Origin of the sequence: Pseudoalteromonas sp. C8, from assembly GCF_011378685.1 — a bacterium.
Taxonomy (GTDB): domain Bacteria; phylum Pseudomonadota; class Gammaproteobacteria; order Enterobacterales; family Alteromonadaceae; genus Pseudoalteromonas; species Pseudoalteromonas arctica.
This window is the reverse complement of the sequence record NZ_WTKT01000001.1, coordinates 230685-288355: the sequence shown is the minus strand read 5'-3', so window position 1 is coordinate 288355 and position 57671 is coordinate 230685. Positions and strand designations below refer to the sequence as shown.

Here is a 57671-nt window from a genome sequence, read left to right as displayed (position 1 = left end):
TAATCTGTTATGGCCGCAAAAACTTAGCCCCTAAGAATGCTCAGTACGTTTATTTTTCTAATGTTGAATATTCAAGTGAAGGTATTTCGGCGCAGTTATCGACTAGTTGGGGTGATATATCGATTAAATCCCCTCTGTTTGGCGAATTTAATTTATATAACTTAACGGCCGCGATCGCTACATTACTAGGACTTGGTTATCCGCTTGAGCAATTAGTTTCAGGTTGTGCGCAGTTACAGCCAGTAGCTGGGCGAATGCAAGCATTTAGCCAAGCAGACATGCCGACGTGTGTTGTTGATTACGCACATACACCCGATGCACTTGCACTTGCATTACAAGCATTGCAGCTGCATGTGCCAGGTGGTGTAAGTTGTGTATTTGGTTGCGGTGGTGACAGAGACAAAGGAAAGCGTGCATTGATGGCGCAAGCTGCAGAGCAAAACGCTAATAAAGTTATTATTACCAGTGATAACCCTCGCTCAGAAAACCCTGATGGCATTATTGCAGATGTAGCTGGCGGTTTAACCCATCCTCAAAATGCACATTTAGAGGTTGATAGAGCAGCTGCAATTCGTTTTGCTATAGAAAACGCTACAGCTGATGATGTTATTTTGATTGCAGGTAAAGGCCACGAAGATTATCAAATTATAGGCGATAAGCGCATCGACTTTTGCGATCGCCGCTATGTACAAGAACAACTAAAAAAAGCAGTAAGAGGGATAACACAATGATCCCAATGGATTTTGATTGGTTAGCTAATGTGCTAACAACCGATTATCAAGGTGATAATCAACACGTGCTAAATATAAATACTGATACTCGCACAGTGTGCGATGGCGAAGTGTTTTTAGCACTTAAAGGGCCAAATTTTGATGGCCATAAATTTATAGCTGAGGCTAAACAAAAAGGCGCTATAGGCGTTATTGTTCAGCACAAAGTTGATGTAGATATTCCACAATTTATAGTAAGCGATACACGTATTGCACTAGGTACAATTGGCACCGCTGTTATGGCACAAGTGGCACCTAAAACAATTGCAATTACAGGGAGTGTAGGCAAAACCACCGTAAAAGAAATGTGTGCGGCAATTTTGTCGGTTCACGGTGATGTATTAGCTACTAAAGGTAATTTTAACAACGATATTGGCGTCCCACTTACGTTATTGCGCTTAGAGCCTCAACATCGTTTTGCTGTAATTGAGCTAGGTGCAAATCACTTAGGTGAAATTGCTTACACAACGGCAATGACAAAACCAGATGTGGCCGTTGTATGTAATGTTGCAGCAGCTCACTTAGAAGGTTTTGGTAGTTTAATGGGCGTCGCAAAAGCTAAAGGTGAGATTTTTGACGGCCTTAAAGATGACGGCGTTGCGATTGTTAACTGCGATAGTGAATTTAGCCAGTATTGGTTAGATAAGCTTAAAGGGCGTAATGTTAAACGTTTTTCTACAACCGAAAAACTAGACATTTGGGCAGAGAATATCACGCTTGATGCCAATGCACGTGCAAGCTTTACGCTTTGCACTAAAAACAAGCAAGTACCTGTTACTTTGGCACTTCCGGGTAAGCACAATATTAGTAATGCACTTATCGCTGCTGCACTGACCAGTGAATTTAACGTAACCCTTGAAGAAATAGCCAATGCACTTGCCACAATGGGGGATGTAAAAGGGCGCGTTAATTTAATTGAAGTGTCTGATTTACTTACCGTGGTTGATGATACCTATAATGCCAATGTTAAGTCGGTAAAGGCTGCGATTGACTTGTTAAGTGATATACATGGTCACCGTATTTTAGCACTCGGGGACATGGGTGAGCTAGGTGAAGATGCACGTAAGTACCATCAAGAAGTTGGCGAGTATGCACTTGAGCAAGGGATTGATGAGTTATTTACATTAGGCGTATTAAGTAAATACGCAAGTGATGTGTTTGAACTCCCTAATCGCCACTTTTCGAGCCGCGAACAAATGCAGCAAAAAATTCAAGAAAGTATTAATAAAGTGAATAAAAAAACAACAATAGTAGTGAAAGGATCGCGCAGTTCTCGCATGGAATTATTAGTAACCGATTTAGTTAATGGCCAGCAACAAGCCATCAATGGAGTATCATAATGTTAGTTTGGCTGGCAGAGTATTTAACACAGTATTTTAGTGGTTTTCATGTTTTTTCGTATTTAACGCTACGTGCCATTTTAGGTATTTTAACTGCGCTAATTATGTCTCTTTATTTAGGACCTAAGTTAATTCGTGGTTTGCAACGTATGCAAATAGGCCAAACAGTTCGAGACGACGGTCCGCAATCGCATTTGTCTAAGTCGGGTACGCCGACTATGGGTGGCTTACTTATTTTAGCGGCTATTTTTACCAGCACGCTACTTTGGGCCGATTTATCAAATAAATACGTATGGGCAACACTGTTTGTAATTGGCTCTTTAGGTATTGTTGGCTTTGTTGATGATTACCGTAAAGTTATTCGTAAAGATCCAAAAGGTTTAATTGCTAAGTGGAAGTACTTTTGGCAGTCGGTCATTGCATTAGTTGTAGCTACTGCTTTGTACTTTACCAGTGCACAAGCATCTGAAACATCACTTGTTGTTCCATTTTTTAAAGACGTATTACCGCAATTAGGTTTGTTTTATATCGTGCTTACGTATTTTGCGATAGTAGGTACATCAAACGCGGTAAACCTGACCGATGGTTTAGATGGCTTGGCGATTGTGCCAATTATTTTAGTGGCTTCAGCATTGGCAATTATTGCTTACTTAACAGGTAATATTAACTTTTCGGCTTACTTGCATATTCCACATTTACCGCTGGCGAGTGAGCTTGTGGTTGTGTGTACTGCCATTGTGGGCGCAGGGCTTGGCTTTTTATGGTTTAACACTTACCCAGCACAAGTATTTATGGGCGATGTTGGCTCATTAGCACTTGGTGGCGCATTAGGTATTATTGCTGTTTTAGTACGCCAAGAGTTACTGCTTATTATTATGGGCGGTGTATTTGTAATGGAAGCACTATCGGTAATATTACAAGTGGGGTCGTATAAATTACGCGGTCAACGTATTTTTAGAATGGCGCCGATTCATCATCATTATGAATTAAAAGGTTGGCCAGAGCCTCGCGTTATTGTGCGCTTTTGGATTATTTCTGTTGTGCTAGTGCTTGCTGGCTTAGCTACTTTAAAGATTCGATAAATGCAGTATTTAAACGAGATAAAAAACAAACAAATAACAGTGCTCGGACTCGGTGTAACCGGTCTGGGCATTGTGCGTTTTCTATTATCTCATGGCCTCACACCAAAGGTCGTTGATAGCCGAGTAACCCCGCCGGGGATTGATTGGTTAAAAGAGCACGCGCCAACTCTAGATACCCACTTTGGTAAGTTGGATGACGCAGAGCTTTGTTCAAGCGATATGATTATTATAAGCCCTGGGCTTAGCTTAAAAATACCAGCTGTTGCCGATGCAATTAACGCAGGTGTTGAAGTGATTGGCGACGTTGAGTTATTTGCACGTATTAATACAAAACCTGTTGTTGCAGTAACGGGCTCTAACGGTAAATCAACCGTGGTTACGCTCGCTTATGAAGTGTTAAAAGAAGCCGGCTATAAAGTTGCTTTGGGTGGGAATATTGGCACAGCGGTACTTGATTTACTCAATGATGATTTTGATGTGTATGTGCTTGAGTTATCGAGTTTTCAGTTAGATACCACAACGAGTTTAAAACCTGTAAGTGCAACGGTATTAAATGTGTCTGAAGATCATCTTGACCGCTACGACAGTTACCAAGCTTATATAGATTCAAAGCTAAGTATTTATAATTTTGCAGAGCTTATTGTTGTCAATGCAGACGATAGTCAAACACATCCAGTTGAGCGCGGTACAACCCCTTTAATTAGCTTTGGTGCTCAACAAGGTGATTACCATTTAGCGCAGCACAATGGCGAAACTCACTTTATGGTTAAAGGCGATGCCTTTTTACCTGTTGATACACTTGCGGTAGTGGGTAAGCACAATTATTTAAATACGCTTGCAGTAATGGCGCTCTTAAGTCCGTTTGAAGTAAGCAAAGAGCAATATAAAAATGCATTAGGTCAATTTAATGGGTTGGCTCATCGCTGCCAATTTGTAGCTGAGCTTAACGGTGTAAAGTATTTTAACGATTCAAAGGCAACTAATGTTGGAGCGACCATTGCTGCAATAGATAGTTTAGCTAGTGACGGTGAAAATCTGATTGTTATTGCTGGTGGCGATGCCAAAGGCGCTGATTTAAATGCGCTTAAACCTTACATAGAACAGCATGTAAAAGCATTAATTTGTTTTGGTAAAGATGCAAGTGACTTAGCTGCGATTACCAATAAGAGTTATTTAACTAACAATATGGAAGAAGCCGTTACTTTGGCCAAAGTACTTAGTAGTACAGGTAATATTGTTTTATTAGCACCCGCATGTGCCAGCATTGATATGTATAACAACTATATGCAACGCGGTGATGACTTTGTTCAGTGTGTAATGGCAGGGGCGTTATGATTGCTTTTGCCGATATAAGAGACGCATTAACACCTAAGCCTTCGGCGCAGTTATACGATGTACCGTTATTGTACTGCGTAATAATGCTAATTGGTGTTGGTTTTATCATGGTGACCAGCGCATCAATGCCTACCGCAGAGCGGTTATTTGATGACCCGTACCATATTACCATTCGCCACAGCATGTTTTTGGCAATGGCTTTTGTGCTTTTTTGGATAAGCGTTTGTGTGCCAATGCAGTGGTGGAAACGATCAAACCCTTATCTATTAATACTAGGCATGGTGCTATTAATAGCGGTATTGATTATTGGGCGTGAAGTAAACGGCGCTAAACGATGGATACCTATAGGACCTGTTGGTTTTCAGGTGGCTGAGGCCGCTAAGTTGTACTTTTTTAGTTATATTGCGGGTTATTTGGTAAGAAAACGCGAAGAAGTACAAGAAAATATTAAAGGCTTTGCAAAGCCTATTGCTGTATTTGCAGTGTATGCACTGCTTATTCTGCTGCAGCCAGATTTAGGCACAGTGGTTGTTATGTTTGTAACAACGGTTGGTTTATTGTTTCTAGCTGGTGCTAAGTTATGGCAGTTTTTTGTACTTATTTTAACGGGCGTTGGTCTGGTTGTATTACTTATTATTGTTGAACCATATCGTATGGCACGTGTTGTTGGCTTTTTAGACCCTTGGGATGATCCTTTTGGCAAGGGTTATCAGTTGGTGCAATCGCTAATGGCATATAGCCAGGGGGGTTGGTTTGGTCAAGGCTTAGGTAACAGTGTACAAAAGCTACAATATTTACCTGAAGCACATAACGATTTTATTTTTGCCGTTATAGGTGAAGAACTTGGCTTAATAGGCGTTGTAAGTATTTTAACGGTATTAGCTACTTTAGTATTTAGAGCCTTATTAATAGGCCAACAAGCCCTTAAGTGTGGCAAGGAATACGAAGGCTACTTTTCATTTGCCATTGGTATTTGGTTTGCATTTCAAACCATGGTGAATGTAGGTGCGAGCGCGGGTATTTTACCGACGAAGGGTTTAACCCTGCCGTTTATTTCTTATGGCGGCTCAAGCTTATTAATTATGACGATTGCCACGGGTATTTTATTACGCGTAGATTTTGAAACCAAAATGGCAACCAAACAAGCCACCTCACGCGGAGGTAAGCGATGAGTAAAAAATTAGTAGTAGTGGCTGGTGGAACTGGCGGACACATTTTTCCCGGTATTGCAGTAGCCGATTATTTAAAACAGCAGGGCTGGCAAGTTAGCTGGATCGGCACACCAGATCGAATGGAAGCGAGCGTTGTACCTAAGCACAATATAGATATTGATTTTATTAACGTTAAAGGTGTTCGTGGTAACGGATTAAAGCGTCTTATTAAAGCCCCATTCATGGTAATTAATGCAGTATTGCAGGCGCGTAAGGTATTGAAAGAACAGCGTCCTGATGTAGTACTTGCAATGGGCGGTTATGTTACGGGTCCAACGGGAATTGCCGCAAAAAGTTTAGGTATCCCGCTGGTTATTCACGAGCAAAACGCTGTAGCGGGTATGAGCAATAAACTGCTAGCTAAGGTGGCTACACGAGTATTAGCTGCATTTCCAAGTGCTTTTGCACAGGGTCAAGCCGAGCTAGTAGGTAACCCAGTTCGCCAAAGCGTTATGAATATAGCCAAACGCGATGTATCAAGCCCTATTAATATTTTAGTAGTGGGCGGCTCGCTTGGTGCACAAGTGCTTAATCAAACATTACCAGAAGCATTTAAAGTACTAAATAATACAGCTCCAATAAGTATATGGCATCAAACAGGTAAGGGTCATTTAACTACCGTAGAAGCAGCTTATAAAATGCATGCTTTTACAGGCAGTAATACAAAAATAGCTGAATTTATTGATGATATGGACGCAGCGTATAGCTGGGCTGACATTGTTGTTTGCCGTGCTGGTGCGTTAACTGTTAGCGAAATTGCAGCGGCAGGTAAAATGGCCGTTTTTGTTCCGTTTCCACATGCCGTGGATGACCATCAAACAGCGAACGCACAATATTTAGTGATGGCTAATGGCGCATTATTAATGCCACAAGGGCAGTTTAATAAACAATCAATTGTTGAACTATTAAGCCCGTATTTAGCCCAACCTTCATTAATTACTGAAATGGCTACAAATGCAAAAAAACAAGCCATTTTAGATGCCACAGCAAGCGTAGCAACGCACTGTGAGCAAGTAACAAATAAGAGAAAATAAGTGAAAGAAACGTCAGTACAAGAAAAACACACACGCCCTGCAATGCGCCGAATAGAAACCATTCACTTTATTGGTATTGGTGGAGCAGGTATGGGCGGTATTGCTGAAGTACTCGCTTTTGAAGGCTACCGTATTACAGGTTCTGACATCGCCCATAGCGCTATGACAGATCGTTTAATTAAAGCCGGTGCAGAAGTATTTATAGGCCATCATGAAAATAACGTGAAAGATGCCAATGTAGTCGTTGTTTCAAGTGCGATTGATGAAACAAATCCTGAAATTATTGCAGCCAAAGCCGCAAGAGTTCCTGTTGTTCGCCGCGCAGAAATGTTGGCTGAATTAATGCGTTTTCGCCACGGTATAGCAATTGCGGGTACGCATGGTAAAACAACGACAACAAGCTTAATTGCGAGTATTTATGGACAAGCAGGGCTTGATCCAACCTTTATTATTGGTGGCTTGTTAAATAGCGCAGGTAGTAACGCAAAAGTAGGCAAAAGTGATTTCTTAATTGCAGAAGCTGATGAAAGCGACGCGTCGTTTTTACACTTACAGCCAATGGTATCGGTGATCACAAATATTGAAGAAGATCACATGGATACTTATGGCGGCAGTCTTGAAAAAATGAAAGACACGTATGTAGATTTCATCCATAACTTGCCGTTTTATGGTTTAGCTGTTGTATGTATTGATTCTGAAGTTGCTGCTGAACTTATCCCGCGTTTTGGTCGCCCAGTTATCACGTATGGCGAATCGAAGGATGCTGATTACCGCATGAGCGACTTTAGCCAATCAGCTAATACATGCACATTTACAGTAACTAACAAACAAGGTGAGTGTTTAACTGCCACGTTGAATATGCCAGGTAGACACAACGCACTTAATGCAACCGCTGCGATTGCTGTGGCAAAAGATCAAAACATTGCGAATCATGCAATTTTAGAAGCGCTGCAGAAGTTTGAAGGTATTGGTCGTCGTTTTCAACACTATGGTGAATTTGAAAACGAGCGTGGCAATGTGATGTTAGTTGATGATTACGGGCATCACCCTTCAGAAGTTGCAGCAACAATTGCAGCAGTACGTGAAGGTTGGCCTGATAAGCGTTTAGTAATGGTATATCAACCTCATAGGTTTTCTCGCACACGCGACTTATACGAAGATTTTGTAAAAGTACTTGCTGATGTAGATCAGTTGCTATTGCTTGATGTGTATAGCGCTGGTGAAGATCCTATTGTGGGCGCAGATAGCAAAAGCTTATGCCGTAGCCTTCGTCAACGTGGCAAAGAGCCGCTGCATGTGGCAACAAATGCAGAGCTTGCAGGCGTTTTGGCCGCAAATTTACAAAACAATGATTTAGTATTAACCCAAGGCGCTGGTAATATAGGTCAGTTAGTTAAAACATTAGCTGCGACGGGTATGTCGATAGAAAAACTTAAGCAAGGTGAAGTATGACTCAGGTAAAAACACAATTTGGTAAAGTAGCGGTACTGCTAGGTGGTAACTCAGCAGAACGTGAAGTGTCTTTACGATCGGGTCAGGCTGTTTTAAATGCGCTGCAAAATAGTGGCATTGATGCAATTGCATTTGACCCACAAAGTCGTTCTTTGTGGGAGTTAAAAGAATTAAATGTAGAGCGCGTTTTTATTGCTTTGCATGGTCGTGGTGGCGAAGACGGAACTGTACAAGGTGCACTTGAATTTATGAATCTGCCTTACACGGGCAGTAATGTACTGGGTTCAGCACTTGCTATGGATAAAGTACGTTGTAAGCACTTATTTAAATCAGCGGGTTTAAGCACTGCACCTTATACCGTAGTTGACGCTAAAAAAGGCTTTGATGCTGCAGCTATTATGGGTGAGTTTAAAAAGGTAATGGTTAAGCCATCGCACGAAGGCTCAAGCATCGGTATGGCGCAAGCAAGTACAGCACAAGAACTTGAAGACGCACTAGCTAATGCATTTAAGTTTGATAATCAAGTGCTTGTAGAGCAGTGGATCACGGGACGTGAATTCACAGTTACAGTGCTTGGCGATGAAGTACAACCAGTCATTGAGATGACGACACCTAATGGTTTTTACGATTACCAAGCTAAGTATCAATCAAATACAACGCAGTATCATTGCCCTGCCGATTTATCAGAGCAAGATACTAAGTACTTACAAGCTATATCGCTAGATGCATTTGATTTAGTGGGCGCAAGTGGTTGGGGCCGTGTTGATGCGATGCAAGACGAGCAAGGTAACTTTTATCTCCTTGAAGTAAATACAGTACCAGGCATGACTGAAAAGTCGTTAGTGCCAATGGCGGCAAAAGCGAATGGGGCAACTTTTGAACAATTAGTTGTTCGCATTTTAGAGCAAACGCTTTAATATGCATCCCCTTTTAGAAAAAGCTCAGGAAATCAAACTGAAACTTAATTGGTCTCTGATTTTTGGTGTGAGCTTTTTTCTGATAGTTGTAATTGGCTTAGTGCAAATTACAACAGGTGTATCGGATTGGTTAGTTGAAAACAAAGATGCTCAAATTAAGCACCTTACAGTGCAAGGGCAGCCTAAATACACAGATGAAACGGCAATTATAAAAGCGATTAAAAAAGCCGATTTAAGTAGTTTTTTTGAACTTGATGTTAAGCATGTGCAGCAGCTAGTTCAAGACTTACCCTGGGTTGCTACCGCTTCGGTGCGTAAACAATGGCCTGATACTATACAAGTATATGTTGTTGAACATGAAGTAGTAGCACATTGGAATAGCGACTTATTGCTCAACCAAAGTGGTCAGGCATTTCAAGCCAGCAGCGATAAGTTAGATGATGACTTACCGCAGTTATACGGCCCAGAAGGCAGCGAAGAAGAAGCGTGGATTGCTTTTAAGCAATTTGATGAAATGCTAAAAGTTAACGGCTTAACGTTAACAAGTTTGGCATTGTCGGAGCGCTTTTCGTGGCAACTATGGTTAGATAACGGAATACGTTTAAATTTAGGACGTAAAGATAAAGCCAAGCGTGTACAACGTTTTATAGACGTTTATCCACGAATGGAACAACGTGCAGATGCACAAGTAGATACAATAGATTTACGGTATGATACCGGCCTTGCAGTCAGCTTTAAGCCAGTGCAAGAAGAACAATTACAAAATAAGAGTAAGGCATGACTAAGTCAGCAGAAAGAAACCTAGTAATAGGGTTAGATGTTGGCACCTCGAAAGTGGTTGCCACGGTAGGTGAAATCACCGCAGATAACAAGCTCAGCATTGTTGGTGTGGGCAGCCAAGTATCTCATGGTATGGATAAAGGCGGCGTTAACGATTTAAACTTAGTGTCTGAGTCTATTCGCCGAGCAATAGACGAAGCCGAGTTAATGGCTGATTGTCGTATTAGCTCTGTGTATTTGGGTATTTCTGGCAAACATATACAGTGTCAAAATGAAAGTGGCGTGGTGGCAATTAATAACACTGAAGTCACTGACGAAGACATTGAAAATGTAATTCATATTGCGCGTTCTGTGCCTATTTCGGCAGAACGTAAAATGCTGCATGCATTGCCGCAAGAATACAGTATCGACATGCAAGAGGGCATTAAAAACCCACTTGGTATGAGTGGTGTTCGTATGGAAGCGCGTGCACACATTATTACGTGCTCAAACGATATGGCAAAAAATATCGAGAAATGCGTAGAGCGCTGTGGTCTTGAAGTCGATCAACTTATCTTTACTGCATTAGCGTCATGTTATTCTGTACTAACAGATGACGAAAAAGAGCTAGGTGTTGCAGTACTTGATATTGGTGGCGGCACTATGGATATCACCATTTATATTAATGGTGCACTTCGTCACTCAGCGGTTATTCCTGTGGCGGGTAACCAAGTTACTGGTGATATTGCAAAAATATTTCGCACACCTATATCACATGCCGAGTCACTCAAAGTACAATACGCATGTGCTAGTAGCCAAATGGCAAGTAGCGAAGACACAATTGAGGTACCAAGTGTAGGCGGACGACCAGCAAGGTTAATGTCGCGCCATACATTATCTGAGGTGGTAGAGCCTCGTTTTAGAGAATTATTCGAGCTTGCGATGGAAGAAATTCGTCGTTCAGGCTTAGAAGACCAAATTGCGGCAGGTCTCGTTATTACAGGCGGAACTGCTAAAATGACTGGCGCGATGGAAGTGGCAGAAGATATCTTTCAAATGCCAGTAAGAATAGGCAAACCAATCGGGATGGTTGGTTTGACAGACTATGTAGATGATCCTTCGTACGCAACCGCTGTTGGTTTGTTACAATACGGGCGTACTATGCAATCGATGAATGCACAAAAGTCGAAAGCAGAGGATAACAATAATTGGTGGAACCGCATTACTAAATGGTTCCAAGGCGAGTTTTAAGACTCAAGTCGGAGAGTAAACATGTTTGATATAATGGAACAACACAGCGAAGAAGCTGTAATAAAAGTAATCGGCGTGGGCGGTGGTGGCGGTAACGCTGTTGAGCACATGGTTAAACAACAAATAGAAGGCGTGCGTTTTATAGCCGCTAATACGGATGCGCAAGCATTACGTAACTCTGCTGCCGATATTACAGTTCAGCTAGGCACGCAAATAACCTCTGGGTTGGGTGCGGGCGCAAACCCTGAAGTAGGCCGTAAGTCGGCTGAAGAAGATGCAGATACAATTCGTGCCAGCCTTGAAGGCGCCGATATGGTATTTATTGCAGCCGGTATGGGCGGTGGTACAGGTACTGGTGCAGCACCGGTAGTTGCTAAAATTGCTAAAGAACTCGGTATTTTAACCGTTGCAGTTGTAACACGTCCTTTTGATTTTGAAGGTAAAAAACGTGCAGCAGCCGCTGAACAAGGTATTAACGAATTGTCAGAAATTGTAGATTCACTTATTACAATTCCGAACAATAAATTGCTTAAAGTTTTAGGAAAAGGGACTACACTTCTAGATGCCTTCGCTAAAGCTAATGACGTATTATTTGGTGCGGTACAAGGTATAGCAGAGCTAATTACACGTTCTGGTTTAATTAACGTGGATTTCGCCGATGTTAGAACTGTAATGTCTGCAATGGGTACTGCAATGATGGGAACGGCGTCTGCGTCAGGTCCTGATCGTGCACAAGAAGCAGCAGAAGCGGCTATCTCAAGCCCACTACTAGAAGACGTTGATTTAACAGGTGCTAAAGGTATCTTAGTTAATATCACCGCAGGTATGGACATTGCGATTGAAGAATTTGAAATTGTTGGTAATCACGTTAAAGCACTTGCGTCAGAAAACGCAACGGTTGTTGTTGGTGCGGTAATCGACCCAGAAATGACTGATGAGCTACGTGTAACGGTTGTCGCAACTGGCTTAGGCGGCGATCGTCGTCCACAGTTTGGTATTGTTGATAACGGCTTTAAAAAAGCATCAGGTTCTGATGTTGCAAGCACATCAAACCAAACGAGCAGTATGTACGTACCAAGCTTTGCAAGCCAAGATACAAACACTGAAGAAAACACTGCTAAAGCGCAAACGCAAAGCAAAGAAAAAGCGCCTACAACTAGTTCAAGCAGTGCATCAAGCTCTTCAGCACAAAATAGTAAAAAAGCGGATAAATCAGAAGGTGGTGATTATTTTGATATCCCCGCTTTTTTACGTAAGCAGGCTGATTAACATTTAATAATACTTTTGTTTGAAATATGTACAAATATTGAAAGACAAAAGGATTTATGTTAAAATCCGCCATATAACTGTAACTGATTTAAAAGTGAGCATACCTATGATTAAACAGCGTACGATTGCAGAAGTAGTCAAAGCCATAGGAATTGGACTTCATAAAGGTGAGAAGGTCACAATAACTCTCCGACCTGCGAGCGCAAATACTGGGATTGTATTTCGTCGTGTCGACCTTGATCCGGTTGTTGATTTTGAAACAACACCTGAAGCCGTTGGTGATACGCAGTTGTGTACCTGTTTAATTAACAAAGATGGTGTTCGCTTATCGACTACTGAGCATCTTATTGCAGCCGTTGCTGCAATGGGAATTGATAATCTAATTGTAGAATTAGATAGCTCAGAAGTGCCGATTATGGATGGTAGTGCATTACCATTCATATATCTGTTACAAAAAGGCGGAATTGAAGAGCAAAACGTTGCTAAACGCTTTGTCCGTATTAAAGAAAAAGTACGCATTGAAGAAGGTGATAAGTGGGCTGAAGTTGAACCATATGATGGTTTTCATATCGACTTTGAGATTGCATTTAACCACCCAGCTATCAATGAAAGTCGCCAACGTATTGGGTTGGATATAACAACGCAAAGCTTTATTGAAGAAATTAGCCGTGCGCGTACTTTTGGATTTATGAAAGATATTGAATACATGCATGCAAACAACCTAGCGCTAGGTGGTAGCATGGATAGTGCTGTGGTACTTGATGAGTTCAAAGTTTTAAATCCTAACGGTTTACGTTATAGCGACGAGTTTGTTAAGCACAAGATATTAGACTGTGTTGGTGACATGTTTATGACAGGCCATAATCTTTTAGGTAAAGTAACTGCATTTAAATCGGGTCATGATTTAAATAATAAATTACTTCGTAAAATTATGGCTACAGAGTCAGCATGGGAGTGGGCAACATTTGAAACGCCTGTGACGATGCCTGCACCCGGTCTTGAGTTAGCTCCAGCCTAAAAGCAGTAAAAGAGCAGCTCGAAAAACAGTTATAAAAAATGACGCTAATTAGCGTCATTTTTTTTGCGTGAAATTTAATAGCTCTATACTTTATTATAACTCTAAAAGAGCTTGTAACTGATTTAAACTAGCTACTGTATAGGTTGGCTTTATTCCGTCGGCTAATTGTTCACCAGGGTGTTGTAACCAGCAAGTATCAATACCTGCATTGTTGCCGCCAAGTATGTCACTTGCAGCAGTATCACCTACCATAAGTATCTCGCTTTTATCTGGGTTACCCATTAGCTCAAATGTGTGCTCGAAAATCGCTTTATTCGGTTTTGCTATACCTACAAGTTCAGATATAACTAACCATTCAAACATATCTTTTAAGCCAGTATGCTCAAGGCGTACGGTTTGTAAGCGGGCAAATCCGTTAGTAATAATACCTAATCTAGCATTTGGCTTAAGTTTATTTAAAAGCTCAATAGCACCAGGTAATGGCTCGCAAATTTGCGCCATAGAATCTAAAAAAGCATCGTTTAGCTCTTTTGCTGGCACATTAAGTTTTGAAGCCCACTCATTAAAGCGTGTTACTTGTAAGTAATCTGCGCTAATAGTGCCATTTTGATAATTAACCCACAGCTGCTTATTGGTTTTTTGATAATGAATATAATCGTCTTGGCTAAAATCTACGTTGTAAGCTTTAAACATGCGAGTCATGCCCGCTAAAATATCAAACCTAAATAAGGTTTCGTCTGCATCAAACAATACATAGTTGTACTTCATTAAACTTCCTAAATTAATTTGTTTGGCCGTATAGCTCAGGGTGTAAAAAAGGCGCCATAGCTAAAGTGAGTGCTTGTGTATAGGTACTTTCGCGCGTGGCATGATTGTTGGTAAGTAGACCAATAGCGCCACCTTTTTGTTTAACGTTGGTGGTATTAAATGCTTTGTCCATTACATCGCCAAGTTCTTCACCTTTAAGTAATGCATTATAAAGTACTTGGGGTAGAGGAAGGTTGCTGCTACGCCCTACAACTTGATTTAAGGCATTATCAATAACAACGTAAGCAAAGGTTGCTGCACCATAGCTAAATTGCTCTGCACCGCCTTCCATTGCAACGTAATAGTGAGCTTGGTGGTGCTTTTTGCAATAATTAACACGGTTTTGCGCGCCAATACGTGTTTCGTCTTCGCCAATAGGCTGATCGGGCACGCCTGAGGGAGCATTCACACCTTCACAGTCAATGATACATTCTGGAAAATACATAGTAAAAATATGTTTAGCGGCATTTATTTTTACAGGATTTTTAGAACCGACAATAATTTTTAATTGTTGTGACATGCTGATCTCACCTTGAGCAAAATCAGCAGTGTACGTGAGTTAGCTTTAACAAAAAAGAGTCGGTAATCAAATAGGTAAATCGAGTGGTGCTAGGTTTTCCAGTGCACGCTTTTTCAAAATAATATCTTTAATTAATGGGGTAAGCACAAGCTCCATAGCCAAGCCCATTTTGCCGCCTGGTACTACAAGCGTATTAATACGAGACATAAAACTGCCTTCGATCATGCGTAAATAATAAGGAAAATCAACATCATCAATACCCCTAAAGCGAATAACTACAAAGCTTTCATCGAGAGATGGAATATCTTTGGCGCTAAATGGGTTTGATGTATCAACAGTAGGCACTCGTTGAAAATTAATATGGGTACGAGAAAACTGCGGGGTAATATGATTTATATAGTCATCCATACTGCGCACAATAGAGCCCATAACCGCTTCGCGAGAATGGCCTCGTTCGGATGTGTCGCGTATTAATTTTTGAATCCACTCAAGGTTAATAATTGGAACCATGCCTATTAATAAATCGACATGCTTTGCAACGTCTACATCTTGATCAACTACGCCGCCGTGTAACCCTTCATAAAACAATATATCAGTATTACTATCAAGGTCTTGCCAAGGAGTAAATGTACCCGGTAATTGATTATATGGGACGGCTTCATCAAAGGTGTGTAAGTATCGGCGTAACTTACCTTGGCCTGTTTCACTGTAGTTTTCAAACAACGCTTCTAAAGCACCAAAGTCATTTGCTTCTCGGCCAAAGTAACTAATGTGTTTATTTTCTTGTTGTGCTTCACGTACTTTTTTATCCATTTCAGGGCGAGTGTAACGATGAAAGCTATCTCCTTCGATAAAAGCCGCTTCAATATTAAGGCTACGGAAAATATGTTTAATTGCATTGGTTGTGGTGGTTGTACCCGCACCAGACGAACCCGTAATCGCAATAATAGGATTTTTAGCTGACATGTTAATTCTCTTTTTTAGGACCAGGTTTTATAACCAGACTAAACTTAACATTATTTTAAGCCGTTTGGGTATCTTAAGAGTTGACTGACTTAGCTCAAGTGACGTCATCAGCAAATAACGTTATCATGAGGTGCTTAAAATTAAAACGAGAGAAAGCATGAAACTTATTAAACCATTACTTGGGATATTTTCTATAGCAGCGCTTAGCCCAATTATGGCGCAGGCTAGCATGCCAAAAAGCCAAGTATTACTTGCTGATTTAAATACGCCTTATGGGGTACAAGTTAATATAGTGAGTGATAAAAACAGTTATAACAACCAACCGCACTTAACAAGTACAGGTTTATACTTTACTCATGAGGTGACTGCAGGTGAGCAAAACCAAACCGATATTGCTTATTACGATTTAACATCAAAAAAAGTTATTAATATCAGTAACTCTCCCGTAAGCGAATATTCACCAACGGTTATGCCAAGTGGTGATGCAGTATCAGCGATTGTTGTAGAGGCAGATGGTAAGCAAAAACTGTGGCAATACCCACTCAAAAGCGAAGATGCGCCAAGTCGTATTTTTGATTGGATTGAACCTGTTGGGTACCATGCATGGGGTGTTCAAAATGATTTAGTAATGTTTATTTTAGGAAAGCCTCACACTCTTCAATATACTTCTGTTGCACAAGCGAAGGGGGAAATAGCTGCCAGTAATATTGGCCGAACGCTTATTTATAACAACTCTACAGCTGCATTTTTATTTAGTTACACTAAAAACGAGCAACATATTTTAGCGAGTTTTAATCCACAGGATAAACAAGTTGAAGACCTACTAAGGTTACCTGCTCAAGTTCAAGATTTTATTTTGAAAGATGATGAAACTATCGCTTATGCTATTAAAAACCGCGTTTATCAGCGTAAACTTGATGGAAGTGATGAAGTATCGCAATGGCTTAATTTAAGCACCTACTGCGAAACAAATATAACAAGAATGAGTTACAACAATGAAAAACTCGCTTTTGTATGTGATATAACGCAGTAAAGCAGACAAATAAATTCAGATTTTATTGTGTGTATGCGTTAATCTAATACGCAAATTAACTAATAGGGATTACACGTGGCTTATAGTGCAGACGAGCTGACAGAACAGCTCATTAAATTACAGTGTAGAAGTAATTTTAAGATTAAAAATATTGCAGAGTACATGTTAGTAAACTCTAAAGAAGCATTTTATACCCACAGCGAAAGCGGCAAGGGTAAAATAGTAATTCGCCCAGCATTTGAGGTGTTTAGCGATGACTTTAGTGATATTGATGGCGTAACTCGTGCGCAAGGCTACTTTCATAGCAGCGAGATGACACGCTTTCCTACACGTATTTTTAAAAGTGCTCAGCCTATTCACTACGGTGTGGCGTTTAAAATAAATTCTGAGCAAGCAGCCAAAGACTTTATAGCCAAGCTAACGATGATTATTGGTAACTAGTAAAACATAAACGTAAAAAGCCGCTGAATTTATATTCAGCGGCTTTTGTGTTTTTATAGCTTAATAAACCTAAGGGTTACTTACTTTTTAAGAAGCTATTAACCGATTCAAGTTCACGTGTTTTAAGCGCGATACAATCGTTTGTGCTTTCTTCAAGCTTACTTAATGTACGAGCGTAACCGGCTACATCAGCTACTTTCTCGTTAAAAAAGGTCTTTGTTTTAGCTAAACTTTCTGCATTACAACTCGCCGTTGTAAAGTACGGCAAGTTAGGAATAAAGAAAGGCGGTAAGCTTGCTGTTACTTTATCGTAGTTACTGTAAACCCAGTCAATAAATAACGCTTGGCGCTCATCTGTATAACTTTGACCTGACAAAATAGTACGCATGTCAGATGCAGTTACTTCATCCGTTAAGCTATAAGCTAATACCGCTTTTTGTAACTCAGGTTTACCAAAAAAGCCCATTGCAGCAAGCATGTTAGTGCGTACTTGTGGATCTTTCGTTGTTTTAAATGTTGTCATGAATTGATCAAGCAGCGCTTTGTCACCATGAAAAGCAGCAAGAGTTAAGTACGTACCGGCTAAGTAAGGGTCTACTTTTTGTGGAGCATTTAAATAAACTTGTGTTTGTTCTTTCGCTTTACTGATTACGTTTTGATCTTCACCATCAAAACCTAAGCGTGATACAACGGCCGCACGAAGTTGTGCAATAGCTCCGTCTTCTCCCGCTTTAGCTTCTAAACCATATTTTTTAGCTGCAGGCGTTACTGCATTACGAATAAATTCAGGCCATAGGTCTTTATTGCTATCGTCTTTAAAAGTACGTTGTTGCGATACTAAGTAACCTAGCGCGGTATTTGCTACGCGAGGGTGGCTATCGCTTACGAACACTTCAAGTGTTTGCATTAACTTAGCAGCAGATATAACACCAGCGTCAAGTAGTGCATCAGTAGCCGATAACAACGCTAGGCGTTCACGGTCACTCAGTACGCTTGGCGCCTTTTTAACAAGTGCGCTAAATTGTGCGTCATCCATTACCCAGCGGTAGTAGCCTAGTGCACCTTGGTCAGGATAAATCCATTCTGGCTCAAAGTCTAAGTCTAGCGTTTGGCTTTGTTTATTAAGTAATACATTTGCTGTTTTTACTTTATCGCCAGCACCATATTTAATTGCAACCGGAACATTCCATAACTGCTCTGGCGCATCAACGCCTGCATTTACAAAGCGGCTTTGTGAAATAGTTACTTTGCTGCCTTGTTGAGTTACTTTAACTAGTGGGAAAGAAGACTGTTCAATAAACGATTTTAAAACACTCGCTACGTCTTTATTTGATGCTTTACCAAGTGCTTCCCATAAGTCGGCCGCTTCTGCGTTTTTATATGAAAACTCTTTTAAGTAGCTTTGAATACCTTTTTGAAATGCATCTTCGCCAATCCAGTTTTCAACCATAGCAAGTACTGAGCTGCCTTTACTGTAAGCAAGACCTAAACCATCCATAATGTCAGCTTCGGTTTTAATTGGCTTACGAATAGGCTTGGTGCTTAGGCGTGCATCAAGTGCCATTACGTTGTTTTGTGGCAGGTCTAAGTGCGATTCAAACTCAGGGTTAAGCTGCTTAGTAATTTTTGCAGCCATCCAGCTAGCAAACGCTTCGTTTAACCATAAGTCGTTCCACCATTTCATGGTTACTAAGTTACCGTACCATTGGTGAGCAAGTTCGTGAGCAATAATTGATACATTACGTTGTTTTTTACTGCGTGTTGCGGCAGCTAAATCAACCAATAAAATATCTTCTCTGTAGGTCACTAAGCCTGAGTTTTCCATTGCGCCAAATGGAAACTCTGGTACCGCTACTGAGTCTAGTTTTTTGTAAACGTAAGGGATACCAAAATACGCTTCAAGTGCGCCCAGTACTTTTGGCATATTTTCTTTTGCGTATTGGGCTAAGTGAATTTTACCTTGAGGGGTAATTACACGACCAGGAATTGGCATGCCTTTAATTTCTAATTCTTCAAACGGGCCAACAGCCATCGCTACTAGGTATGAAGGGATTGGCGGTGTTTTATCAAAAAAGTGTGTGGTCATATCGCCATTAACTGTTGTTTTTAACTCTGGCGTATTTGAATATACTTTTTGTGATGTAGGTGCCGTAATCGTTAACTGAAATGGAATTTTGTAACTTGGCTCGTCAAAAACAGGAAATGCACGGCGTGCATCACTCATTTCAAATTGAGTAAATAAGTAAGGAGTGCCTTGGTCTAATGTTTTGTATAAACCAACACTTTGACGGTTATATGGCGCTGAAAAATCAACTTTAAGGGTGTATTTACCTGGTTGAATTTGCTCATCACAGCTAAATTTCACTTTACCTGTTTTAAGCATTTCATTGTTTAAATCACAGTTTTCATCACCAAGCAGTTGCGCCATTTTAACAGCGTAAGCTACGCCATTTAACTCAATGTATTTTGTTGGTTTTAGTACTTCTAGGGAAATCTCAGTCATCCCTGTGAATGTATCTTGGCTCGGGTCGAGTGTTAACGACACCTGTTGTGAACTTGGTTTTGCGAGTTTTTCAATAACGAATTCGTTAGCGTTTGCAGCACCCATTGCCAAAGCAACGCTCACTGTTAAGAGGCTTTTAAGAAACATAGTGATCCCTAGATTGTTGTTGTTAGAAACTACCCTAAATAGGCTTTTTTATGCTCATATAATTAGGGGGTTAGATATCCTAACAGTTTTTTTAAATAGAGTAATTGATTATAACGGTGACTTTAAGGGGAAATAGTAACAAAGTTTGTCAGTGGCTTTCGCGTGTTATAAAACGCTGCCAATGCAGGTGTGAGTTAATAATACGTATTTGTTGGACAACGGTATTTAATAAGTGGGTATCGCTAAACACATCGTGTGGATACTCGTTAAAACCCATCAAGTAATTAAAAGCGTCTTTAGAGTTAGCTTGTAGGGCGTATATACGCACTTGTTGCTCAAAGTTAAGACGAAGACTGCTTATTGCTGTTTTCATACCGAGTTGATCTACGTTTGGTATATCACATTTTTGCAGATAACCGGCTCGCTCACCTTCGCCTGAAAACCAAATGCGGACTTTTTCACTGTACCTGCCAGTTTTAGCGGGTAAGTCGAACATTAATCGGTGTTGGTTTTGCGATTTGATGAACGTTATATATTCATTAAATCCAGCATTTATAAGTGCTTGATGTACAGGAACTAAGCGAGGTTTTATTTTACCGTGGGTATGAAAATTAAAGCATAAGACGTTTTTTTCAAGGGACAGATCGTCAAGCGTTAAATAACCAATCTCATCGCTATAAGCACCACTATAATATGCAATTAAAGGGAGCCAAAAATGCCAGTGTTTTGGTTGCTCTCGTGCAACTTTAAAATCACCGTATATATATCCATTATAAAGAGTGTGCAGTTCCATGGCTGAAAAGGGCCGGCGACCAAGATGGGTTTTCAACGTAATACCTTGAAAATAATGATGTGTTTTATTTTATACCCAACTAGCAGTAGATGCTAGTCGGGTTTTATCCGCTTTTAGAGTAAAGCGTATAAAGTATTATTCACTCAATGCGCGAGCTAAACCTGTAGGTTCAATTTCTGCACATACTTGGTCGTCATTCCAATTGATACCAACAAGTGCGTTATCTTCATTTAAGTCTTCAACCCATGCATCTAAAAATTCATCAAGGTTGATTTCTACTGGGCTGTAATCTTTCCACTCTTCTTTACACTGTGCTTTAGCTGCTGCTTCACTTTCCCAAAGCAGTAGTACGTCAGTTTCGTCAAATTGGTTAGAATCGCACACTACAAAGCCATTATCTTCTGCACCAAGTGCCCAAATTACTTCGCTAACACGTACTTTTTCTACGAAGTTAACTAGTTGTGATTCAATTTCGATATCGCTCATGTGTTTACCCTTTTAAATTAGTGACGAGGATTGGTGTCTATTGCTGCTTGGCGCTCGTCATATTGCTTATGAAAAGCAACAAGCGCTGAATGCTGACTAAAGTCAGCTAATTCGCGAAAGCAAATCCAATCAAGCAGGCAGTATAAACTGATGTTGAGGTATTCACAGCTTTTAAATTCTTCATCGCTTAAATGGGTATTTAAAAAGCTTAATGTTTGTTCAATACGTTCGTTTTGCAGATTAAAAAATAATTTATCGCTTTTGGTGTCAAATCCAGAACGTTTACATAACACCATTTCTACTAACGAATCGTTACAAGCATTTATAGTCGTAAGTAAGTGCTCTTGAGGCCACGTTAGTTTTGGCTGACCTGTTTTTTCAAGTAAATAACGCAATATAGAATTAGAGTCACTAAGAGTTAAGTCGCCATCTACCAGTATTGGGATTTTTCGAGCTGGATTTTTACTGGCCATAGTAGGGCGATCTTGCTCAGAAAATATATCGAGACTTACAAGCTCTAGTTTGCAGCTGTTTTGTTGTGCCCAAATTCTAATGCGGCGCACGTAAGGTGAAGGTACAGAACCAATTAATTGCATAATTACTCCATAAAAAAGCCGCATAAGCGGCTTTTATCAAATGTTACTTACAGTACAGTTAAATTTATTCTGAACGGCTAGTAACTTCAAGTAAATGATAACCAAATTGAGTTTGCACAGGGCCTTGTACTTGATTAATTGGCGCAGAAAACACAACTTTATCAAACTCTGGAACCATCATACCAGGGCCAAACTCACCAAGAGCACCGCCATCCTGACCTGAAGGACAATTAGAATGTGCTTTTGCTAGTTCAGCAAAGTCTTCGCCTTGCTCAATTTTTGTTTTTAAGTCTAAGCATTGTGCTTCACTGTCTACAAGTATATGTCGTGCGCTTGCTACTGTCATAAAATCTCCCGAGTATAGTGTGGTGTTTTTTTAACCGAATTGAAATATCATTCTAGTTAGTTTCAACTAATTGTACCAGTATAAACTTATTTATCAGAAAACGCAGTTTCAATTGCAGTAATCATTTGCTCTGAATTAGGTGCCACTTTACTGTTAAACCGTAAAACTGTTTTACGATCAGCAGACACTAAGTATTTATAAAAGTTCCAATTTGGAGAGCTAGTTTGCTCATTCAAATATTTAAAAATTGGATTTGCTTCGCTACCACGAACTTTGCTGGTGGCAAACATGGGAAAAGTTACACCATAATTTACAAAGCATACTTTCGCTGTTTCTTTTTCATTGTCTTCTTCTTGAAAAAAGTCATCAGAGGGGAACCCTAATACGACTAAACCTTGCTCTTTGTATTGTTGATATAGCGCTCAAGGCCTTTAAATTGATATGTAAAACCACAATTACTTGCCGTGTTTACTATTAACAAAGGTTTATTTTTAAATTGGCACAAGTTAATAGATTCTTTTGAGCGAAGCTTTCGTATATCTACATTGGTAAAATCTTGGCAGTCCTGTGTAGAGGTTTTATTTATGATTGATGGTGTTTGAGCTTGAAGGGGAGCATTAATAAGTAAAGCCGTTAAACCTATTATAATTATTTTAAGCATTACATTACCTAAACTTTACGATTGTTTGATTGGATAATCATACGCTAATATGGAACAAATTGATCAACCCTCTAATGACCTATGACAATCCGTTTAGCAACTATTAATGATCTTAATGAAATTGTAGCCATTTACAACGAAACTATTGCAGGGCGAATGGTAACTGCAGATACGCAAGAAGTGAGCGTTGACGAAAAGCGTGACTGGTTTAATAGCCACAACGATAAAAGGCCTATTTACGTTTACTGCGAAAATAACCAAGTACTTGCTTGGGTAAGTTATAAATCGTTTTATGGGCGCCCAGCTTACGACGGCACAGTAGAAATGAGCATTTACATTACCAGTAAAGCGCAAGGTAAAGGGCTTGGTAAAAAGCTAATGATATTTGCTCAAACACAAGCTAAGCAATTAAATATTAAAGTATTACTCGGCTTTATTTTTAGTCATAACTTACCGAGTGTTAAATTGTTTAAGCATTTTGATTTTGCAATATGGGGTGAGTTGCCAAGCGTTGCCATAATGGATGATAAGGCGTATAGCCTTACTATTTTTGGAAAACATCTGGAATAAATTATTTTTCATAATGTTGTAATATTTTTTTACAAAATAAGACGAAGGGTTTATGCCAATTAAATAAAAATAGTCTACGCTATTAACATATTAAGTTTATTAATTTGAAGTGTAGCTTGATGATTCGAAAAATATTAATTGTTGATAGTAGCAGTGTCATCGCAATGCGTGTGAAAGTGCTTTTAGAATTAATAGGATGTGAAGTCGAATTAATTCATTTCAGCATGCTAGACATGTATACCAATATAGGCGACTACGACTTAGTTGTTGTTGCCCATGGTGTGCCTGTTGATTCTATAAAACCGCTTGTTAGCCAAGTAGCGCAAGAGCGTTTTATGCTGCTTGCTCCAAAAGCACAAAGTGGTGAGCAACTAACTGCGTTTAGTGAGCTAAATCATGTTGCGCCTGACGCAACCGTGATCTACCCGTTTTTTTCTAATAAAGAAATTACTTCTCTTTTAGAGAGCCTACTAGAATTAGGCTCTAATCATATTTTGCAGTTACCTACTATTTTACTCGTCGATCATGTTCCTGAGCGCCTCGAAAAAATGAAAAACAGCTTGATCGGTGCTCATATCGAGACACATACAGCAACCACCTCTGCAGAAGCTTTAGAAATTACGAAAGAAAAGCAAATCGATATACTAATAAGTGATTTTGTTTTAGATGACGGAACCGGTTTAGAAATTTTTTCAAACTTAAAAATAATGCAACCACATTGCCGTTGCTTATTATTTACCTCACGTCCCGATCAAGTTTCAATGATTGAAGCTATTCGTCAAGGTGTAGAAGACGTACTTATTAAGCCATTGAACGACAGCTCATTATTACAATCAATACATAAACTGTGGCAAACAGAGTTATTAAAACGCCATAACGCAGAACTTGTCGAAAGGCTACAAGATACGGTTGATGCCCTGATTGAAAAAGACAGCCTACTTCAGGTTATCTATAAGCATACGCCCGATGCAATTATGTTGTTTGAGAAATGCGGTAGAGTGATAGAAGCTAATGATGCTTGTTTAAAACTATTTAACTTACCGTTTAACGAACTAGAAGGTAAATCAGTATTTAGCTTTTTAGATGATGATTCAACGTTAGGTATTAAAAATAAAATTTCGACATTAAATAGTAATCGCCAATTTAGCTGCGACTTACGTTTATCTAAAACTGCAGGGGGCTATATACCGTTAGTGGGATCTTTTAATGAGATAGATCACCATGGCGAAATAGCACTTGCCGTAATATTTAAAAATGTAACTCACCTCAAGCAAAAAGAAGATTTACTACTTGAAGCAAAAGATCTCCTTGAAGAGCAAGTAAGAGCGCGTACTTCACAACTCGAGCACGCTAAAAACGTCGCTGAGGCTGCAAACTTAAGTAAATCAGAGTTTTTAGCAAACATGTCACATGAACTTCGAACACCTATGCACTCTATTTTAAGCTTTTCACGTTTTGGTTTAAGCAAACTAGAAACTGGAGATTTTGCAAAAGAGAAACTCATTAAATACCTATCGCGAATAGAGAGTAGTGGTGAGCGTTTACTGTCGTTACTAAATAATTTACTCGACCTATCTAAGCTAGATGTGGGTAAGTTTCCATTTAATCCTCGTCCATATAATTTAGCGAACATTATAAAAACAAGTATTGATGATGTATCTGGTACGGCAATGGAAAAAGAAATTGAGGTTGTATTTACCGCGCAGCCATTACCTGTAATTGCGCAATGTGATGAAGAGCAAATAAATCAGTTACTTCGAAACGTATTAGGTAATGCACTTAAATTTAGCGAACCCAAAAGTAAAATACGGGTAAATTTAGAGTCAGATAATAAGCTTGCTACTATAGAGGTTACCGATAATGGGGTCGGTATACCAGAAGATGAGCTAGAACATATTTTTACTAAGTTTGTACAAAGCAGCAAAACAAATAGCGGTGCCGGTGGTACCGGATTGGGCCTTGCATTGTGTAGAGAGTTTGTGTCTTTACATCAAGGTGAGATCACTGCACGTAACAACGAAAATGGTGGTGCAACTATATCTATACAGGTGCCATTAGAAATAAATCTAGATGATCATTTGGCTGAAGATCAATTAATACAACACAGTAATTAATTGCTAGTTAGCATACCAAGTAACTTTTTTGAGAATTTGAATGGATGATAAATTATGGGCTTAACTAAAATACTTGCCGTTGATGACGAACCCTTTAACCTTGAAATTATTGAGGAGATTTTAGAGGATCTTGATTTTGAATTACAAGTAGCAACAAGTGGTCCTGAGTGTTTAAACATGGTTGAAGGCTATATGCCTCAGGTTATATTGCTCGACGTAAGTATGCCGCAAATGAACGGTTATGAAGTATGTAAGGCACTTAAAGCAAACCCAAATACAGCACACATTATTGTTATGTTTGTGTCTGCTCGTGGCACAGTTGAAGAGCGCATGGAAGGCTACTCAGTTGGTGCAGAAGACTATATTGTAAAACCCTTTGGCCATGATGAACTTAAGTCAAAGCTTAAAAATTTAAACCAAGTACTTGTTGAAAAACAAAGCCTTGAAAAGCAAGTTGAAGATGCTACATCAACTGCATTTAATGCCATGGCTAACAGCAGTGAAATGGGGCAGATAGTTAACTACGTTGAAAACATAGGCTTTATTAATGACCCTCAAGAGCTAGGTAAAGCGCTTATAGATTGCCTACAATCTTTTGATTTGCAAAGTAATATTGAGTTTAGAGAGAACGATGAAATTAGTCACTTTGCATTAAGTGGCGTGTGTTCACCTATTGTGGTGGAGCTATTTGAAATGCTTAAAAACAAAGGGCGTTTACATGAATTTTCGCATCGAATTTTAGTTAACTATGAATTGATTAGCTTACTTATTTTAAATATGCCTGATCACGATCCAGATAAGCACGGGCGTATACGCGACCACGTATGTTTTATTGTCAGTGTTACCGAGCAGCAGCTACGCGCCATCATGACTAAGAAAATGCTTGAATCACAACAAGCAAAACTTAATGCCGTAGCAAGTACAGTTCACAGTAAGTTTCATGGCTTAATTAGCTTATTGAATGACAACCGTCAAAACAACGAAAAAGTGTTTAAACAGTTACAAGAAGAGCTCGAAGAACGTATCCCATCAATGGGATTAGATGAAGATCAGGAGGTGTTTATTTATAAAAAAGTAGATGAAACTATCCAAAACTCAGTGGCCAGAGAGGAGTCTGTTAAACAGGTAAAAGCAGCTTTTGCTGAAATTGAGCAAGACCTGTCATTGCTTTTAAAGAGCTAAATATATTTAATTAAATAATGTTACTTTAAGGCTTACTCCAACTGCATTATGCATCTCTGGGTAAGCCTTTTTCTACGATTCTGATTAACCTAGCCGTTTTACGAATTTGTAATCGTTGTTTATCGTTTTGTTGAGCAAGCGCCCATTCAATATGTTCTAAAACAAGCTCGCTGGATATTTGGCTTTTATCTTGTAAGGCATGAATAATAGCCGGGCTAAACTCTGCATTACCTAAACCGACCGCTATATTACGTAACCAACGTTCGTGACCTATGCGGCGAATAGGGCTGCCTTCGGTATTTTTTAAAAATGTAGGCTCATCCCAAGCAAATAGCTCAAGTAAATCTTTATTTTTTAATTGAGTACGGGGATGAAAGTCATTTTCATCCGTTATTTGTCCATAACGATTCCAAGGGCATACCAACTGGCAATCATCACAACCATAGATACGGTTGCCTAATAAAGTTCGGTATTGTTCGGGTATAGGGCCTTGGTGTTCTATCGTTAAGTACGATATGCATTTACGTGCATCAACAACGTAAGGCTCTACAATTGCACCTGTTGGGCAAAGAGTAATACAAGCAACACATTTACCGCAGCCTTCAAACGTATTCTCTGCATCTATTGGTAGAGGTAAATCAATAAATAGCTCGCCTAAAAAAAACCACGATCCTGCTTCTTGGTTAATTAATAAAGAATGCTTACCACGCCACCCTAAACCGGCTTTTTCGGCAAGTTGACGCTCAAGTACCGGGGCTGAATCTACAAAGGGTCTAAAGCCATATTCGCCAATTTCTTGCTCTATTTTTTGGCCAAGTTTTTTTAAACGATTACGCATTAATTTATGGTAATCACGACCCAGTGCATAACGACTTATGTATGCTTTTTCTTTATTTTTTAAGGTTTTTGCAAAGCCAGCATCGGGAGGGAGATAATTCATTTTTACGGATATAACACGCTGTGTACCAGGTACTAATTCAGCAGGGCGAGCGCGTTTCATGCCGTGAGCAGCCATATAATCCATCGAGCCGTGGTAGCCAGCATCAAGCCAGCGTTGCAATTGGGCTTCGTGCTTAGATAGGTCAATATCAGTAATACCTACTTCGCTAAAACCAAGCTCTTGCCCCCAGGTTTTTATTTGTAGGGCTAATTTTTCATAGTCTGGGGTAGGGTTGCTCACACACTTCACACACTTAAATTAATAGCTGCGTAATTTACCATATTTCTCTGAGCCCGAAAACGCTTCTTAGCGCACGAAGCGCTTTAACTGTTGTTGGGTCTGTAAGCTTAACTGTTGAGATTGCTCGCTATCGGCTAATGCCGTATCTATTTGCTGTTTAGCTTGCTCACCTAAAGCTACTATTTGCTCTACCGATTGGTGAGTATTAGTTTGAGTGCCCTCAAGCATATGTACAGCACTGGCTATTTGTTGTAGTTGCTGTTGGTTGTGCTCAAACTCACTAAGCATTTTTGTAAAACCCTCACAGGTTGCACTAATTGAGCTTTGTGCATTATTGGAGTGAGTCATTAATTGCTCTGACTCTTTATTTGTTTCATTTACTAGCTCATTCATTTGAGTAATAAAGTCGCTTATTTGCCTAGTTGCGCCACTTACCTTTATTGAAAGTGTGCGTACTTCGTCTGCAACTACGGCAAACCCTCTGCCAGCTTCACCCGCTCTAGCTGCTTCTATTGCGGCATTAAGGGCTAACAAATTAGTTTGATCGGAAAACTCTTCAACCATTTTTAAAATACTACGAATGTTTTCACTGTTCTCTTTCAGTCCCGCAATTGTATTTGAAAAGCTACCTAGCATATTAGTAATAAGTTTAACCTGCTTTACTAAAGCAGCGAGCTCTGATGCAGATAGTTTTACAAAATTAAGGTGTTCATTATTAACGTTATGCACGCTATCTGTATTATTTACTATGTTTTGTAAGCTTTGGGTTATTTGCATACTGGCATTAATAACACTGTGGCTTAACTGTATTTGTTGCTCGCTTGATTGCTCAGTATTTTTCATCGATTCAGTGACTTGTATATTACTGTGTGCACTAGCTTGAGCACTGTTATATGTTGTGCTGAGTAACTCACTTAAATGGGCAGTAAATATATTATATTGTGTACTTAAATCTTTAAATTCGTCATACGAAAAGTGAGGAAGTTTTGCTGCTAAATTTGCATCTTGTTGGTTTATTTTTATCAAAGTATCGCGCATAGCAGTAACAGGGCGAACAATTAAAAAACACATATAAAAAAGAGTAAAAATAAAACCAGATATAATAACAAGCGTAAGTAGCCAAAATAGCCCTGTACTTTGCTGTTGTTCGCTTAAGCTCTGATGCAGCCAAAATAACGTAATTGCTTGGAACAATAATACAAAACTCAAATTACCGACTATTTTACGCGTTAACGTAAAAAAGAATGTTTGCTCTATATAGTTATAAATTTTCATAAAACTACTCATTATGCTTAAGCCCTACGATTCTTATTTTAGTTAGGGAGGTGTAAGTTAGCTTTTTTGTAACGATAACAAGTAAGCTTTGGTTCGCGCTGGGTAATTTGTAAAAATTCCGTCTATGCCATACTCAAGCATTAGCGCTATATCTTGTTCTCTATCGACCGTATAAGCATAAATCTTTAAGCCTCTTTTTTTTGCATCATCGGCAAAAGCCTTATTTATAAAGGTTTTATCTGCATGTACGCTATAAGCATTTAAATCACTTGCAAACTTTGCATAGTTAATTGGAATAGAAGAAGTAAGGGCGCCTATTTTAAGCCATGGTAGCTTGCTTTTAAGCCACTGTAGTTGATGATGATCAAACGATGATACTAAAATATTCGCTTTCGATATTTTGTTAGCTTCAATGTTTTGTTCTAGTTGAGCCACAAACCTTTCTAGTTCAAATGTATGTTTAAGCTCAATATTTAATAAATATTTATTATTATTCCAATCAAACAACTGCTGAAGAGTAGGAATTTGTTCACCATTTCCAGCATCAAGTTTAGAAAGTTCATGTGCCGTAAAGTTACTCACCCTACCTTTACCGCTGGTGGTTCTATCGAGCCATGAGTCGTGTATTATCATGTAATCATCTAAGGAACTTTGAATATCTACTTCAATACCATCAACACCTACTTTTAACGCTTCTAAAATAGCGCTTTTGGTGTTTTCAGGAAAATCCCCACTGGCACCACGGTGTGCAAATACTTTCATTGTCGAGCCTTTTTAGTGATTGACCACGTTTCAAAACAAGCGGCACTAACAATAAGTGCTCCACCAACTAACGTCATAACAGTAGGACGTTCATGAATAATTACTATAGCCAGTATGGTGCCATAAAGTGGTTGTAAGCAAGAAATTAACCCCGCAGTTGCCGCTGATAAATGCTTTAAACTTGCTGCAAATAATGAATGAGGTGTAGCCGTAAAGATAACACCTGCTATGGCAATTAAAATTAGGTCGTGATTACTAACCTCATATACCGGCACTTCTATAAATGCGCACAGCATAATGCTTGCCACTAAGGTTTGATAAAACATAGTTTGCGGGCCACCATATTGGCTAAAGTAGCGCTTATGGGTAATGTTTCTGATTGAAAAAAACAATGCCGATATAACACCTGTTATTACACCTAAGGTTACATCGTCGCCTAAGTTTGCACTTGGTACTAATAAGTAAATACCTAAAACAACCACCGCTGCACTTATTATATCTTTTGCTTTTGGCCTGCTTTTATTAAATAAGGGTTCTAAAAACACCGTCATTACGGGATAGCTAAAAAATGCCAGCATTCCAATAGTTATACCGGCCATTTGCATACCAGCAAAATAGGTAACCCAGTGAATACCCACTGCAACACCTAAAAATAACGCAATAAGGTAGTCTTTAGGCTTGTTGAGTTTAATTTGTTTTTTTTGAAAATACAGCATGGCTAAAATAGCCATTCCTGCAATTGCAGTTCTGTAAACGGTAATATCTAAAGCATTTAAACCAATAAGCTTGGCAAATAGAGCGGTTCCGCCAAAAAGTAATACCGCTATGTGCAAATAAATTAAACTTTGCTGCTGAGATTGCATTTAGTTTCCTTGTTGTACTTTTTGAACATATTAACATTGCTTAAAAATTCTTAAGATGAATTTTTTATCGCATGACAAATGTCATAAAAGTTGATGACACTTCACACTCTTATTATTTTTATACGCTGGCATAGTTACCTTACTCAACAGGGGATAATTATGAATTCTTTAATTTTAATCAGCTTAACTATTAATGAAGTGCTAGAGGCGTTAAGTTTTACGATTACGTACGCAGATTGCTTTATGCTGGCGTGCATTTTTATGTTATTTATATTTATTAATAAAAATAGTGCTATAAGTAAAAATAATATGCCAGAGGTATTAGTATGAGCTCGCTTAACTCCTTTTCTCAACAAAGTGATAAAGGTTTTTGGAAATATGGGCATTTAATTTTTACAGGCTTTTATTTACTCCCACTAATAATTAATTTTGCGAGCTTTACTGCTAACCAAATAACGATGTCTTTAGCCTTTTATGTTGCTTTTATTCTTCTATATGTAAAAGCAATAAACTGTAAAAGTGCAGGGGTGACCAAGTTGTTTGTAGCCATGCTATTAATTTGTTTTTGCGCCACGTTTTACACCACAGGTACTCCTACTTTATTTGGCTTTGCAGCGTACGTAGCAGGCTATGCATACAGTTACCATCAAAGAATTTATGCTGCACTCGCAATTATATCTACGGTTTTATTAAGCGCATATATTGGTGATATAGGGAAGGTGCAATACTTTTTAGCCGTTGCTTTGATTTTATGTGCAGCCTTATTTAGTTACGGTATTGCAGCTAAAAGAGAGAGCCTGTACAAAAAACGTGAGCAAGAAAGCGCTAACCAATTAGAGCAATTAGCAGCAATTGCTGAGCGTGAACGGATAGCCCGCGACTTGCACGATATTTTAGGTCACTCATTGTCATCTATTGCTTTAAAAGCTGAGCTTGCCAATAAATTAAACCAAGGTGAGCGTTACGCTCAAGCAAATAGCGAAATTGCACAAGTGGCCGATCTTGCAAGGCAGTTACTTAGTGATGTAAGAAGCGCCGTTAGTGATTTAAAACAGCTTAACCTTGTTAGCCAAGTAGCACAGTTAAAACAAAGATTAATAGAACAAGACTTTAACGTTTCATTTAATGTAGTTTTAAATACTCTACCCGCTAAAGTAGAGGGCATCGCAGGCCTTATAATTAAAGAAGCCGTTACCAATTTGCTACGTCATAGCAGCACAAAAAATTGCGAAATAAATATAGAACAAACAGCGCAGCAGCTACTCATTACCGTTATTGATCGTGCACCGTGCTCCACATTAAATTCGGGCAATGGCCTAAATGGTATTAAAGAGCGAGCAGAGCAACTCAATGGTAGTGCAACATTTACCTGTGGCGATATTTTTACTTTAAATGTAATGCTACCAATTTCAGCTAAGGATTTATAATGATCAGAGTGTATTTAGTGGAAGATCAAGCGCTTGTGCGCGACGCAGTAGCAGCATTGTTAGGACTCGATTTTAATATTGAGATTATTGGGCAAGCAAGTAACGGGCAAGATGCACTTAATGCAATTGAAGCGCTTGATAGTGATTTACATCCCGATATAATTTTAACCGATATAGAAATGCCAACCATGAATGGTATAGAGCTGAGTGAAAAAATAGCCGCTAAGTTTCCCGCTATAAAAATGGTTATTATGACTACATTTTCTCGTGCGGGTTATATTAGGCGAGCGCTTACGGCAGGTGTTAAAGGTTTTATTTTAAAAGAAGCACCCAGTGAAGAGCTAATAAATGCGCTTAAAAAAGTAATGCAGGGGCAAAAAGTGATAGACCCAGAGCTTGCTATTAATGCATTGGACGACGCAGATCCACTTACCGATAAAGAGCGAAAAGCACTTAAACTTGCAAGCGACGGGCTTAAAACAAGCGACATAGCCAAGCAGTTATTTATAAGCGAAGGTACTACACGTAATTATTTATCAGACGCTATTGCTAAGCTAAACGCCACTAACCGTATAGATGCTGCACGTATAGCTAAACAAAAAGGATGGCTTTAAATAGTGGGTTTATAAATTATAAGCAAAGTATTACTTATAAAAGTAACGAACAGCGCTTAAAATTAGCTTAAAATTAGCTTAAAATTAGCTTAAAAAGCGTTAAAAGAGGGTTTAATGGCAAATCTAATAGAACTAACAACTAAAAATAACACCGCTATACTCACCATGAATACCGCTGAAAACCGTCACAATCCAGCGTTTTTGGCTGAGTTTAATTTACACCTTGACCACATTGAAGCAGATCAAAATATTAAGTCAGTTATTCTAACCTCCTCGAGTGACAAAAACTGGTCATTGGGCATCGACCTTCAATGGATGTCCAATCCAAGTATTTTACCAGCAGCTATTTCTGACTTTATGATTCAAATAAGTGACTTGTTTAAGCGCATAGTTACTTTTCCTATGCCTATTATTGCTGCGTTAAACGGGCATACCTATGGCAATGGTTCGGTGCTTGCGTGTGCGTGCGATTTTAGATTTATGAAGTCAGATAAAGGCTTCTTTTGTTTTCCTGAAGTGGATGTAATGGTGCCGTTTGTACCGTCGATGTTTCCTATAATTAATAAAGCTATTTCGCAAACATTCTTTAATCGTTTAGCTATGTCAGGAGAGCGTGTTGGTGCACAGCAGTTGCTAGACAATAAAGTGGTTGAAGCTGTGTTTGCAAATAACGACGAACTACAAGCGGGTGCACTTGAGTTTGCCCAGCAATTTAATAAAAATCGTTGGATTTACGCTCAAAATAAAACACAAATGAATAAGCAGATTTTACTTACGATGAAAGAAGAAGACCCAAGCTTTATTGATAATATAAGCAAACTGCTCTGGAAAAACCTACAAAAAAAATAGTATAAGTCTTAGTATTGCTACTAGATGAAAATACTTTGCAGTTAAGGGGTCGTTAAGCCCCATTGCGCTAGATTTTTAAACTATACAGCAAGATAAACAGCAAGGTAAAAGTGCTTTCTTAAAAGTTTAATCGCTTTTACCTGTCTCATTATAACTATATGGGTTAAAATACCTACATAACCAACTAACAAGATAGTGAATGTCAAACCAAGATCCAAATCTCAGTCGAGAACAAGAAAAGTACGAAAACCCAGTCCCTAGTCGTGAGTTTATACTTACTCACCTTCAAGAACGTTCAAAACCTGCTAACTACGCGCAATTATGTGAAGAACTAGCAGTAAACGATGACGAACGCCAAATAGCATTTAAACGCCGCCTTCGCGCTATGGAGCGTGACGGACAGCTGTATTTTAATAAATTTAAATGCTATGCCCTAATTGACGAAGCCGGTTTAACCAAAGGCAAAGTAATAGGCCACAGAGACGGTTTTGGCTTTTTAGAAGTTGAAGGCGAGAGTAAAGATTGGTTTATTGCTAAGCACCAAATGAATATGGTGTTACATGGCGACATTGTACTAGCTAAAGGCACTAAACGTGGTTCTGGCTCAAAATGCGATGCACGTATTATAAAAGTGCTTACTAACGAGCGCGCGCCAATTGTTGGCCGTTACTTTGTAGAGCATGGTGTTGCCGTTGTGGTAGCTGAAGACCCGCGCATAACGCAAGATATAATGATTTTACCAGGCAACGAAAACGGTGCCCGCCATAACCAAATGGTGCAGGTTAAAATCACTCAAAATCCAAGCCGCAACATGAACGCGGTAGGTAAAATTATTGATGTACTTGGTGAGCATTTAGCCCCAGGTATGGAAATTGAAGTCGCACTGCGCAATCACGATATTCCACATGTATGGCCAGAAGAAGTTGAAGCACAAGTTGCTCACCTAGGTGAGTTTGTTGAAGACGCTGACAAAAAAGGCCGCGTAGATTTACGTGACTTACCACTTGTAACCATTGATGGCGAAGACGCTCGCGACTTTGATGACGCCGTGTACTGTGAACCTAAAAAATCGGGTGGCTGGCGCTTATGGGTTGCCATTGCCGATGTATCGCATTACGTAGGAATGAACACGCCGCTTAACAAAGAAGCAATTTTGCGTGGTAACTCAGTGTATTTCCCTGAGCAAGTAATTCCGATGCTACCAAAAGTGCTTTCTAACGGATTATGTTCGCTTAATCCAAAAGTAGATCGCTTATGTATGGTTGCCGAAATGACCGTATCGAGCTCGGGTAAACTTTCGGGCTATAAGTTTTACGAAGCGATAATGAACTCGCATGCGCGTTTAACTTACACCAAAGTAAATGCCATTTTACAAAACGACGAAAAACTACGCGAAGAATACTCAGCCGTAGTGCCACATTTAACTGACTTACAGCAAATGTATATGGCACTTAAAGCAGCACGCCAAGACCGTGGTGCCATTGAGTTTGAAACCCTAGAAACACGTTTTGTATTTAACGCTCAGCGTAAAATAGAATCAATAGTGCCTGTTATTCGTAACGACGCGCACAAACTGATTGAAGAATGTATGATTTTAGCCAACGTATCGGCGGCTAAAATTCTTGAAAAGCACGAAGCAAGCGCGCTTTATCGTGTGCATGACGAACCAGACAGCGAAAAACTAGGTAACTTTACTAAGTTTTTAGGCGAGTTAGGTATTCAAAGCACATTAAGCGACGAGCCAACACCAAAAGAAATAACCCAAGTATTAGCGCGACTAGGTGACAGCCCAGAAGCCGAGCTTATTCAAACTATGCTACTGCGTTCAATGAAACAAGCTGTATATCAGCCAGATAACATTGGTCACTTTGGTTTAGCGTTATCGGCTTATGCGCACTTTACATCGCCAATACGTCGTTACCCAGATTTAGTAGTACATCGTGCTATTAAAGCAGTTATAAAAGCACAAGGTCAGCAAACGTCTGGCGAATACGCTTATACCGACGACGAAGTTGATCAACTTGGTGAGCAGTGTTCTACCACAGAGCGCCGCGCCGATGATGCAACTCGCGAAGTAGCGGATTGGCTTAAATGTGAGTTTATGCAAGATCACGTAGGTGACGAGTTTGACGGTGTTATTTCATCGGTCACTAACTTTGGTTTGTTTATTCGTTTAGACGATTTACAAATTGATGGGCTTATTCATGTTACTAATTTAGGCGACGAGTTTTTTGCGCATGATGCTGCAAAACACACCCTAATAGGTGAGCACTCACACAAAGTTTATCGCCTTGGCGATAAAGTAACAGTAAAAGTTGCGTCGGTTAGTTTAGACGATCGCCGTATCAACTTAACGCTTAAAGGCGATGTTGCACAAGACAGATACTCACGTCGTCGTGCGCCAAAAAAAGGTTCAGGTAAATCTGAGCATGCGCCAGCAAGTGTGCGTTCGCAATTAAAAGCAGGCAAAGTACCGGGTAAAAAGTCGCACAGTGATGACAAACCAAAAGGTAAAAAAAAGCCAGCAAATAAAGATAAAGGCAAGCCTGTAAATAAGTCTGCAACTAAACCCGCAGATAAAAAAGCAGCAGACACTGCCGTAAAGAAAAAGCCGAAGAAGAAGGCAGTTAAAAAGCCTAAAAGAGCTGGCAAAAATGCCCGTAAAAGTACTAGCCCAGGAGCAGATAATACGTGAGTAATGAATTAATTTTTGGCTTTCACTCTGTTGAAGCAATTTTAGAAAGCGAGCCAGAGCGCTTTGTAGAAATTTACGCCCTTAAAGGTCGTGACGACAAACGCTCAACTCCGATTATTGATGAAGCACGTAAGTTTGGTATTTCAGTACAGTTTATGCAGCGTAAAGCCCTTGATAGCAAATCAAAGGGTGAGCAGCATCAAGGTATTATTGCCAACGTAAAAGCAGCGCCAACGTTTAACGAAAAAGATCTTGATGCAATAATCGCTCGTGAAGACACACCGTTTTTACTTGTACTTGATGGTATTACCGATCCGCATAACTTAGGCGCATGTCTACGTAGTGCAGACGCTGCAGGTGTTCACGCTATAATTGTACCTAAAGATCGCTCTGCCAAGCTTAACGGCACAGCACGTAAAGTTGCTTGTGGCGCAGCCGAAACAGTACCGCTTATTCAAGTGACTAACCTTGCACGTACGCTTCGCGAAATTAAAGATGCAGGCGTATGGGTTGTAGGCACTGCTGGCGAAACTGATAACCACGTATTTGATGCAAGCTTAACGGGGCCAATGGCGATTGTTATGGGCGCAGAAGGCGAGGGCATGCGACGCTTAACGCGTGAGCATTGCGATATGCTCGTTAAAATCCCAATGGCGGGTACTGTTTCAAGCTTAAACGTATCGGTAGCCACGGGTATTTGTTTGTTTGAAGTATTACGCCAACGTAACGCAAATAACTAATATATAAAACGATAAGTTTTATGTATTAAAAAGCCGAGATTGAAATTCAATCTCGGCTTTTTTGTATCTGTAACTTACGCTTTTAACTTTGCACCAATTGTACTGAATTGATGCTCTATCATAGCGATAGGAAAATAACCCTATAGCAAGGCAAAAATAACGAAATATAGTTGTTCTTATATGAGTTATTTTTAACGCAGCTAGTGAACCATTTCTCCTATACAAAGCGCAGGTAAACGGTTTAATAACAAGGCAATAATTTAGATGTGTAGTGTTCTTACATAAAAAATTATTAACGCTGTTAGTGAACCGTTTATCTCATACAAAGCGCAGGTAAACGGTTTAATAACAAGGCAATAATTTAGATGTGTAGTGCTTTTACATAAAAAATTATCAACGCTGTTAGTGAACCGTTTAACCAGCTTTCAATTTAGAATGAGTAAGTGTAGCCCATCTGTACAGTACGCGGCTTACCTGGTTGAATGCCACCGTTTGAACGGTTAGCAACGTATGTTTTATCAAACAAATTATCAACGCTTAGGTATATTTTTTGATTTTCATCGATTAAGTATTTAGCAGCTAAATCCCATACTACGCGGCTATCAATTGCGTTTAAGCCCGACTGCGTTAAGTTAGCATGCGCATCAGATACGTAACGTATTTGGCTGTTAACTACAAACGCAGAAAACTCAGCACCTAACGATAACGCTACTTGGTTTTCTGGTACGTAAGGCATTGCATCGCCTTTTTCTACCGTGCCCCAAATTTCTGAATCAAAATCGTTTTTAAACTCAGAGTCTGTGTAGGTATACGTTAATTTAACTGGGAACATAGCTGTATCAGTTGCAAACGTACGTGCTGCACTAAATTCAAAGCCCGCTACTTCTACTTCACCGTAGTTGTATTGGTCGCCAATGTTGTCGTCGCTACAACCAACAGCTGCAGTACAGTTACCGTGCATGTTGCTGTAGTCAGAGTAAAACGCAATTACTTCACCGCTAAAGCCATCCATATTAAAGCGAGAGCCAAACTCAATGTTTACACTTTCTTCTTCTTCTTGGTCAGCATTACCAGGTGCTGCTGGTGCATAACCTTTTTGAATGCCCGCAAGTAGCGTTACGTTTTCGTTAAGCGTGTAAGTAGCACCTAACGACGGAACTAAAATCTCTGTGTCGTTCGACACATCTTTAGTTAAACCGTTGCTGCGTGTTGGATCTGATTTAGACCACTCTTCACGCGTAATAGTAATATCTTCATAACGAAGACCTGCACTTACTACTAATGCATCAATTGTCCACTCGTCTTGAATAAACAAGGTACTTGCTTCTGCGCTATCTACACGGTTGCTGTCAGAGCCCGGAACACCTTGCTCTGTAAGCGTTAAGCTTAGGTCTTGATTAAGTGTGTATTTGTCTTCCCATTGAAAACGATCCATTTCGTCTTCGTGGTAACGTACGCCAACAGTCACATAGTGATCGCCTGCAGGAATATGTAATTCAGACTGAATACCTTTAGCTTGGTAATCGCGGTTATTAGCTTTAATACCAATACCTTCAATACCTTCGCTTGTCGGGTTTGCTTCAAATTCACTGTATTGTTCAAGGTAGCTTTCGCTTACTTTGCTGGCTTTATACCAGTTACGATGAAAATCGTTTAAGTAAGCCGTAGCTAAAAACTCATAGCCATCACCAAAACGGTACGCGTAGTTAAGTTGGTATGCGTTGTGGCGCGTATTCATTTCATCGTTTTGCGATGCAGCATAACGACGATAAGGACTTTCTTGATAGTCTTCGTCAGTTAAGCCCATGTATGTTTCGTCTGATGTTTCGTCAGAGTACTTAATTTTTAGCTCAAGATTATGCGCATCGTTTTGACCAAACGTATGGCCAAACTTTAATAGTAAATCTGTTTTTTCAAAGCCGGTGTTGTCATTACCTACTGGCAGCTCTTTAAAGCCATCTGCGCCGTAAGTAAATACTTCAATTAAGCCTGCTGTGTTGTTTTTTTCTTTACCGAAGTAAGCGTGACCTTTGTAATATCCATCACCACCAAGGGCAGCATCTACCATACCCTTTGAGCTATTTGGCTCAGTAGGTAAGCTGCGCGAAAGTAAGTTTAAAACACCGCCCGTAGTACGCGGGCCATACTTAACTGATGCCGCGCCTTTTAATACTTCAATAGACTCCATACGACCCGTAGTAGGGAAGTAGTAAGCAGAAGGTGCTGAATATGGTGCTGGTGCAACTAATACACCGTCTTCCATTACTGATATTTTATCGTTACGACCAGTACCTGTGCCGCGCATACCAATATTAGGACGAAGGCCGTAGCCGTCTTCTTCTTGCACGTAAACGCCCGGAACAGACGCTAAAACGCGAGAAATATCAGTAAATTTGAATTTTTGAAGTTCTTCATCAGAAATAAACGTAGCCGAACCAGGAATATCGTTGATTGCTTGCTGAGAGCCAATAACGGTAATTTGTTCAAAGCGTTGTTCTTTATTGCTGGTGTCTTTTGCTATTGCAGTAGCACTAAAAGACAAAGCAACCGCAGTTGCCAGGGTAGATACTAAAAACTTAGGGTTCATTGTGTTCCTAATCATGTCAATTATCTTAATTGGCGTAATTTGAACACGTTAACGAATACGAATCAATGTTATTAAGTATTTAATTATTCAGTTTAATAGAACTAAAAGCACCTACTTATGCAACTTTGTTAACTAAATTGTTTCTTTTGTATTAGTTTGTAATTGCTTTACTCGTTATAAAGTTTTGATTAGCTATAACCTAAACGTAGCGCTATAAACTCCGCGAGCTTATCTACTGCATGATCCGATTCACCCGAACTTTTAATTAAACTAATACCAATATTACCAAGCGTGGGTAAATGTTTGGTTTGAACTTGATAGTTAAGCTCACTCGGTACTGTGCTTTTAGCAAGTACGGTAATACCTAAGCCTTCTTTTAATGCAGCAATAAGGCCGGTTAAATCGGCGTTGCTATATACAATTCGGTATTTTATGCCCGCACTTTTTAATGCATCAATTGCACGGCGACGATAAATACACCCCTCTGGCGCGGTAACTAGCGTAACCACCTCGTTTTGAGCAAGTGACAGGTCGCCCACCCACACCAGCTCGTCTTGCATAAAAATAGGGAACTTATCAGAGTTAAGTCGCTCATTTAGCGCAAGTACTAAATCGAACTGATCTTGGCGAGAAGCCGAAAGTAAATGTTTACTTAAACGCGACTTAACTTCTAACGACACCTCAGGGTAGAGCGCCACAAAGTCGCCAATAATAGAAGGTAAAATACGCGCAGCAAATTCGCTCGGAATACCCAAGCGCACTTTACCTGCGATGTTTTCTGATGTGAACTGCTGCAAAATAGCATCGTTGTGTTGCATCATTTGCTTTGCCATAGGCAATAATAGCTCGCCGTACTGGTTTAATACTTGGCGCTGTCCTTGTTTTTTAAATAGTTTATATCCGAGCACGTCTTCTAAGCGCTTTATTTGCAAACTTACAGCAGGTTGCGACAGGCCAAGTAAATCGCCTGCTTTAGCAAAGCCACCTATTTCAACTACCATTACAAAAGTACGTAAACCGTCTGTTGATATGTTTTTCATATTTAAAATTACAATTTATATAGCTATATATATAAGTATTATTTATCAATTGATAAAAAATTACAATTTGTTGTTGGTAGGCGTGGGCAATATACTTTTGTAATCGAAAATACACAGGTGTTTGTTATGACTTTTAACCCAATAATGTTTGCCCGCCACAGCAACGCAAGTAGTGCGGTTACTAACGCTTTGCAAACTAACAACAATCACGTTGTAATGGATTTTAGCGGCACCGAAACCAGTGTATTTTTAAGCACTATTTTAGGCCTTGATTTAACTAAGCTTACCGCCAGCGGTTTAGGCTTAAAAGGCACGCTTGATGGCGACTATAATTCTGACTACAGCTTTGCTGTTTATTACTTTAGCGAAACCGCCTTTAGATTCGTACTGCCACACAACGCAAGCCTTCAACTACAAGCACTTATAAACGAGCAACAACTACGTTTTGATATTGATTATGTAGTACGCACCGACCTAGCAAGCTTTATTTTAAGTGGCGACAACGCGTTTGATACTCTAGTAAATGCTTTTAAATTAACACCCGGTTTGCGCCTTTCTGACGCGCAACTATGCTACGGTGCGCAAAGTGGTGATGTATTTATTACCGCCATTGATAAAAACGACGAACAACACTTTGTATTAGTAGCTAAACAACAAGAATTACAAAAATGGCAAAGCTACATGCAAGCGCAAGGTTTTGCACTTATGCATAGTGAAGCCGCATAACGAATACAAACAACAGGTGAACATAACAATGTTTACCTGTTTTTAATTACGGTTAAGTAAAAACTAATTTAAGCCACGCCCTAAACAGGGTTAATTTAAACGTGAAGGAATGTTATGACTTCTAAAACTGTACTACATGCTAAGCACCTAGAAGCGGGCGCTAAAATGGTTGATTTTCATGGCTGGGAAATGCCAATCAACTACGGCTCACAAATAGAAGAACACAATAGCGTGCGTACCGACGCAGGTATGTTTGACGTATCACACATGACTATTGTTGATATTGAAGGGCCTCAAGCACAAGCATTTTTACGTAAGCTAGTAGCTAACGACGTTGCAAAATTAACCGTACCAGGTAAAGCGCTTTACACAGGCATGCTTAACGAGCAAGGCGGTGTAATAGATGACTTAATTATTTATTTCTTTAGCGAAACCTTTTACCGCCTAGTTGTTAACTCAGCAACGCGCGAAAAAGACCTAGCGCATTTAGCTAACGTATCGAGCGACTTTGACGTAACCGTTACAGAGCGCCCAGAGTTTGCAATGATTGCAGTACAAGGCCCTAACGCTAAAGCAAAAACAGCCACTCTTTTAAATGCTGAGCAACAAGCCGCGGTTGAAGGCATGAAACCGTTTTTTGGTGTTCAAGTAGGTGATTTATTTATTGCCACAACGGGTTATACTGGCGAAGACGGTTACGAAATAGTAGTACCGAACGACCAAGCAGCCGATTTATGGCAACAACTGCTAGACGCAGGGGTTAAGCCTGCTGGTTTAGGTGCACGCGACACGCTACGTTTAGAAGCAGGTATGAACCTTTACGGCCTAGATATGGACGAAAGCGTATCACCACTTGCCGCTAACATGGCATGGACCATTGCATGGGAACCAGAAGATCGCGACTTTATTGGTCGTGACGTACTTGTTAAGCAACGCGCAGAAAAAAGCACTGACAAACTAGTTGGCTTAGTGTTTGAGGAAAAAGGCGTGTTGCGTAGCGGTTCTAAAGTAATTGTTGACGGTGGGGAGGGTGTTATTACCTCAGGTACTTTCTCACCAACACTTGGTTTTAGTGTAGCCCTTGCACGTGTACCACGTTCAACAGGCGATACAGCTCAAGTAGAAATGCGTAAAAAATTAGTAAACGTTAAAGTAGTAAAGCCTAGCTTTGTACGTAACGGTAAATCAATAATTTAAATAATTTGGTTATACCAATCACAATAATTATTGTGATTGGTATCCTCCCAATATAAACCAAAGGACAAATAAAATGAGCAACATTCCTAGCGAGTTAAAATACGCACCTTCACACGAGTGGGTTCGTAACGAGGGCGACGGTACATTTACTGTTGGTATTTCTGAGCATGCACAAGAACTTCTTGGCGACATGGTATTTGTTGAATTACCAGAAGTTGGCGACGAAGTAGACGCTGGCGAAGACTGTGCAGTAGCAGAGTCGGTTAAAGCAGCATCAGACATTTACGCACCTATCAGTGGCGAAATTGTTGCTATTAACGAAGAGCTTGAAGACTCACCTGAAACAGTAAACAACGACGCTTACGGCGACGGTTGGTTATTCCGTATTAAAGCATCTGACGAGTCTGAGCTAGACAACTTATTAGACGCTGAAGGTTACTCGCACACTATCGACGAAGAATAATAATTTTTTGAAGATAACTAAAAGCCCCGTTTAATGTATAAAAATGGGGCTTTTATGATTTTACAGCGCACAACCCCATACTGAGTGAGCTGTTAAATCGTCAAATATTTTAATTAATGCTAGTTACCCATTAGCATTTAGGATCATAGGAATCTGGATTCATGTCAAACGCCAAATCTCTTGAAGAACTAGAGCAAAAGCAAGATTTTATTCGCCGCCATATTGGGCCAAGCCCAGCACAAGTAAGCGATATGCTAAGTGCTTTAGAAGTATCGAGTGTGCAAGAGCTCATTGACCAAACTGTACCGGCTAGCATTCGTCTAGAACAACCGCTAACAGTTGGACAAAGCCGTACTGAAGTTGAAACACTAAGCTACCTAAAATCAGTAGCAAGCAAAAATAAAGTTTTCAAATCGTACATTGGCCAAGGCTACCACCCAACTAACGTACCGCACGTAATTTTACGTAACGTACTAGAAAATCCAGGTTGGTATACAGCGTACACACCGTATCAGCCAGAGATTGCACAAGGGCGTTTAGAATCATTATTAAACTTCCAAACTATGACCCTAGATTTAACCGGTCTTGATTTAGCAAGTGCATCACTACTTGACGAATCAACAGCCGCTGCAGAGGCTATGGGCCTTGCAAAACGCGTATCAAAAGCTAAAAAAGCCAATGCCTTTTTTATCGCTGACGACGTACACACACAAACAATCGACGTAGTAACAACGCGTGCCGAGCAGTTTGGTTTTGAAATAATTGTAGGTAAAGCAGAAGATGCCGTAAACCACTACATTTTTGGCGCATTGTTCCAATACCCAACCACATCAGGCGAAGTGGTAGACATAACGGACCTAATTGCTGGCGTACAAAGCAAAAAGGCGATTGCCTGTGTTGCTGCCGACATAATGAGTTTATTACTATTAAAAGCACCGGGTAAACTAGGCGCAGACGTAGTACTTGGTTCGGCTCAACGTTTTGGCGTACCTATGGGTTACGGCGGTCCTCATGCTGCATTTTTTGCAACACGTGACGCATACAAACGTTCATTACCAGGTCGTATTATTGGTGTATCTAAAGACCGTTTAGGTAACGACGCACTACGTATGGCAATGCAAACGCGCGAACAACACATTCGCCGCGACAAAGCCAATTCAAACATTTGTACAGCACAGGTACTACTTGCCAACATGGCAGCGTTTTACGCGGTGTACCACGGCCCACAAGGCTTAAAAACTATCGCGCAGCGTATACATCGCTTTACTGATATTTTAGCAACAGGCCTAAAAGCTAAAGGCATCGCACTTAAGCACAGCACGTGGTTTGATACCCTTACAATTGCAGATGACAGTAAAGACGACGTAATAGCACGTGCAATTGCAAAAGGCGTAAACTTTGCTACAAACCACGAAGACGAGTACTCAATTTCGGTATCAGAGACAACAACACGTGCCGATATCGCTGAGTTATTCGATATTATTTTAGGCGAAGGCCATGGCCTAAGTGTTGACGCTATTGCAGCCGACGTTGAGGCAAATGGCAGCGAGTCAATTCCGGCAAGTTTAGTACGTGACGACGAAGTACTAACGCATCCAAACTTTAACAGTTACCACAGCGAAACAGACATGCTTCGCTACATTAAGCGACTAGAAAGCAAAGACTTATCGCTTAATCACTCAATGATCTCGTTAGGCTCATGTACCATGAAACTAAACGCGACTGCTGAGATGATCCCAATTACGTGGCCTGAGTTTGCAAACCTTCACCCATTCTGCCCGCTAGATCAAGCAGAGGGTTACCAAATAATGATTGGCGAGTTACACGACTGGCTAGTAAACATTACCGGTTACGATGCAGTATCACTACAGCCAAACTCTGGCGCGCAAGGTGAATACGCAGGCTTAATCGCGATTCGTAAATACCACGAATCACGCGGCGATGCACACCGCAATGTATGTTTAATCCCAAGCTCTGCGCACGGTACTAACCCTGCATCAGCGCAAATGGCGAGCATGAAAATTGTGGTAGTTAACTGCGACAAAAACGGTAACGTAGACATGGCCGATTTAAAAGCGAAAGCTGAGGAAGTGTCTGAAAACCTATCGTGTATCATGATCACATACCCGTCTACGCACGGCGTATACGAAGAAACAATTCGCGAGATTTGTGACATTATTCATGAGCACGGCGGCCAAGTTTACATGGACGGCGCAAACATGAACGCGCAAGTTGGTGTAACAAGCCCAGGCTTTATTGGCTCAGACGTATCGCACTTAAACTTGCATAAAACGTTTTGTATTCCACACGGTGGCGGTGGTCCAGGCGTTGGCCCAATTGGTGTTAAATCGCACCTTGCGCCGTTTATGCCAAACCACAGCGTAATTAACGTACCAGGTACTAACATCGGTAACGGTGCGGTATCGGCAGCGCCTTATGGCTCAGCGGCTATTTTACCTATTTCATGGGCTTACATCACCATGATGGGGTCAGAGGGCTTAAAACAAGCCACTGAAATGGCAATTGTTAATGCTAACTACTTAACGCATGAGCTAAGCAAGCACTTCCCAATTTTATACCGTGGTCGTAACAACCGTGTTGCTCACGAATGTATTGTTGACTTACGCCCGCTTAAAGAGCTATCAGGCATTACTGAAATGGACGTAGCTAAGCGCTTGCAAGATTACGGCTTCCATTCACCAACTATGTCGTTCCCAGTTGCTGGCACATTAATGATTGAGCCAACGGAGTCTGAATCAAAAGGTGAGATTGACCGCTTTATCGAAGCAATGGTGTCAATTAAAGGCGAAATTGAAAAAGTAATCTCAGGCGAATGGTCAATTGAAAATAACCCGCTAGTGTTTGCACCGCATACACAAGGCGACGTGTTAGGTAACGAATGGGACCGCGCGTACGACCGTTTTTACGCTGCATTCCCAGTGCCTGCAGTGGCTAAAAACAAGTTCTGGCCAACCGTTACACGTATTGATGACGTATACGGCGACCGTAACTTAGTATGTTCATGCCCTGCGGTAGAGACTTATCGCGACTAAGAGACAGACTAATTTTTGAACTTTAATGGGTAGTAAGTTCCATTATAGTTTGAAAATTTATCAAAATTATAAAAGCCGTTGCAGCAATGCAACGGCTTTTTTGTGCGTGGTGATAAACCATAAATAATATGGGCGTAGGTTGGGTAGAGTGAAACGAAACCCAACAATTCACAAATATATTCACTCGCTCAAAAGCCAAGAGTATGTATTATTTATTGTAGGCGTTAAGCTTGCTGACGCGCTGGCGGCAGCCTTAAAGTTATAAATAACATTGTGCGCCTGTAGCTTTTAGGCTACATTTATTTAGCAAGTTGAATAAATTGGAGTAATTATCATGGCGCTACAAACATCAGATTTTAACCCGTTTGACTATATGGAAACACAGCAAGAAATTAATACATTTTTAGAAGAGTGTTTAGCTGATGATGATCCAAATACCTTTATTGAAGCACTTGGCTTATTAGTAAAAAAACATGGCGTGAGTGATATTGCTAAAGCAACGGGGTTAAACCGTGAAAGCTTATATAAAGCCGTTAACGGTAAAACCAAGCCACGTTGGGAAACTATTTTTAAAGTGATGAAAGCACTTAACTTTCGCCTTACAACACAAGTTGCATAAGCTGGATTGAGTGAAACGAAACCCAACGAATCACAAATATACTTACTCGCTCAAAAGCCAAGAGTATGTGTTATTTATTGTAGGCGTTTAGCTTGCTGACGCGTGGGCGGCAGCCCGAATAAGTATTTAAATAGGTGTTTAAGGTTATCATCACCGATAACGCGAATACGTTTCGCGTTTCACGCTTCTAGAAATTAGAAACCTTATTCAAGGTTTTTTGCCAGATTGCTGGCGGCAACCAAGGGGCGGCTACCGCCGAGCGCCCCTTGGAACCCCACGGCGCCCCGAGCATCACGCTTAATCCTTCAAATAATTAATTGATGTGAACGTAAACGGCGAAGATAGGCCATCCATGGCCTAGTTTCGCCTTATCGCGCATCCATGCGCGATATTCNTCACCGATAACGCGAATACGTTTCGCGTTTCACGCTTCTAGAAATTAGAAACCTTATTCAAGGTTTTTTGCCAGATTGCTGGCGGCAACCAAGGGGCGGCTACCGCCGAGCGCCCCTTGGAACCCCACGGCGCCCCGAGCATCACGCTTAATCCTTCAAATAATTAATTGATGTGAACGTAAACGGCGAAGATAGGCCATCCATGGCCTAGTTTCGCCTTATCGCGCATCCATGCGCGATATTCCTCATCAATTGCTTATTTTCAGGGCGTGATGACGGGGGAGGGTGTTAAACGTGAGTTTGGTGTTTGGTTTTGGCAAGAAACAAAATCTGACCCTCTATATTTCCTCCTCGGTCAAAAGCCAAGAGTATGTGTTATTTATTGTAGGCGTTTAGCTTGCTGACGCGCGGGCGATAGCCCGAATAAGTATTTAAATAGGTGTTTGAGGTTATCATCACCGATAACGCGAATACGTTGGGCACTTCTAGAAATTAGAAACCTTATTCAAGGTTTTGTCGCGCTGGCGACGGCAGCCAAAGAGGGGCTGCCGCTGGTCCCTCTCTGGACACTCTCAGCGCACCCGAGCATCACGCTATTTCCTTCAAAACACAATTGATGTGAACATAAACGCCATGAAAGCACATCCATGTGCAAGCATGGCTTTCATTTCATCCATGAAATGCATTACTCATCAATTGCTTATTTTCAGGGCGTGATGACGGGGAAGGGTGTTAAACGTGAGGTTGGTGTTTGGACTTGGCAAGAAACAAGACCTAACGCTCTGCAATTTTTTGGCTGGTCCGATCCTTTTGATCCTATTTTATTCTACTGATGTAATACAAGCATATACTATGACTCACAAATTTCTGATAGGAAAGTAACTTGAGCTTCGGTAAGTTCGTATACTTTATTACTTAAAAGCTTAACAACCTCTAGGCAGATACTTTTCTTTTGCCCTTCTCCTGACAATTGAAAAGGAGCTTTATCTGGATTTTCGAGTTTTGCCGCATTCTCAGCATACATAAAAATTTGAGTATTCAAGTTAGCTGCTTTTGACTTATTGTCTCTTAGCTTCTTTTTAATAATTGAATATTTAGCATTTTTTAATATTTTATTTACGGAATCGAACATAAGCTCATTGGGTAAAAAATCTTCAACTTCCCAGTCAAAATTTTTACTTTTCTTATCCCAGACAGTACCGTCTTCCTTTGGATAAACTAATAGCTCTATACTTAGGTTTGAGAATCTATTTTTGTTAACGCTGTTCTCTAAATTTTTATATTCGATTCTACCCGCTTCATCATTATCCAAAATTATTTTTATTTGCGGTTTAAAATCAAGGTCTATTGCCAAATTATTGTAAAATTGGACTGAACCAGATATTTTTGAAGCACTCCCAGACCAGATTATGTTGGGGGCAATCATCTCGTTGTGTTCGATCAGTGCTTCTAAGTATTTTTTATCTGTCTCACCTTCCACTATAATATTGTAAGGTAATAAATTCCATCCATCGTTATTCTCTATGCCTAGATGCTCTCTTATACCCTTAGCTTTAGCTGATTCAGATGAAAAAGATTGAGCATGTGTGGATTTTTCAAAAAACGAACGATCTTTTTTCCTAACGTAATTTTTCTCATTCACATCACAGACATACAAATAAGTGTATTCTAAATTATTTAGATCAATAAAATGCTGCGAGTGAGTAGTCATAACCACAGTTTGTTCTTTTTCTCTAGCTATCTTTTTTACAGCTCTAAATAATTGTTTTTGTGCTTTCGGTTGAAGAAATATTTCAGGCTCATCTAAGCCCCAAATGACTTTTTTATTAGCATTTGAGGCGATATAGTTCATTAAAGTCAATAAAGCAGTTCTTTGAGCACCACTACCTTTAGAAGAAATAGAATGGTCATTACCGTCATCTATCGTAACTTGAGTCATTCTGGATACAACGTCACGTAATTTATCAAACTCAGCGAACGTAATTTTGATTGCACTGTTAGAGTCCAAAGAGCTTAGAATATTTAGCTCTTGTAATTGTTGATTTAGTTCTTTCTGGATATCGTTTAACGCAGCTTGGGCTTGCGCCTGAAATTGTTTTAATGTTTCTAAAGGCTTTTGCTGTTTAGCTCTTTTTTTATCAAGCTTGAGCAAACCATCTGAAGCAAAAAGTTCTGACACTAAACTTGGTATATCGACATTATTAGACTTTACATAAAAATACTTAAAGTGTTTTACGATATCTTTAAATGCTTTTTCCGTCTGGGGGAGTGTTTTAGTTTTATCAGAACTAGATATCTTATATTCAATGGTCAGGTCTTTTTTAAACGTGGCTTTGACCGTTATGACTTCTGATACATTAATACAAAACTTACCTGTTAGCTCAGTATTTTGAAGTTCGCCACCTCTACCATAATAAATATGGTGTGGTATGTCAGTTGTTACATCATATAGCTCAATGTCTTCAATATGGTTGAAAAAAATATTCAGTGCCTCTAGTACGTTAGTTTTTCCAATATTATTCTCCCCGCAGATCGTAATGGGCTGACCATTAACCACCTTTATTTCAACATTCATAAGTGAACGAAAGCGTTTAATCGTGAAGTGTTCGAATTTATAGTCCATTATTGCTTTTCTATCACATCAAATAAATATACGAGTACATACTACTAATTTTATTAGATAAGTCCAGAATCCAGAATCAGTAAATTGGTAGGAGCAGGTATTTCTTTTTGCCTTTTGTGATTTAAAAATGCAAAACTTGCCCCTAGTAACCCCATTTAAAAAGGCAATGTTATTGCCCTTTTTTACGCGCTCAAACTAGTAGTTCTAAACTATAGCGCTACTAAGCTTTGCTCTAGCATTGCCTTTATTTGTTTTACTATTTTAGCTTCTGTTTCAGGTTCGAATTGTTGTATACGTGGGGTATGAATATGCCCTGTAGGTATACTTGAATTAAGCGCATCGCGCAGGCGAATACTTCGGTACGATATTTCGTTAGACAAGTAACCACCGCCGCCGCCATTTACCGCAATACTATTTTTTAGCTCGCCGTACGAACCGGCTTTATAGGTTTTTTCAAGCGTGGTGACTTCGTGATTGTCGATAACTTTATAAGGGCCTTTGGCTTGTTGCATGTAAGTTACAGGCAAGCTAAATTTTACAAATTCGTTGCCCGGAAGTGGTCGGCCATTAAGTTTTGGTATCACTGGGCTTGTTTGCGTTCCACCATACACAATATTGGCATTATCTGGGGCGGTTACACTGCGGCGTTTACCCGGGAAGTGTTCTAAATCAAACTCTGTTCTGCCCATACTTACGGTTACTACCATGTCTACATTATTAAGTGCGTAGTAGGGGGCAAGTAGCGATTCTATTATTCCTTGATCGAAGTCTTCGTAGCGCACAGGCACCATAACGGTATTAATTTCTGCGCTCACGCCGTTGTAATTAATAACTTGGCCGTCGAGTAACAACGCCGCAACACCTGAGGGGTTACTTTGGTTTATGTTTCTATCGAGTAAAAATGGGTCAAAACCCGTTAGTAATATTTTTTTAGTGCTACCTGATGAAAAAGCAAGGTCGGTACGGCCTCTGCTGCCTTCCTCAAGTAGTGTTAGTAAAGTATTTAGTTGAGCCTGCGTAATTGAAAATTTAGGCGATGTTGTGCGTATTACTTTGCTTGAAAGCAGGCGTGCCCAGTAGAGCTCTCGGTCGTCGTAATTGTTGGTTTTTACTATGCGTTGCTTGGCGTTTTCCCACAGTTCAAAGCTAAAGCTTTGTACTAATATTTTTGCACTTTTGAAGTCGTTTAATTTTTTAAATTGTTGTTCAAAACTTGATATTTGTGGGGTAAATGCTTTTAAAACACTTGGCATAGCTGTTTGGGCTTTGTTGATGCGCTGTTCTTCAACAGTTAAAGGGTTACTTAAAACAGCGAATGAAGAGGCAATTAAGCTAGTCGCTAGTAATACTTTGATCATAATATTCCTAATATAAGGCTATTTTTTATGTGTAATTTACTATCCTACTATTGCTAACTTAGAGCAATCAATTAACGTTGAATCGACTGATATTTGCTTTTGTTGTTTGTTAAAAACCAATGGGGCAAATTTTGCTCAGTATACCAAGGGTCTAGATTTACAGTTTATTGCTCATTGAGTTAATTACTATGTCTAGACCGTTATGAATAGAATACGAAAATACCTTTTTAATTGTTTTTTACACTGTATTTTTCCATCTACTTCGGTTTCTCTTCTTCAATGATTATTGAGTACGTTAGCCAACTATCGCTGGGTACCAACTTGCAAGCACTACACCAAATAAGCCGACTAAAAATACAATGGATATCAACATCATTAAAGCAGCGGTGGCGATTGTTATCACTCTATTAAACGTTTTACCTGCATACCTGACTAACTCAGCTATAAGCAGCGGCATAATATAAGAACATACGCTAATAGTTAACACGGTTGGACCTGTAAACGTTGTTGTATCAATTCCTAGTGAGCCGAATATTAAAAACCAGGCAAAAATCATCAGCCTAAAAAATAAAACGCCGTTTGCTGCAAGATATAAACGTATCGCCCAGATTTTATGTTTAGTGATATTACGCTTTCTGGCCGCTTGTACGGCTAATATACTCGCTAAAATAACCACGCAACCACTAAGCATAGTCAACGCATGCATCAAGGTGTTACCAACGGTTCCTCTGGCTATCATAAGGTACATACCTGCTAAAGAGATGGTACAGGCTAACATTACGAACACGCGACCATTGTAGCGGTGAAACTTAGTATACTTTGCTCTTATTGTAGGTATTAGCTGTAAGCTACCACCAATTATCATTACGATGGCGAGTAACACATGCAGCGCGTACATTGAATTACCGCTGGGATCGCTGGCAACATAGGCGGAGCTATTTATACGACTCCAGCCAGATATTCCCGTAGTGACCCCCGTAAGCCCGTATCCCAAAGCGAGGTAAATAACAAAACAGATTTGTGCCATCAACAGGCACGTGAACCACATTTTTTTACTCATCTCAAGTAGCTCATTGGGCGTTTTTTGTATTGTTTGCATTAACATGTGCTTTTCCAAAAAGTCTTTTCAATAGCCCAAATATAAAGACTTTCATGGTGATTTCTTCTCAAATTCGGAATTTGAGCAACGATATATTGATAATTTTTTGTAATTAGCTAGGGTGGTATAGACACATTCACTAACAAAGTTTTTTTGCCAACATGCATGTTAATTTGTACCATGTAATTCAGACCAAGTTGTTGGTTAAAACGTCATTTTAAGAGCACGCTATTATGCAAAATTATTCCCCTTATTACCTTCTTCTTTTTGTTTGTATGGGGTTAATGTTTTTAAATGCGCTGAAAAAAGATAAGCAGCTGGTTCATTATTTATTTGTGATATTTTGTGGCTCCCTTTGTATGGTGGCAGCACAAAAGCTCAGTGCGCAAAGTATAGGCGCGTATCAATATTTAATCGGGTTGTTCACTTGCGCAACATGTAATGTTTCATGGCTGATTGCAAGAACGTTATTTCGTGAGCATTCGCCAATTTCCCGCAGGCATGTGACTTTTGCTGCAACCATTGCGGGCTTGATCATGTTTAATCAAACATGGCACTACTTAGTGAGCCTTGATCCTCAGCCTTTACCTACCAGTGATGTAATGTGGCGTTTAAAGCAAGGGGTGAATGAGGTCACTATATTGCTTTCATCAAGTATCCTTGCGCTTTCTTTTTGGGAGGCGTTTAGAGGTTATAGTAAAAAAACACAGTCACAAAAAATGCAATCAATCATCTTTGGGAGCGCTTGGGTTTTAGCTGTGTTTAATGCAAGTATTTTTCCTAAGTTTATCTTTAGTGCGGCTGAAATTGAGCTGTATAACCCCATTATCATAACTTCATCTGCACTTTTAATCGTATTTGCAATGCAGGGAGTTATGCTGCTTCAAGCAAAAGTAATAAATAACCAAGCGCTTAAGCAAAAAGATGATATTGGCACTATTAACAATGACACATTTAATCTAAATGAAAACTGCAATCAAGATGTAGAGTCTGAATTGATAGTTGGCATTACAAAGCTTATCAATGAGCAGCAGCTTTACTTAAAAGCCAGCCTCAAAATTTCAGATTTTGCACAAGCGCTAATGGTGCCTGAGTACAAAGTTAGCCGAGCAATCCGCTATCACTATAAAGCAGCTAACTTTAATTTATTTATTAACCAATACCGCGTTAAGTATGCAAAAAAGTTATTAATAAACGATCAGACCAAAGAGTGGAGTATTTTAAGCATAGCACTTGAGAGTGGCTTTTCTTCTCTTGCGACTTTTAATCGTGTGTTTAAAAGTATTGTGGGTGACATTCCTAATGAGTATCGAAAACAAAACGGTGGCTACTATAATAAAGGTATACGGGAGCTTGTTGATTAGCCAGCTATGTTTAGTTAGCTGTAAATAAAACAAAAGAGTCTAATTTTAACTTTATATCAATGCTCTAAGTTTATAGTTTATTGCTCATTGAGTTAATTAATATGTTTAGACCGCTGCGAATAGAGTATGAGAATGCGTTTTATCATGTGTGAATCGTAGAAGAGGGCGTGAAAACACTTTTTTTAGTGATGACGATTTTAAGCATTTTTTATTGCATAGAGCAAACAAGCCTTCGTTTTAGTATTGAAGTGCATTCGTACTTCTTAATGATCAATTTCTATCACCTGCAGATAAAATATCCAAGATTAATTTGACCTCTATGGATTCTACTTTCGGTTCTAATGAAAATTAAAAACCGTTGTAGCAATACAACGGTTTTCTATATAGTGCTAGCCAAGTGGGCGTTAGCCCGAAGTAACCTTTGAACACCTTCGCTTTATTCGTCAGGCCCTTTTAAGGTAAACACTAAATGTTTACGCATATCTTTTAAAATAACGCCTTTTTTAAGCATTGCGCCACTTAAGCGTTTTTGCCACTTTAATAAATCTGGCTCTGCGGCGGCTAAGGCTTGCTCGTTTTCAAACTGAAAGCACAGCAGTAGTGAACTTGGAAATAAGTGATATTCCACATCAAACCAGCATTGCAGCATGCCTGGGAGCTCAGCGCGGCCTTGCTCTTCTAATTTTTCAGCTGTATTAAGTACAAGTGCTTGCTGTTTTATTTGCACTGCAGAGAGTTTTTTCATTATTAAAATCCAAGTTAGCGGCTAAAAAATGCAGCCGGAATGTGGGCATTATACGCAAGCTTGTAGGCAGGCAACAACTTTGAAAGGGAGTTAATGTTTAATAGAGTGTATCAGCTTAAAATCTATGAGGCCCTGTTGGAAGGTGCCTTTGGCTTTTTCAACCTACGTAGGTCGGATAAGCGGCGCAGCCGTGCCATCCGATATTTCAAATTTTATTACAGAGCCTTAATTTGGACATTAATACTAACGTGTTTTAACTCTATGGTTAAATAACCTTGTTTGAGGTCTTTTTAAGTTGCTTGCGACAACTAAGGGGTAGCTGTCGCAAGCCGCTTTTAGAGCCTTACCGTATTACGTTTAATACTTATAAGAGGTATCAATAAGAACGGTTTATTTGGATCGGCGCTTGTCTAGCACATAACGTACGGCCATTCTTGCAACACCCGCACCAATACCTGAGACCACTGCCCATGTAACGGCCTCTTTAAGATCTGTTTCTTCGCTTGGTCTATCTTTTGGTGCTGGTTCGTTGGTAACCTTTTCCCACGATTTTTGTAAAGTTTTCCTTGTTAACATACCTGCAGATGCAGCGGCCAGACCTATACCTATCGTCGTAATTAGCTGTTTATTACTCATATTACCCTCGATTATTTAGTTGTAGCGTGAGTTATCAATATGTAACTCTTTAAGTAAGAACAGTAGTACCAGCAATTTACATACCGATAGACTCTGAAGACTTTAAATCAGGTTTTTTAAGCGGCTATTATTCTCTTTGTGTAATTTAGTCGTTTTAAATCACACTTAAGCATCAGCTAAATAACTAACGTAAAGCTGTGCCACTGTGCTCAGGTTTATTTTTGAGACATTTATTCTGCAAATTAACTTACCTTCTAGTCGGCTTATCTGTACATATAGTAAACACTCTTGCCCTATGCTTTAATATTAAAAACAAGGGAGGGCGTTATGAGTAAAAATCGATTTTTATTTAATAAATACGTTGCAGTAATGGCTGTGTCGGGCACTTTGGCTGCACCGGTAACTGTGCTTAGTAACGAGCAAGGGCCGCTAGTTGAGCAGCTTTGTGCTAGTTGCCATAGTTTAACTAACCTTGAGAGTAGCGCGGGTTATAGTCAGCAGGACTGGCAAACATTAATAAGTTATATGGTTGATACGGGCGAGGGTACTGCGCTTAGTAAAGATATAAGCGCTTACTTAGCTGAGCATTATCCTGTTAATACCAAGCGCGAATCTAAAGTTGTTACGGGCGACTTAAAGCTTAGCTTTAAGTACTGGCAAGTGCCTACGCTTGGGCAGCGCGCTCGCGATCCGGTACAAGGTAAAAACGGACTTATTTGGTGGGTTGGCCAGTGGGGTAATATTTTAGGCAGGTTAGACCCTAAAACCGGCGATATGAAAGAGTACACACTGCCAAGTGGTACCTATGCGCACAGTGTGTCGCTTGATAAAAATCAAACTCCTTGGTTTTTAGGTAATAAAAATGGCACGGTTGGATATTTAGATTTAAAAACCGAAAAATTTAAAGTGTATAAAATGCCCGATAAAAATGCCCGCGACCCGCATACTGGTGTATTTGACGAGGCAGGTATATTTTGGTTTACCCTCCAGCACAGTAATATGATTGGCAAGCTAGACCCTACAACTGGCGATATTAAACTCGCTACTTTACCCACTAAAGGCTCACGGCCATATGGTATTAAGCTTGATTCAAACGGCACGCCGTGGGTTTCGTGTAATGGTAGTAACTGTTTGGTTAAAGTTGATAAAAAGACCATGGAGCTTAGCGAAATTAAACTCCCTGGCGCCAAAACGCATGCAAGGCGGCTTGCCATTACGCCTGACGATATGGTTTTTTATGTTAACTCTGGTATGGGTAAACTTGGCCGCTATAACCCTAAAAACGGTAAAATAACGCAGTGGGATAATCCTAGCGGTGAAAACAGCCACCCGTATGCAATTGAATATGCCGATAACGCTATTTGGTTTAACGAGTCAGCTAAACGCCCTGAAACCTTAGTACGGTTCGACCTTAATACCGAAACCATGCAAAGCTGGCAAATTCCGAGCAAAGAGGGTGTTTACTCTGGCTTAATTAGGCATATGCGCATGGGGAATAATGGGCTGATTATTCACCAAACAGCGACTAACCAATTAGCTGAAATTACATGGTCTAAGTAATAATTTTAATTAATATATTTATATTAAAAACGGCATACCGCTTGTTAGTAAGTTTGTTTATGTAGATAGGAGTTTTTTACAAAATTTAGCAATTTTTACTCTAATAATAAGAGTGTTAGCACGGGGTTTTGTTTTATATTATTGATTTTAAATAATAATTTACTTGGTTTAAGTTTTGCTTGGTAGTAAGTGTATTTTCTTAAATAAATAAAGGAGTTATTATGAGTACCGTTATTACTGGGTTATTCGAAAGTGCATCACAAGCAACACTCGCAATTTATAGATTAGAAGCTTTAGGTATTAATGAAGCTGATATAAGTATTGTAGCCAACGACTCATACGCAAAGGAAGATTTTGCTGTAGACGAAGGTACTAAAGCTTCTGAAGGCGGCCTTATTGGCGCGGCTTCGGGTGGTATTCTTGCTGCAATTATTGGTGGTTTCACTGCCGTAGGGACTGTAGCAACAGGTGGTACAGGCTTATTAGTTGCCGGACCATTAGTCGCTGCATTTGCTGCTGGTGGCGCAGGCGCTGCAGTAGGTGGTACTTTAGGTGCCGCAATTGGTGCGTTTATCCCCGAGCACGAAATTAAGTATTATGAAGATGCCATTGAAAAAGGCTCTATATTAATTGGTATTAAGTACGATAGTGACAACAAAAACGCTATTGAAGAAATACTTAACAATGCAGGCGCAAGTAACGTATCTACAGCGTAATGCTAGCTAATTAATTAAAAAGGTGAAACTTGGTTTCACCTTTTTTTGTGCTCGCTTTTTAGCGCCGAGCAACAATACTTAATTGATTTTAAGGATTAAATCTGACGCTAACTGCGTTAAAAATTCTGATATAGAACAACTAAATAACGTAATTTTTGTCATTAAATGGACCCATTTATAAGCGGGTTGGTTTTAAACATACTTTGATTAATAAATACCCCTTATAAATATAATGCGTGAAGAGTCTCTGTAAAAGACTTATTTAGATTGGCGCTTCTTTATTTTATAACGTACGGCCATTCAACCAACACCAACCCTCGAGACTACCGCCTAAGTAATAACAGCCTCTTTAATATCGTCTTTTTCACTTGGGTTGTCTTTTTTGGTAGGGACGTTGGTAATCTTTTCTCACGAGCTTTGTAAAGTTGCCATTTTCTTTGTAAATATGCCTCGGTTTTTACTTAATCTTTGAGTAAAAGTTA

The 57671-nt window shown here is 39.8% G+C and carries 49 protein-coding genes and 1 pseudogene (1 of these 50 only partly in view); 30 read left to right on the top strand and 20 right to left on the bottom strand.

All coding sequences use genetic code 11. The features are described 5' to 3' along the window. The 12 genes from murE to lpxC form a co-directional block, all read left to right on the top strand. On the top strand, positions 1-731 hold the 3' end of the coding sequence (gene murE / locus GQR39_RS01280; RefSeq protein WP_165734625.1) for a UDP-N-acetylmuramoyl-L-alanyl-D-glutamate--2,6-diaminopimelate ligase. The gene continues 748 nt to the left of window position 1, outside the view; 731 of the gene's 1479 nt are visible here — the last part of the coding sequence; its start codon lies off the left edge, out of view; the stop codon is at positions 729-731. Then, on the top strand, positions 728-2110 hold the full coding sequence (murF, locus tag GQR39_RS01275) for a UDP-N-acetylmuramoyl-tripeptide--D-alanyl-D-alanine ligase (protein WP_165734624.1): 1383 nt from the start codon (positions 728-730) through the stop codon (positions 2108-2110). The genes murE and murF overlap by 4 nt, the downstream gene beginning before the upstream one ends. Next, positions 2110-3192, top strand: coding sequence for a phospho-N-acetylmuramoyl-pentapeptide-transferase (mraY, locus tag GQR39_RS01270; protein WP_007582922.1), 1083 nt, complete (start codon positions 2110-2112; stop codon positions 3190-3192). The genes murF and mraY overlap by 1 nt, the downstream gene beginning before the upstream one ends. After that, on the top strand, positions 3193-4527 hold the full coding sequence (gene murD / locus GQR39_RS01265) for a UDP-N-acetylmuramoyl-L-alanine--D-glutamate ligase (protein ID WP_165734623.1): 1335 nt from the start codon (positions 3193-3195) through the stop codon (positions 4525-4527). Next, positions 4524-5699, top strand: coding sequence for a cell division protein FtsW (ftsW, locus tag GQR39_RS01260; RefSeq protein WP_165734622.1), 1176 nt, complete (start codon positions 4524-4526; stop codon positions 5697-5699). Before murD ends, ftsW begins: the two co-directional genes overlap by 4 nt. Then, complete coding sequence (gene murG / locus GQR39_RS01255; protein ID WP_007582929.1) at positions 5696-6772, top strand: undecaprenyldiphospho-muramoylpentapeptide beta-N-acetylglucosaminyltransferase; 1077 nt, start codon at positions 5696-5698, stop codon at positions 6770-6772. The genes ftsW and murG overlap by 4 nt, the downstream gene beginning before the upstream one ends. Then, positions 6773-8224: a UDP-N-acetylmuramate--L-alanine ligase gene (gene murC, locus GQR39_RS01250; protein WP_002957994.1), complete on the top strand. Its 1452-nt coding sequence runs from the start codon at positions 6773-6775 to the stop codon at positions 8222-8224. Beyond that, the gene (locus GQR39_RS01245) at positions 8221-9141 is read left to right on the top strand and encodes a D-alanine--D-alanine ligase (RefSeq protein WP_165734621.1); all 921 of its coding nucleotides are present in this window, start codon (positions 8221-8223) and stop codon (positions 9139-9141) included. The genes murC and GQR39_RS01245 overlap by 4 nt, the downstream gene beginning before the upstream one ends. A 1-nt stretch (position 9142) precedes the next feature. Next, positions 9143-9922 (top strand): cell division protein FtsQ/DivIB, encoded by a 780-nt coding sequence (locus GQR39_RS01240; protein ID WP_007582934.1) that lies wholly within the window; start codon positions 9143-9145, stop codon positions 9920-9922. After that, positions 9919-11151, top strand: coding sequence for a cell division protein FtsA (ftsA, locus tag GQR39_RS01235; protein WP_007582937.1), 1233 nt, complete (start codon positions 9919-9921; stop codon positions 11149-11151). The genes GQR39_RS01240 and ftsA overlap by 4 nt, the downstream gene beginning before the upstream one ends. 21 nt (positions 11152-11172) lie before the next feature. Beyond that, the gene (gene ftsZ / locus GQR39_RS01230; protein WP_007582938.1) at positions 11173-12420 is read left to right on the top strand and encodes a cell division protein FtsZ; all 1248 of its coding nucleotides are present in this window, start codon (positions 11173-11175) and stop codon (positions 12418-12420) included. Between the two features lie 106 nt (positions 12421-12526). Continuing rightward, positions 12527-13438, top strand: a complete 912-nt coding sequence (gene lpxC / locus GQR39_RS01225; protein WP_024592892.1) for a UDP-3-O-acyl-N-acetylglucosamine deacetylase — start codon at positions 12527-12529, stop codon at positions 13436-13438. A 93-nt stretch (positions 13439-13531) separates the two neighbouring features. Here the strand turns inward: lpxC and yjjG are convergent, their stop codons facing one another. From yjjG to GQR39_RS01210, 3 genes are all read right to left on the bottom strand, one after another. Next, a complete protein-coding gene (gene yjjG, locus GQR39_RS01220) occupies positions 13532-14206 on the bottom strand; it encodes a pyrimidine 5'-nucleotidase (protein WP_165721132.1) in 675 nt (224 codons plus the stop codon). A gap of 13 nt (positions 14207-14219) precedes the next feature. Further along, entirely contained in the window at positions 14220-14765 is a 546-nt protein-coding gene (gene yjjX, locus GQR39_RS01215; RefSeq protein ID WP_007579903.1) for an inosine/xanthosine triphosphatase, read from the bottom strand. Between the two features lie 66 nt (positions 14766-14831). Continuing rightward, positions 14832-15731, bottom strand: a complete 900-nt coding sequence (locus tag GQR39_RS01210; protein WP_007579904.1) for a phosphoribulokinase — start codon at positions 15729-15731, stop codon at positions 14832-14834. Between the two features lie 157 nt (positions 15732-15888). Between GQR39_RS01210 and GQR39_RS01205 the strand changes: the two genes are divergently transcribed. After that, positions 15889-16764 (top strand): hypothetical protein, encoded by an 876-nt coding sequence (locus GQR39_RS01205; RefSeq protein WP_165734620.1) that lies wholly within the window; start codon positions 15889-15891, stop codon positions 16762-16764. A gap of 75 nt (positions 16765-16839) precedes the next feature. Continuing rightward, positions 16840-17205 carry a hypothetical protein gene (locus GQR39_RS01200; RefSeq protein WP_007579906.1) on the top strand — a complete coding sequence of 122 codons (366 nt, stop codon included), beginning with the start codon at positions 16840-16842 and terminating at the stop codon, positions 17203-17205. Positions 17206-17281: 76 nt separating this feature from the next. On the opposite strand, the gene GQR39_RS01195 is transcribed toward GQR39_RS01200, so the two are convergent. The 6 genes and pseudogenes from GQR39_RS01195 to GQR39_RS01170 form a co-directional block, all read right to left on the bottom strand. Then, entirely contained in the window at positions 17282-19855 is a 2574-nt protein-coding gene (locus GQR39_RS01195; protein ID WP_165734619.1) for a M1 family metallopeptidase, read from the bottom strand. Between the two features lie 148 nt (positions 19856-20003). Further along, positions 20004-20684: a hypothetical protein gene (locus GQR39_RS01190; protein ID WP_024590219.1), complete on the bottom strand. Its 681-nt coding sequence runs from the start codon at positions 20682-20684 to the stop codon at positions 20004-20006. A 99-nt stretch (positions 20685-20783) separates the two neighbouring features. After that, positions 20784-21134: a DUF2750 domain-containing protein gene (locus GQR39_RS01185; protein WP_007579911.1), complete on the bottom strand. Its 351-nt coding sequence runs from the start codon at positions 21132-21134 to the stop codon at positions 20784-20786. A gap of 17 nt (positions 21135-21151) precedes the next feature. Further along, positions 21152-21730: a glutathione S-transferase family protein gene (locus GQR39_RS01180; RefSeq protein WP_007579913.1), complete on the bottom strand. Its 579-nt coding sequence runs from the start codon at positions 21728-21730 to the stop codon at positions 21152-21154. Positions 21731-21794: 64 nt separating this feature from the next. Beyond that, positions 21795-22076 (bottom strand): peptidylprolyl isomerase, encoded by a 282-nt coding sequence (locus GQR39_RS01175; RefSeq protein WP_002958009.1) that lies wholly within the window; start codon positions 22074-22076, stop codon positions 21795-21797. A gap of 86 nt (positions 22077-22162) precedes the next feature. Continuing rightward, positions 22163-22737 (bottom strand): annotated as a pseudogene (locus tag GQR39_RS01170) (glutathione peroxidase). An 81-nt stretch (positions 22738-22818) separates the two neighbouring features. On the opposite strand from GQR39_RS01170, the gene GQR39_RS01165 reads away from it, so the two are divergent. The 3 genes from GQR39_RS01165 (at position 22819) to GQR39_RS01155 (ending at position 26603) form a co-directional block, all read left to right on the top strand. Next, positions 22819-23307: a GNAT family N-acetyltransferase gene (locus GQR39_RS01165; RefSeq protein WP_007579917.1), complete on the top strand. Its 489-nt coding sequence runs from the start codon at positions 22819-22821 to the stop codon at positions 23305-23307. A 119-nt stretch (positions 23308-23426) separates the two neighbouring features. Continuing rightward, positions 23427-25421, top strand: a complete 1995-nt coding sequence (locus tag GQR39_RS01160) for an ATP-binding protein (RefSeq protein ID WP_024609134.1) — start codon at positions 23427-23429, stop codon at positions 25419-25421. 54 nt (positions 25422-25475) lie between these two features. Then, a complete protein-coding gene (locus GQR39_RS01155) occupies positions 25476-26603 on the top strand; it encodes a response regulator (RefSeq protein WP_165734618.1) in 1128 nt (375 codons plus the stop codon). A 46-nt stretch (positions 26604-26649) separates the two neighbouring features. On the opposite strand, the gene queG is transcribed toward GQR39_RS01155, so the two are convergent. The 4 genes from queG to GQR39_RS01135 all read right to left on the bottom strand — a co-directional run bounded on the left by queG (position 26650) and on the right by GQR39_RS01135 (position 30683). Continuing rightward, on the bottom strand, positions 26650-27783 hold the full coding sequence (queG, locus tag GQR39_RS01150; RefSeq protein ID WP_121955309.1) for a tRNA epoxyqueuosine(34) reductase QueG: 1134 nt from the start codon (positions 27781-27783) through the stop codon (positions 26650-26652). Positions 27784-27849: 66 nt separating this feature from the next. Further along, complete coding sequence (locus GQR39_RS01145; RefSeq protein WP_165734617.1) at positions 27850-29070, bottom strand: methyl-accepting chemotaxis protein; 1221 nt, start codon at positions 29068-29070, stop codon at positions 27850-27852. A 45-nt stretch (positions 29071-29115) separates the two neighbouring features. Continuing rightward, positions 29116-29820 (bottom strand): glycerophosphodiester phosphodiesterase family protein, encoded by a 705-nt coding sequence (locus tag GQR39_RS01140; protein ID WP_165734616.1) that lies wholly within the window; start codon positions 29818-29820, stop codon positions 29116-29118. Continuing rightward, positions 29817-30683 carry a DMT family transporter gene (locus tag GQR39_RS01135; RefSeq protein WP_007579930.1) on the bottom strand — a complete coding sequence of 289 codons (867 nt, stop codon included), beginning with the start codon at positions 30681-30683 and terminating at the stop codon, positions 29817-29819. The genes GQR39_RS01140 and GQR39_RS01135 overlap by 4 nt, the downstream gene beginning before the upstream one ends. Before the next feature lie 326 nt (positions 30684-31009). On the opposite strand from GQR39_RS01135, the gene GQR39_RS01130 reads away from it, so the two are divergent. From GQR39_RS01130 to rlmB, 5 genes are all read left to right on the top strand, one after another. Continuing rightward, positions 31010-32110, top strand: a complete 1101-nt coding sequence (locus GQR39_RS01130) for a sensor histidine kinase (protein ID WP_024592880.1) — start codon at positions 31010-31012, stop codon at positions 32108-32110. Next, complete coding sequence (locus GQR39_RS01125; RefSeq protein ID WP_058154167.1) at positions 32110-32724, top strand: response regulator transcription factor; 615 nt, start codon at positions 32110-32112, stop codon at positions 32722-32724. Before GQR39_RS01130 ends, GQR39_RS01125 begins: the two co-directional genes overlap by 1 nt. 114 nt (positions 32725-32838) lie before the next feature. Beyond that, positions 32839-33573: an enoyl-CoA hydratase/isomerase family protein gene (locus GQR39_RS01120; protein ID WP_165734615.1), complete on the top strand. Its 735-nt coding sequence runs from the start codon at positions 32839-32841 to the stop codon at positions 33571-33573. A 199-nt stretch (positions 33574-33772) separates the two neighbouring features. Continuing rightward, positions 33773-36268 carry a ribonuclease R gene (gene rnr, locus GQR39_RS01115; RefSeq protein ID WP_165734614.1) on the top strand — a complete coding sequence of 832 codons (2496 nt, stop codon included), beginning with the start codon at positions 33773-33775 and terminating at the stop codon, positions 36266-36268. Next, on the top strand, positions 36265-37008 hold the full coding sequence (gene rlmB, locus GQR39_RS01110; RefSeq protein WP_007378377.1) for a 23S rRNA (guanosine(2251)-2'-O)-methyltransferase RlmB: 744 nt from the start codon (positions 36265-36267) through the stop codon (positions 37006-37008). Before rnr ends, rlmB begins: the two co-directional genes overlap by 4 nt. A gap of 430 nt (positions 37009-37438) precedes the next feature. Here the strand turns inward: rlmB and GQR39_RS01105 are convergent, their stop codons facing one another. Together GQR39_RS01105 and GQR39_RS01100 are read right to left on the bottom strand one after the other, a co-directional pair. Further along, positions 37439-39595: a TonB-dependent receptor gene (locus GQR39_RS01105; protein WP_165734613.1), complete on the bottom strand. Its 2157-nt coding sequence runs from the start codon at positions 39593-39595 to the stop codon at positions 37439-37441. A 188-nt stretch (positions 39596-39783) separates the two neighbouring features. Beyond that, a complete protein-coding gene (locus tag GQR39_RS01100) occupies positions 39784-40635 on the bottom strand; it encodes a LysR family transcriptional regulator (RefSeq protein WP_165734612.1) in 852 nt (283 codons plus the stop codon). Between the two features lie 126 nt (positions 40636-40761). On the opposite strand from GQR39_RS01100, the gene GQR39_RS01095 reads away from it, so the two are divergent. From GQR39_RS01095 to GQR39_RS01075, 5 genes are all read left to right on the top strand, one after another. Beyond that, on the top strand, positions 40762-41361 hold the full coding sequence (locus GQR39_RS01095; protein ID WP_002958026.1) for a hypothetical protein: 600 nt from the start codon (positions 40762-40764) through the stop codon (positions 41359-41361). 114 nt (positions 41362-41475) lie between these two features. Further along, positions 41476-42558 carry a glycine cleavage system aminomethyltransferase GcvT gene (gene gcvT, locus GQR39_RS01090; protein ID WP_024599316.1) on the top strand — a complete coding sequence of 361 codons (1083 nt, stop codon included), beginning with the start codon at positions 41476-41478 and terminating at the stop codon, positions 42556-42558. Between the two features lie 73 nt (positions 42559-42631). Beyond that, on the top strand, positions 42632-43021 hold the full coding sequence (gene gcvH, locus GQR39_RS01085; protein WP_002958029.1) for a glycine cleavage system protein GcvH: 390 nt from the start codon (positions 42632-42634) through the stop codon (positions 43019-43021). A gap of 161 nt (positions 43022-43182) precedes the next feature. Continuing rightward, positions 43183-46074, top strand: a complete 2892-nt coding sequence (gene gcvP, locus GQR39_RS01080; protein WP_165734611.1) for an aminomethyl-transferring glycine dehydrogenase — start codon at positions 43183-43185, stop codon at positions 46072-46074. Between the two features lie 334 nt (positions 46075-46408). Beyond that, the gene (locus GQR39_RS01075) at positions 46409-46693 is read left to right on the top strand and encodes an addiction module antidote protein (RefSeq protein ID WP_007579952.1); all 285 of its coding nucleotides are present in this window, start codon (positions 46409-46411) and stop codon (positions 46691-46693) included. A gap of 1245 nt (positions 46694-47938) precedes the next feature. Here the strand turns inward: GQR39_RS01075 and GQR39_RS01070 are convergent. The 3 genes from GQR39_RS01070 to GQR39_RS01060 form a co-directional block, all read right to left on the bottom strand. Continuing rightward, on the bottom strand, positions 47939-49711 hold the full coding sequence (locus GQR39_RS01070; RefSeq protein ID WP_277344305.1) for an AAA family ATPase: 1773 nt from the start codon (positions 49709-49711) through the stop codon (positions 47939-47941). A gap of 209 nt (positions 49712-49920) precedes the next feature. Further along, positions 49921-51069: a hypothetical protein gene (locus tag GQR39_RS01065; RefSeq protein WP_165734609.1), complete on the bottom strand. Its 1149-nt coding sequence runs from the start codon at positions 51067-51069 to the stop codon at positions 49921-49923. Between the two features lie 295 nt (positions 51070-51364). Beyond that, positions 51365-52174, bottom strand: coding sequence for a DUF2306 domain-containing protein (locus GQR39_RS01060; protein WP_165734608.1), 810 nt, complete (start codon positions 52172-52174; stop codon positions 51365-51367). Between the two features lie 353 nt (positions 52175-52527). On the opposite strand from GQR39_RS01060, the gene GQR39_RS01055 reads away from it, so the two are divergent. Beyond that, complete coding sequence (locus GQR39_RS01055; protein WP_240918161.1) at positions 52528-53532, top strand: AraC family transcriptional regulator; 1005 nt, start codon at positions 52528-52530, stop codon at positions 53530-53532. A gap of 436 nt (positions 53533-53968) precedes the next feature. Here GQR39_RS01055 and GQR39_RS01045 read toward each other — a convergent pair whose 3' ends face one another. Together GQR39_RS01045 and GQR39_RS01040 are read right to left on the bottom strand one after the other, a co-directional pair. Further along, positions 53969-54277 carry a hypothetical protein gene (locus GQR39_RS01045; RefSeq protein WP_165734607.1) on the bottom strand — a complete coding sequence of 103 codons (309 nt, stop codon included), beginning with the start codon at positions 54275-54277 and terminating at the stop codon, positions 53969-53971. Between the two features lie 390 nt (positions 54278-54667). Beyond that, the gene (locus GQR39_RS01040; RefSeq protein WP_002958040.1) at positions 54668-54913 is read right to left on the bottom strand and encodes a DUF4235 domain-containing protein; all 246 of its coding nucleotides are present in this window, start codon (positions 54911-54913) and stop codon (positions 54668-54670) included. A 327-nt stretch (positions 54914-55240) separates the two neighbouring features. Between GQR39_RS01040 and GQR39_RS01035 the strand changes: the two genes are divergently transcribed. After that, complete coding sequence (locus GQR39_RS01035; RefSeq protein WP_165734606.1) at positions 55241-56473, top strand: cytochrome C; 1233 nt, start codon at positions 55241-55243, stop codon at positions 56471-56473. Between the two features lie 221 nt (positions 56474-56694). Next, entirely contained in the window at positions 56695-57189 is a 495-nt protein-coding gene (locus GQR39_RS01030) for a hypothetical protein (RefSeq protein WP_024590238.1), read from the top strand. Positions 57190-57671 lie beyond the last annotated feature (482 nt).

What these genes read in the sequence shown, in the direction of transcription:
- murF (WP_165734624.1), top strand. Translation starts at nt 728, where the DNA reads ATGATCCCAATGGATTTTGATTGGTTAGCTAATGTGCTAACAACCGAT.
- mraY (WP_007582922.1), top strand. Translation starts at nt 2,110, where the DNA reads ATGTTAGTTTGGCTGGCAGAGTATTTAACACAGTATTTTAGTGGTTTT.
- murD (WP_165734623.1), top strand. Translation starts at nt 3,193, where the DNA reads ATGCAGTATTTAAACGAGATAAAAAACAAACAAATAACAGTGCTCGGA.
- ftsW (WP_165734622.1), top strand. Translation starts at nt 4,524, where the DNA reads ATGATTGCTTTTGCCGATATAAGAGACGCATTAACACCTAAGCCTTCG.
- murG (WP_007582929.1), top strand. Translation starts at nt 5,696, where the DNA reads ATGAGTAAAAAATTAGTAGTAGTGGCTGGTGGAACTGGCGGACACATT.
- GQR39_RS01245 (WP_165734621.1), top strand. Translation starts at nt 8,221, where the DNA reads ATGACTCAGGTAAAAACACAATTTGGTAAAGTAGCGGTACTGCTAGGT.
- GQR39_RS01240 (WP_007582934.1), top strand. Translation starts at nt 9,143, where the DNA reads ATGCATCCCCTTTTAGAAAAAGCTCAGGAAATCAAACTGAAACTTAAT.
- ftsA (WP_007582937.1), top strand. Translation starts at nt 9,919, where the DNA reads ATGACTAAGTCAGCAGAAAGAAACCTAGTAATAGGGTTAGATGTTGGC.
- ftsZ (WP_007582938.1), top strand. Translation starts at nt 11,173, where the DNA reads ATGTTTGATATAATGGAACAACACAGCGAAGAAGCTGTAATAAAAGTA.
- lpxC (WP_024592892.1), top strand. Translation starts at nt 12,527, where the DNA reads ATGATTAAACAGCGTACGATTGCAGAAGTAGTCAAAGCCATAGGAATT.
- yjjG (WP_165721132.1), bottom strand. Translation starts at nt 14,206, where the DNA reads ATGAAGTACAACTATGTATTGTTTGATGCAGACGAAACCTTATTTAGG.
- yjjX (WP_007579903.1), bottom strand. Translation starts at nt 14,765, where the DNA reads ATGTCACAACAATTAAAAATTATTGTCGGTTCTAAAAATCCTGTAAAA.
- GQR39_RS01210 (WP_007579904.1), bottom strand. Translation starts at nt 15,731, where the DNA reads ATGTCAGCTAAAAATCCTATTATTGCGATTACGGGTTCGTCTGGTGCG.
- GQR39_RS01205 (WP_165734620.1), top strand. Translation starts at nt 15,889, where the DNA reads ATGAAACTTATTAAACCATTACTTGGGATATTTTCTATAGCAGCGCTT.
- GQR39_RS01195 (WP_165734619.1), bottom strand. Translation starts at nt 19,855, where the DNA reads ATGTTTCTTAAAAGCCTCTTAACAGTGAGCGTTGCTTTGGCAATGGGT.
- GQR39_RS01185 (WP_007579911.1), bottom strand. Translation starts at nt 21,134, where the DNA reads ATGAGCGATATCGAAATTGAATCACAACTAGTTAACTTCGTAGAAAAA.
- GQR39_RS01180 (WP_007579913.1), bottom strand. Translation starts at nt 21,730, where the DNA reads ATGCAATTAATTGGTTCTGTACCTTCACCTTACGTGCGCCGCATTAGA.
- GQR39_RS01175 (WP_002958009.1), bottom strand. Translation starts at nt 22,076, where the DNA reads ATGACAGTAGCAAGCGCACGACATATACTTGTAGACAGTGAAGCACAA.
- GQR39_RS01165 (WP_007579917.1), top strand. Translation starts at nt 22,819, where the DNA reads ATGACAATCCGTTTAGCAACTATTAATGATCTTAATGAAATTGTAGCC.
- GQR39_RS01160 (WP_024609134.1), top strand. Translation starts at nt 23,427, where the DNA reads ATGATTCGAAAAATATTAATTGTTGATAGTAGCAGTGTCATCGCAATG.
- GQR39_RS01155 (WP_165734618.1), top strand. Translation starts at nt 25,476, where the DNA reads ATGGGCTTAACTAAAATACTTGCCGTTGATGACGAACCCTTTAACCTT.
- GQR39_RS01145 (WP_165734617.1), bottom strand. Translation starts at nt 29,070, where the DNA reads ATGAGTAGTTTTATGAAAATTTATAACTATATAGAGCAAACATTCTTT.
- GQR39_RS01140 (WP_165734616.1), bottom strand. Translation starts at nt 29,820, where the DNA reads ATGAAAGTATTTGCACACCGTGGTGCCAGTGGGGATTTTCCTGAAAAC.
- GQR39_RS01135 (WP_007579930.1), bottom strand. Translation starts at nt 30,683, where the DNA reads ATGCAATCTCAGCAGCAAAGTTTAATTTATTTGCACATAGCGGTATTA.
- GQR39_RS01130 (WP_024592880.1), top strand. Translation starts at nt 31,010, where the DNA reads ATGAGCTCGCTTAACTCCTTTTCTCAACAAAGTGATAAAGGTTTTTGG.
- GQR39_RS01125 (WP_058154167.1), top strand. Translation starts at nt 32,110, where the DNA reads ATGATCAGAGTGTATTTAGTGGAAGATCAAGCGCTTGTGCGCGACGCA.
- GQR39_RS01120 (WP_165734615.1), top strand. Translation starts at nt 32,839, where the DNA reads ATGGCAAATCTAATAGAACTAACAACTAAAAATAACACCGCTATACTC.
- rnr (WP_165734614.1), top strand. Translation starts at nt 33,773, where the DNA reads ATGTCAAACCAAGATCCAAATCTCAGTCGAGAACAAGAAAAGTACGAA.
- GQR39_RS01105 (WP_165734613.1), bottom strand. Translation starts at nt 39,595, where the DNA reads ATGAACCCTAAGTTTTTAGTATCTACCCTGGCAACTGCGGTTGCTTTG.
- GQR39_RS01100 (WP_165734612.1), bottom strand. Translation starts at nt 40,635, where the DNA reads ATGAAAAACATATCAACAGACGGTTTACGTACTTTTGTAATGGTAGTT.
- GQR39_RS01095 (WP_002958026.1), top strand. Translation starts at nt 40,762, where the DNA reads ATGACTTTTAACCCAATAATGTTTGCCCGCCACAGCAACGCAAGTAGT.
- gcvT (WP_024599316.1), top strand. Translation starts at nt 41,476, where the DNA reads ATGACTTCTAAAACTGTACTACATGCTAAGCACCTAGAAGCGGGCGCT.
- gcvH (WP_002958029.1), top strand. Translation starts at nt 42,632, where the DNA reads ATGAGCAACATTCCTAGCGAGTTAAAATACGCACCTTCACACGAGTGG.
- gcvP (WP_165734611.1), top strand. Translation starts at nt 43,183, where the DNA reads ATGTCAAACGCCAAATCTCTTGAAGAACTAGAGCAAAAGCAAGATTTT.
- GQR39_RS01075 (WP_007579952.1), top strand. Translation starts at nt 46,409, where the DNA reads ATGGCGCTACAAACATCAGATTTTAACCCGTTTGACTATATGGAAACA.
- GQR39_RS01070 (WP_277344305.1), bottom strand. Translation starts at nt 49,711, where the DNA reads ATGGACTATAAATTCGAACACTTCACGATTAAACGCTTTCGTTCACTT.
- GQR39_RS01065 (WP_165734609.1), bottom strand. Translation starts at nt 51,069, where the DNA reads ATGATCAAAGTATTACTAGCGACTAGCTTAATTGCCTCTTCATTCGCT.
- GQR39_RS01060 (WP_165734608.1), bottom strand. Translation starts at nt 52,174, where the DNA reads ATGTTAATGCAAACAATACAAAAAACGCCCAATGAGCTACTTGAGATG.
- GQR39_RS01055 (WP_240918161.1), top strand. Translation starts at nt 52,528, where the DNA reads ATGGTGGCAGCACAAAAGCTCAGTGCGCAAAGTATAGGCGCGTATCAA.
- GQR39_RS01045 (WP_165734607.1), bottom strand. Translation starts at nt 54,277, where the DNA reads ATGAAAAAACTCTCTGCAGTGCAAATAAAACAGCAAGCACTTGTACTT.
- GQR39_RS01040 (WP_002958040.1), bottom strand. Translation starts at nt 54,913, where the DNA reads ATGAGTAATAAACAGCTAATTACGACGATAGGTATAGGTCTGGCCGCT.
- GQR39_RS01035 (WP_165734606.1), top strand. Translation starts at nt 55,241, where the DNA reads ATGAGTAAAAATCGATTTTTATTTAATAAATACGTTGCAGTAATGGCT.
- GQR39_RS01030 (WP_024590238.1), top strand. Translation starts at nt 56,695, where the DNA reads ATGAGTACCGTTATTACTGGGTTATTCGAAAGTGCATCACAAGCAACA.